This is a genomic window from Enterococcus sp. DIV1639a, from assembly GCF_050530445.1.
GTDB classification, from domain to species: domain Bacteria; phylum Bacillota; class Bacilli; order Lactobacillales; family Enterococcaceae; genus Enterococcus_B; species Enterococcus_B hirae.
Window position 1 is genome coordinate 2327843 of the sequence record NZ_CP172886.1, and the last position, 57671, is coordinate 2385513.

Sequence of the window (57671 nt, forward strand, 5' to 3'; positions counted from 1 at the left end):
CAAAATGAAGATAGAGCAGAAAATATCACATCTTCTCAAGCAACACTTAATTGGTCTGGCCTTTTCGGCGGACTCAACGTATCAGGTTTTAATATCTTTGGTTGGTTTTCTGGTGGCGGAGGTTGGCTATTCGGTGGCATGACATCTGTCGCTGGGTCAGTAACGTCTTCTCTAGTCAATTTAACTTTAGGCATGTCGCATCACTTTGTTATCGTTCCTATAGATAGTCAAGGTAATCCGATCCATGCGGGAATACAGATCAGTGTAGACTCAGTTGATCGTTCCTCTATCCAAACCAAAAACAGTATCTTATATCAGGGGCAAGAATGGCGTAAAGAAGATAATTTCGTTCACGCAACAGATGAAGATGGTAAAGATATCCCATTCAAAGATGGGCGTATCACAACAAATGGAGCTCGTATTGATACCAGCAAGCCTGGAGTTTATGAGTTAACTTATACGTTTAAAGGAATTGCCAAAAGAACGGATTCCACTTTTACAGTTACGGTCAAAGAAGACAACTCCTCTATCCAAACTAAAAATAGTATCTTATATCAGGGACAAAAATGGCACCAAGAAGATAATTTCGTTCACGCAACGGATGAAGATGGAAATGAGATTTCCTTTGAAGACGAGCGGATTGTAACGAACAATGCTAGTGTTGATACAAATAAGCCAGGTATTTATGACTTAACCTACACATTTAAAGGAATTGCCAAAAATACGGATTCTCCTTTTTCAGTTACGGTCAAAGAAAATAAAACTTCCATCCATACGAAAGATACTGTCTTATATGTTGGGGAAGCTTGGACTAAAAAAGTCAATTTCCTTTCTGCTACTAATGCGGATGGAAAAACTGTTTCTTTCGATGACCCTAGGATTTCAGTAAACGGCACAGTCGATACTCACAAACCGGGTGACTACACCATTGTCTATCAATTTACTGATAAAGGTAAAACTGTAACTTCTACCACAAATGTTACAGTCAAGGAAGACTTGACTTCGATTAAAACAAAAGACAGTCGTATCTACACTTTACAACAATGGACTAAAGCAGATAATCTTCTATACGCTACCGATGCTGACGGAAATGAAATTCCTGCAGATGATGAAAGAATTTTCATAAGCAGAGCCGCTAACACTGCTAAACCAGGCGTTTATGAAGTCATCTATTCGTTGCAAGGAAAATCAAAAACGTTCAAAGATACAGCGATAATCACAGTAGTAGAAGACCAAACGACCTTGGACTTAAAAGATGTGACACTATACACAGGTCAAACATTCGATCCAAATTCTCCATTTAAAAACGTGACAGATAAAGATGGACAAAAGCTTGAAGCAAAAGATGTGGAAGAATACTATATTGATGAAATCAAAACAAAGGAGCTTGATACGTCTAAACCTGGGACACACACGATTAGAATCGCTTATTATGATGCAACAAATAATTGGAAATACAGTACCCGACAGCAAATCACGATTAAAGAAGACTTGTCTTCTATCGTTACAAAAGATAATGTCGTATTTGTAGGCGAAAAATGGAATAAACAAGATGCTTTTGTGAGTGCGACAGATGAAGACGGGAAATCAGTTCCTTACTCAAATGGACGCATCACAACGAATGGTGCTAAAATCGATACAAGCAAACCAGGTGTCTATCAATTGACTTACACCTTTAAAGGGCTCGTCAAAAGAACGGATTCTACTTTTACAGTTACTGTGAAAGAAAAGTGAACAAGCAAAGGAATCCAAACTTCATTATTAGTTAGTCAAAACCGACAGCACGTGTGAATCATGGTAAACTTAAGGAAAAACAGGAGGTATTGATTATGCCTATCAGCTTTCATACTACTCTGACTCCTTCAGCAATCGAGATTACGTTACCAAATGAACATGGGAAGATGACTATCACAAAAGAAAAACCAGCTCTACCTGATCATTCACTTTATCTATTTTTCAAAAACAAACAATGTATCGCAATCGGTCAAACCGTGGTACCTAAAAGTTGGGATCACATCGTATTGGTTCAACTTCCTTGGGATCTTGAAGCCAGTCATCTAAGCTACCTACTTCAAGAACAGGCAGAATCAACGGGATTGACAGTAGAAATCGATGATTCCGCAAAAGAAACGATCCCTCAAGTACAAGTCAAAAAGTTAGCGGAACCAGTCGAAGAAATCACAAAAATCTTGGCAGTATTTGGTTACTCTTTAGAAAAAAGCAGTCCTCAAAAGAAAAAGCCGGCAAAAGCAAGACATCGTTGGACGAAAGAAGTTAGTGAGATCCCTTTTACCGTTAATTTTAGAAACAGTCAGGCAACACTTTATTGGATCAGTAGAAATGAACTGTTGATCAAAAAGGGGGCTATACTATTAGCGGAAGCCCCTTTAAATAAAGACGGTTCCGTCAGTTATGCGGCAAAATATGGGGATAAATTACGTGATGATTATAAAGATAGCATTGTAGGAAATAAAACGAGCAAAGATATTATCGTCAAAAGCGTCAATGAAGCAAGTCTGTTACTCTACTTCGGTGGAACAAACAGCTGGTTAGAAATCATTGATGAAAATGGTAAATCCTTAGATGAGTGGACAAAAGTAGAATAGAGGAATGGTTATTCTCTAGCGATTGTCCCGTTTCAATAGATAGTAAAAAAGCAAAGAAATCAGCTTTACTAGCTGTTCTCTTTGCTTTTTTTACTGGAAACAATGATAGCCACGTTTGACTTCCTTAGACTTTTTCAAATAATCCTCGACTGATCATACCATCCATCAAAAAATAAAATTTATCTTGACTCATTTTTTGTCGGTCGTCTTTAAAAATATTGACTGCTTTCAATCCGTTAGCTGTCGTAATAGACATTTTTAGTGTTTGGATATCCTTTGAAACAGTGATTTTTAGTTTAAACCCTTCTTTGCTTTGTGGGGTTGCATCTAGCGGACGGATCAACTGATAGTTGCCGCCATTTGTTTCGGTAAATCCATTGTCTCTCAAAGTGTAACGTTTTGCATCTGGATGTAAACGATAACTTGTTTTTGCTCCTAAAACTGTGGCTGTTTTTTCAAATGCCATGATTTTCACCTCGGTAAATTGATTTCTACTTTTATTATAAAAGTTTCTTGCATCATTTACTAGGTTTTTTCCAACTTAGATTGATTGGATCAATACATCAAGAAAACGTTGGACTTCTTCTTTGGTATTGCCGTAACCAAAACTGATTCGTATGGATTCTTTAAGGATTGGTGTATCTTTCCCATACATTGCCTCCAGCACATGCGAAGGTTCGATATTACCAGCTGTACATGCTGACCCAGTAGATATCGCAATCCCATTAAGATCCAACTTCATCAAAAGTAAGTCATTCGCAACACCAGGTAATCGAAGGTTTAACACATGTGGTAATTTGTTGTTTAAATCACCATTGACTTGATAAGAAATTCCTTCTTTTTTCAAGGTATTCAAAATCAATTCTTGGAATCCAGCATATTTTTCACTTCGAGCTTCACGTTCTTCAGCGGTTAGAAGCTTGACCGCTTGCGCCATTCCCCAGATACCTGCGAGATTTTCAGTACCTGCTCGCCGCTTCTCTTCCTGTTCTCCACCTAAAAGTAGTGAAGGAATATTTATGCCATCTTTTTTATATAAAAATCCTACGCCTTTTGGTCCATTGATTTTATGGGCAGAGATGCTAAGTAAATCCACACCTAACTCCCTTGGATGAATCGTCTGATTCCCATAAGCTTGAACTGCATCGGTATGAAAATAAGCAGGATGTTCCCGCAACCGTTCGCCGATTTCTTTGATTGGCATCAAATTCCCGATTTCATTATTCCCAAACATGATCGAGACTAAAATCGTTTCATCACTTAATGCTTCATCAAAGTCAGTTAGTGAAATATTGCCTTTTTCATCTACTGGTAAATACGTGACTTCAAAGCCTTGTGTTTCCAGATATTTCATTGTATTCAAGACAGCAGGATGTTCGATAGCGGTAGTGATCAAATGATTCCCGTCTTTTTTTCGTGAAAAAGCCGTTTCAAGGATCGCTGTATTATCGCCTTCTGTCCCTCCACTATTAAAAATAATTTCATGATCATTGACTTTTAAACTATCAGCAATAAGTTGTCTTGCTGTTTCTAACTTTTCATGGGCAATTCGGCCGAAGCCATGGATACTCGAAGGATTCCCAAAGGTTTCTTGCATCATTGTGGTCATTTCTTGAATGACGTAGGGATGCATGGGCGTCGTCGCTGCATGATCCAAATAGATTTTTTCCAACTTCTTTCATCCCTTCCAAATAGAACTAGGCACATTCTAGCATAAAATAAGCAAGTTACCAAAGAAACAATCGCTAAACCAGGATAGTTTCCCAACTTTTAGAAAAAAATTCGTTCCACAATTCGTGCTACCACGATTGTCGAACGAATTTTATTTCATCACTTAACAAAAAATGATTAATCAAATACTTTTTCTTCTAGACGGAACAATGGACTCATTGGTGTATTTTCATGAATTCGTTTAACCGCTTCTCCCATCAGCTCTGAACAAGTAACAATCGTTAAATTGTTAGGATGACGTTCTTCTTGAGTAAATACAGAATCAGTGATGCAGATATCTTTAATCGGTGCATCATCTAAAATTTGTTTTGCAGGAACAGACAACAAGCCGTGTGAAGCACAAGCATAAACCTCTTTTGCTCCGTTTTCTTTCAAAACATTAGCAGCTCGAGCAAGCGTTGCACCAGTATTCAAGATGTCATCGACCATGATACATGTTTTTCCTTGGACATCACCAATCACATATCCACTATTTTCATCTGCATCATCGGCGTGATCCACGATCGCCAATGTACTATTCAAATATTCAGAAAGACTTCTTGCACGTTGGACACCACTATTTTTTGGTGAAACGACAACAATATCGTCACCTGTTAAACCAAGTTCTCGGTAATAGTGAGCAAACAATGGCATTGTGAATAAGTTATCTACAGGGATATCAAAGAATCCTTGGACTTGAACTGTATGCAAATCCAATGTCAGCACACGAGTTGCGCCAGCTTCTTGGATCAAATTAGCAATCAATTTAGCTGTGATCGGTTCATGTGGTTTTGCTGTACGGTCTTGTCTGGCATAACCGTAATAAGGTAACACAACATTGATTGTTTTTGCACTGGCACGTTTCATCGCATCGATCATGATCAATAATTCCATATAATAATCATTAACTGGCTGATTGGTTGATTGCACGATATAAACATGATCCCCACGAATACTTTCTTCGATATTGATCGAGATCTCTCCATCACTAAATTGTTTTACGACACTTTTTCCTAGCTCCGTTCCAAACACCTTGGCAATTTTTTCTGCCAGTGGTCGATTTCCATTCAAGCTAAAGATTTTCAATGTGTCATCCTGATACTTTTTACTCATGTTGTCCTCCCTATTGTTCTCTCTTCTTCGATAGTTTAACATATTTTTTCCAGTTTTTCTGGTAATTTCTGTAAATAATTTTTAAGGCAGCGAAACAGTTCCATTACACCAACTAGCAGGAATCAATTGATCCGTGTTGCCCCAGTTGTCATGAACTTTGTAAAAGCGTTCTCCAGAAGAGGATTGATAATATGCATATGCAGTGACCCAATGATTGCCATAGGTGCTCCCTAATACTTTCAACACCCCTAAGATCACAGGTTTTCCTTGGCGAATCCGTTTAGTCGCTCGCTGCCAAGAACCAAGCATCGTACTTCTAGCAGACACTCGATTTCCTGTATGTTTTAAAAACTTCGTGATACCATGACTGACTTGACCGGGAACCGTCGGAAGTCCTAGCGGCTGGATCGCTTGGCGTAATGCTTCACTTAGTTGCGCATGGTCTTTCGTTCCTTTTTCACGTAACGTTGGAGAGAAAAACAATTCGTTTTGAAAATCTTGGTAATAAGCAATAAGGACAGTTGCAGCATAGGTCCCACAAAGATAGCCAGACGGTGTCCGCCAATTTTTATAGTTTAAAAACCGTTGTTCAGGCAATCCCACCCAACAATCCAAAAGTTCTTGTCCGTTTTCCTTTGGCGCAATCAAAGCTTTTTCACGATTATCTGCAAGCCAACGAGAAATATTGGTGACTTCTGCTTCAGTCATCGGTACGAGTTGATAAGCTTTTCTTGCATCTGGGTAGGAGTGGCTCGCAGGACCGTATTCTATTGGTTGTTTGTTTTGATCTAGGATGACATAACTACCCTCTTCAAAAATTAAAGCGTAACCCTTTTCTTCATCCTTCATCGCCAACTGTTCCACAGCGCTTAACCGTTTCTTGATACCATCTAGATTCCATTCGATTGATTGTTCAAATACAGTTTTCAAGAACGAATCACCTCCGTCTTTTTTATTATAAGTGAAATAAGGAGAAAAACAAATCAGATAGACTAGTTCTGCTGTGCCTACGGCAAGACCCCAACAAGTGCTTCTTTCCTCTTTCTATTTGTTTATTCGCTGTTTTTATATGATAATAGGAACATTAGATAAAAAGGAGCGATAACCGAATGAACAAAGAACTTATAAAGCAAGACTTTTTTGAAGCTGTGAATGAAGAATGGCTAAAAACAGCCAAGATCCCCGCTGATAAACCAGCCACTGGCGGTTTCCAGGACTTAGTTGACGGTATCGATGATCTTTTGATGACAGATATTGATCATATGCTGGCTGAACCTGATAAAGTCCAATCAGATATGATGCGTCACTTTCTTCATTTTTATCAATTAGCTAATGATTATGATCGAAGAAACCAGTTAGCTGCTAAACCGTTGCTTCCTTTAATTGAACGAATTGAAAAAATCGAATCTTTTGAAGACTTGAACCAACAATTTCCTACTTGGACATTGGATAGTTTACCTTTACCGTTTAGCTTAGATGTCGATGCGGATATGAAAAATGCACAAACAAACGCATTATTTGCCTATCCCCCTTCATTATTTCTACCTGACAAAACTTACTATACTGCAGAACATCCAAATGGTGCGCAACTATTAGGCGTTTTCTTTGATATGATGGTCCAACTCGTTGAATTAACCGGAAAAGAAAAAAGCCAAGCAGAGGCAATCGTTGAACAAGCCATCCAATTTGATCGATTGGTTGCGCCTCATGTTAAAAGTGCGGAAGAAAAAGCGGATTACAGCAAAATGTACAATCCCCGGTCATTTGACACCTTCATCCACTATACCGATAAACTGGATCTGGAAAAGTTGACAGTGGGATTGATTGGTACCACACCGGATAAAGTAATCGTGACGGATCCTGTTTATTTTGAACAGTTAGGCGAACTACTAACCACAGAACATTTTCAATTGATCAAAAGCTGGATGATCGTCCGAACGATTCGTTCGTTGAGTAGCTATCTATCAGAAGACTTTAGACAAATCAGCGGAATCTTCTCACGGACACTCTCAGGCACAGATGAAGCCATGCCACAGAAAAAAGCTGCCTATTACTTAGCTTCAGGTCAATTTGACCAAGTCGTTGGCGATTATTATGGCAAAAAATACTTTGGTGAAGCGGCCAAAAAAGATGTTGAGCATATGATCGAAAAAATGATCTCTGTCTATAAAGATCGTTTAGAAAAAAACAACTGGTTAAGCGATACTACTCGAAAAAAAGCGATCATCAAATTAGATAAACTAGGAGTTCAGGTCGGCTATCCAGACCAAATCCCTGCGTTATATACGAAGTACCACACAGTGACACAAGAAGAAGGCGGAACCTTGCTTTCCAACGCTTTAGCCTTCAGCAAAATCGAATTGAAAGAACGTTTTGGTCGCTGGAATCAACCTGTTGATCGGACGGAATGGGAAATGAGTGCTGATACAGTCAACGCCTATTACCACCCTTTCAGAAATGTCATTGTTTTTCCAGCTGCTATTTTACAAGCACCATTTTATAGTTTAGAACAATCAAGTTCAGCAAACTACGGTGGGATCGGTGCCGTCATCGCCCATGAAATCTCTCATGCCTTCGATAATAATGGTGCCTTATTCGATGAATATGGTAATTTAAATAACTGGTGGACGGAAGAAGATCTAGCGCACTTCCAAGAAAAAGCCCAAGCAATGATCGAAGAATTTGATGGCTTATCATTTGCTGATGGTACTGTTAATGGTAAGCTTACTGTTTCAGAAAATATCGCAGATGCGGGCGGTCTAAGTTGTGCTTTAGAAGCAGCAAAAACCGAAGCAGATCACTCACTAGCAGACTTTTTCGTCAGCTGGGCGACGATTTGGCGGACAAAAGCAAAAAAAGAATACCAACAATTGTTGTTACAAATCGACGTTCATGCCCCTGCTAAATTACGTGCCAATATCCAACCCCAAAACTTGATGGAATTTTATGAAACATTTGCGATCACTGAAAAAGACGCGATGTATCTTCCACCTGAAAAACGAGTGCATATCTGGTAATACAGTTAAAAAACGCTCCAATGGCAATAAGAAAATTTTTTGAAACAACCTCTCATATAAAAAAATTGACTTATTTCAAGGAGCGGTTGTTTGAACACTATTTTTCTCTTTACGAGGGACTGAGACAAAAGTTGTCTCAGTCTTTTCTAGTATCTCTAAAAACGGATAAACGGTGTTCAAGAAGCAACTCCTCAACAATAAGCCTGAATTTTTCAAAACATGAGGAGCTGTTTCAAAAAATTCTTTCTTATTGTCATCAGAGCTACCCGATGTTTTCACGACCTCTGATTCACGGTGTTCAAAGAGCTGATCTTCGGCGATAAGTCAAAAAATCTCAAAACATGGGAAGCTGTTTCGAGATTTCCATCCTTAATGCTCCTGCGATTACTCGTCGCAGTTTTTACTTGGTGAGCGCTCAGGTCAAAACACTCTTTTCACGACCTCTTGTTCACGGTGAGACAAAAGTAGCATCTTCGGAAAATTTGCCGAAATTTACCAAAAATTTGAGAAGCACCAAGTAGGTAACAATCAACATCAAAAACTAGTTTTTGTGTTTCTTGTCAATTTTCGGAAATTCCTTCTTATTTCTTGATGCTGAACACTTTTGTCTCAACCTCTCTTAATATTATCATTTACTTTTCTACCAAGCTCATTTTGACTACCCACAAACCAACTCCACTTAATAAAGAAAAATAAATCCTTCCATCTTCCTTCACTGTTCTCTACTGTTATCTACCCTTTCCGACCATAAATAGTCATAAAACTGCATCATTTCATTTACCTCTTTATTTTCGTTAACCTTTGTAATAAAATTAGTTAACGAAAGTAAAGAGGTGTTTTTATGGAAAATCTATTCGAACCTTGTGTTCCGCTAACAAAAACAACATGTCTGGAGATACTAAAAGACAAAACTAATTTATGGGGGTATTATGCACAAGCCCTTCAGCTCAAAACAAACAAGTCACAAAATATCATCCGTCTGAATACATTGCTGAATGCTAAGAGCGGCTTGTGTAGAGAAGATTGTGGTTATTGTGCGCAATCAAAAAAAAGTTCTGCAACGATTGAAACATATGGATTATTACCCAAAAAAGAAATCATTCGTAAAGCGTTGATTGCTAAAAAGAATCATTCCAGTGTGTTTTGCATTGCGTTAAGCGGAACACGCCCATCAAAAAAAGAAATCCACCTTTTAGGTGAGGCAATTCAAACGATCAAAAGCATAATGTCGATTGAGATTTGTTTATCCATTGGCTTAGTTACTGAGGAACAAATTGATTATTTAAAATCGTGTGGAGTAGATCGGTTGAATCATAATCTTAATACTAGTCGAGATAATTACCCAAACATCACAACAACCCATTCCTATGATGATCGGTTAGAAACATTAAACAAACTTCGTCAGCACAAAATGAATATTTGCTCTGGTTTTATTTGTGGCATGGGAGAAACAGATGAACAATTAGTCGATCTGGCTTTTGACTTAAAAGATCAAGAGCCTTATTCCGTTCCAGTCAATTTTTTACTTCCAATTGCTGGAACAATGTTTGAGGAACACAATGAATTAACCCCTATGAAATGTTTAAAAATCTTAACCATGCTGAGGTTACTATTCCCTACTACAGAACTTAGGGTAAGTGCCGGAAGAGAGTTTCATTTAGGAGAACTCCAACCATTTGCTTTATTGATCGTGGATTCTATTTTTTTAGGCAACTATTTGACAGAGAAAGGAGCACCTATTTCTGAAGATCAAAAAATGCTTGATCGTTTAGGTTTAGTTGTGGCTGGTGTCTGTGATGAAGAATAATTATATTATTTGCGGGATTCATACCGATTGTGGAAAATCAGTGATCAGTGTCTTACTCTATGAATATTTACGTGATCTGACAAATCAGGAACCGTTACTCGTGAAACCGATCCAAACAGGACCGTTTCCTGATACAGATTTTTATCAAGCCTGCCATATTGAGAAACAAAATATTGTTCATTTCTATTCAATGTCATTAGAAGCTTCTCCACATATCGCTAGCAGAAAAGAACAACAATGGATCGATCTACTTGTCTTGAAGGAAAAAGCAAATGTTGTCTTGAAAAAAAATCGACCCACGATTTTTGAATTAGCAGGTGGTCTGCTTTCTCCCATTAATGACTCGCAAACCATGTTAGACATGATCAAACTTTTGCAATTACCGGTTATTCTCGTTTCGGATAATTATTTAGGTGCAATCAATCATACGTTGCTAACGACTAGTTTATTACAAAGCGAAAGCATTCCAATAGCAGGTCTGATTTTTAATTCAAGTAAAGCAAATAAAAAGAATGACCTAGAAGATTTAAGCCAATGGATCACAGATAAGACAGGAATCACACAAATTGGCAAATTACCCTATTTAGAGGATTTAACTCATTGGTTAAAATCGAGAACAAAAAAAAGAGAACTTAGTAAGGAGTGGCATTTAAATGTATACAAATAGGCGAGATATCACCATGATGGCGATGATGATGGCATTATTGATCATCACAGCAAAACTAGTGATTCCGTTACCACTATTCGATTATTTATCTTTACAAATTATAACGATTTATCTGATTTATCCTTTATTAGGAACAAAATACGGGCTCATTGTCACATTCAGTTATTTGATCCTAGGGCTCATTGGATTACCGATTTTCGCTAGTGGCGGAGGTATTTTTTATATTTTTAAACCTAGTTTTGGCTTTCTACTATCTTTTGCAACTTTCCCACTGATTCAAGCCGCCCTGTCAAAATTGTTCTGGCGTAAAAAATGGTTCCCATTAAAAAAAATCCTGATCATTAACTATTCAGGATTACTTTATCTCTATTTAATCGGTCTGTTGTATAAATGCTTGATTTTATTCTTTTACCTTAAAGAAACGAATGTTCTTTACAGTGTGCTAGCAGTTTCGACATTGATTGATTTAAGTTGCGATATCTTACTTGTGTTCGTAGCTAGTTTGCTTACCTATAAGTTATTGCCACTCATTCATAAGCACAAACTAGCAAACCAACTCTTTATCTCCTAATAAAAGCCGCTATTTCAGCGATTGGAAAAGAATCGAACCATCGACTTAAAATGGATACTGATTGATTGACTTAAAAAATCTTACAAAATTATGAAAGAAAATAAACCGAAGAAGAGGTTGAGACAACTTTGTCCCAGTCCCCCTTCGGTTTATTTTTCCGTATTGACTTACTCTATCGTACGACAGAATGTACAACAGAACGATCTGGTTACTTCATGAACCAGTGAGGCCCACAAATCATTAACAAGCTTATTATATATTTACTTGATCAACGTTGCCCCGAGGACTGTTTCAAAATGACGTAGTGCCCAGTCATGACCGACTGGATCAAAGCTAGCTACAGCATCTTCAAAAATAAACAGTTGATAGCCTAAATTATATGCATCAACAGCTGTGTGCAACACACAAATGTCCGTACATACGCCAGTCAAATAGAGTTCAGTGATCCCCCGCTCACGGAGCCGAATATCTAGATCTGTTCCACTAAAAGCAGAGTAATGCCGCTTATCAATCCAATAGACATTGGCTTGTTCTTGAGCTCTTTCGTAAACAGCTTGTAGCGAACCATAAAGGGCACGACCATTGGTGCCAATCACGTTATGCGGAGGAAATAGTTTATTTTCAGGATGGAAGTTATCCGATGGGTCATGCGCATCAATCGCAAACACCACAAAGTCTCCCTCTTCGATAAACTTTTTCGTGTGAGTCGTCACTGCTTGTTCAATCACTTGACCAGCTTTACCTGTCGTTAATTTCCCGTCATCTGCCACAAAATCATACGTGTAATCAATCGAGATCAATGCTTTCATTAATGGGCTCCTTATACAAGATGTTTGACAAATTCGATTACCATCTCAGCAGAACGTTTCCCTGCATCTTCAATAAACTCATCAAAGGTTTGTGTCGCTGCATGATCAGCAGTATCACTCATCGCACGAACGATCAAGAAAGGAATATTGAACTGACGAGCCGTTTGTCCAACAGCCGCTCCTTCCATTTCACAAGCCAACGCATCTGGAAAGTTTGTTAAAATCTCTTCTACTTTTTCGGAAGAATCAACAAACGTATCTCCAGTAACGATCAAGCCTTCTTTCACATTCAGATCTATCGCTTTGGCTGCTCTTGCCATCTCTGTGCGAAGATACGTACTTGCTTCATAATAAAGTGGCATCCCTGGTATTTGTCCTGGCTTATAGCCAAATCCGGTTGCATCTGCATCGAAATAAGCTACTTTATCTGAGATTACGATATCGCCTACTTGTAGCCCTTGTCCGATACCACCCGCTGAACCTGTATTGATGACCATATTTACACCATATTGTTGGATCAACAAACTAGTAGTGACTGATGCCAAAACTTTACCGATCCCTGAACGAACCACAATTACTTCATGTCTTCCTAAAGATCCTGAAATGAACAATGCTCCTGCTCGTTCCCATGACAAGGGTTCACTTAGCGTTTCTCTTAAAATTTTGATTTCTTCTTCCATTGCACCGATAATACCGATTTTCATAGCTTTTTCCTTCTTTCTAAATAAATGCGACCGCAAAAAATACGACACACAATAATAGAATAACAATAATCAAGGATTTCATCAAAAATGAATTCCACTTCGTCGTTTTTTCACGTTCACCGATTCTTGTTTTTGTGATAGGTTTGTTCCGTTTTTGTTCCTTTCGATAAAAACTAGCAATTTTCTTTTCTTCTTGCTGATAAGCAGCCTCTTCTTTTCTTTGCCGTTTTAATGACTCTTGGGCTTGCGCCTGCTGTCGTTTACGTAATTCACTTCTCGTAATCAGCGGTCCTTTGGCCATCAGCCGATCCCTCTACTTTCCTTTAATCAATAGCTCCCAATATTGGATCGCATACATGGTTTTCGCATCACAGATCAGTTGATCATCTATTGCTTGTTTAGCTTCTGCGAAAGTCAGTGCATATAATTCAAGCACCTCATCTTCATCTTGAGCCAACGGATTCTCTACTTTCTGTAAATCAATCGCATGATAAATATGCATGATCTCATTTGCAAATCCTGGTGAAAGATACATAGATGAAACATGTTTGAGCTTTCCTGCCCGATACCCAGTCTCTTCTTCCAGTTCTCTTGCAGCGGTACGTTCCGGTGTTTGGCTTTCTTCTGGATCGATTTTCCCAGCAGGGATCTCCAAAATCACTTTTTCTAATGGTTTCCGAAACTGTTTCACTAATAATAAACGATCCTGATCATCAAATGCGATAATCCCTACACCACCCGGATGAAACACTAATTCACGTTTGGCAAGTTTTCCATCTGGCAGGCGGACGTCATCTACTGCAACATCGATGATTGCTCCGTGATAGATTTCTTTTCGTTCGATCGTTTTTTCTTCAAATTGCTCATATTCAAGCATCTTTCTCCCACTTTCTTTGTAATAATACCCGCTTTTCGTTTACTTTTCAATTTTTCTAGAGTTTTCTTTTAGTTTACCATAACTAAACCTTAGAAATTCTCTAAATCTACAAAATCCTCCTTTAGTCCCATACTCTTTCTTAGGTTGAGTGTGCTAAAATAAGGGTGGAAATGAGAACAACGCTTCATTACTTAAAATGGATGGAATATATATGGAGGGCTTATTATGCGAAAATTAAATTGGCGATGGATCTTAGGTCTATTGTTGGTGTTTCTTTTGATTCGTCAAGGTCACTTTTCTTTAGTAACAGTCATTTTGATTATCGGCGCAGCTTTAGTGATTTGGGGAATCTTTGGCTCTGGCAAGAAAAAATCAGCAAAAAATGAAATGCCCGATTTATCTGATGAACTTGAATCACATTATACAAAAAGCGGGATGACACCTAGTGAGATTACTTTCTTTAGACAGACAATGAATCAAACGAAAGTCGAAATTGAACAATTGCAACAAAACATGCAACAAACAGCCAAACTAAAAGCTGTCGATCTTCGTCACGATACAGTGAAGGCGGCCAAAGCACTCTTCAAAGCATTGGTGAAAGAGCCCAACCGATTACACGAAGCAAGTCAATTTCTTTATACTCACTTACCAAACTTAGTCGATTTGACCAATAAATATATTGAGATCAATGACCATGAAATCAAAAACAAACAGACTTATGAAAAGCTCGAAGAAAGTTCACAAATCATTGATCAACTAGCACATCTGATTGCTCAAGACTATCAACAATTTGTCTCTGAAGATTTAGATGATCTAGATGTAGAAATATCAGTTGCGAAACAAAGCTTAAAACGAGAGAATCTATCTGATGATAACAATCAATCTCAATGATCGGTTAATAGAATCATAAAGGAGTGTTTTGTTTCTTAGACACTCCTTTTGCTTATCCTTTCTTTTGTTTATCCTTTATAATAGATGAATAAGATGAACAACTGTTTTTTTACAAAAATGATAACATTGAACCTATCGCATCACATTGAACCACGAGGAGGAGTTTTAAATGGATAATAAACCTAAAGAGGTAACACCTGTAAATGACACGTTAGATGATCTGTTAAATAATCCGTTCTCTACCCCAACAGATAAATTAACCCAAACACAACAGTCAGAAATCAATGCTTTGCAAGAACAACAAACCGCTGCACGCTTGATTGATAAACTACCTGCTGAACGACAAGAGCAAGCCAAAGAGCTAGCAGCTAAAATCGATGTTTCAGATGCACAGTCGGTGATCAGCTACGGTTCTGCTGCTCAAACGAAGTTAAGTGAATTTTCACAATCCATGTTAAATCATGTACAGGCACAAGATATTGGTCCTGTCGGAGATTCATTGACTGAATTGATGTATCGTCTGCAAGAAGCAAATCCTGATGAATTACGAGCTGGCGAAGGCAATATTTTTCAACGGATGTTTGGCAAAGTAAAACAATCGATCTATGAAGTGACTGCAAAATATCAAAAGATCGGTGCCCAAATCGATAAAATCTCTGTTAAGCTAGAAAAAGAAAAAGACGGGCTTTTAAAAGATAATTTGATGCTCGAACAACTCTATCAAAAAAACAAAGATTATTTTGATGCACTGAATATTTATATCGCAGCTGGCGAATTGAAGATGGAAGAACTTCAAACAACGATCATTCCTAAAGCAATGAAAAAAGCCGAAGAAACAGGCGATCAAATGGATGTTCAAATCGCAAATGATTATACTCAATTTCTAGATCGTTTAGACAAACGAACACATGATTTACGTTTGGCAAGACAGATCACTATCCAGCAAGCACCACAGATCCGTTTAATCCAAAATACTAACCAAGCGTTAGCAGAAAAAATCCAAGCATCAATCGCAACAGCGATCCCTCTATGGAAAAACCAAGTAGTGATCGCCTTGACGTTACTTCGCCAAAAAGATGCGGTAACCGCCCAACGTCAAGTTTCTGAAACAACCAATGACCTATTGAAGAAAAATTCAGAAATGTTGAAAATCTCTGCTATTGAAACAGCAAAAGAAAATGAACGTGGGATCGTTGATATTGAAACCTTACAAACAACTCAAAATGATTTGATCGAAACAATCCAAGAAACATTACGCATCCAAAAAGAAGGGAAAGAAAAACGTCGTCATGCAGAAGTCGAACTTGGTCATATGGAAGACGACTTGAAACAAAAATTACTCGATTTAACACAATAAGACTATTTTGCATGGATCATTCAAAAAAGGCTCTATACTTTTTGATGTTGGTGAAATTCGCCAACATCTTTTTTATGCTTTAAAAGGATAGAAAAGACACCCCGAAATCCTTCAAAATGAATTTGGCTAACCAATTCATCGAAGGACTCAAGATGTCTTACACTCGTCTTATCAAATTACGCTATAGGTTCTAAACCTAGGTCGTTTAGAAAGAACGAATCATCAATTTTGTTGATTCATTTTACTATGTTGGTACCCATAACCAAAGTAAATCACTAATCCAATCGCCATCACGATACCAAAGACGATCCATGTGACTGGTTGTAAACGAAGCATCAATACCAAGCATGTACCGATAGATATGATCGGTAATATCGGTACAAATGGCACTTTAAATTCACCGGCTTTTGGTTTACCAAACATTTTTCTTAGTTTAAGTAATCCTAAGCTGACTAACATCAAATAGGTCAACGCCATGATGTTTGTTAGTTCAGCGAGAATATTCAATGGGAAGAAACCAGCGAAAAATAAAGCCGCTACCCCAGCTACAAAAGTCGCCTTTCTAGGCGTCCGATGCTTTTCATCGATCTCTGTCATAAATTTAGGTAAAAGACCGTCTTTACTTACAGCAAACAATAACCGAGCTAGCGAATACATCATAGAAATCGTTACGGTCAAGAGCGTCAAAATGGCACCGACTGCAATCACAGCTCCGATTGTTCCATGACCAACGTAACGCATCGCAAAGGCAACTGGGTCACTGACCCCTAATTCAGTAAACGGAACAATCCCCGTTAAAATCAAGGTAACTACGATGTATAAAGCTGTGGCAATCAAGATCGAACCAATGATCCCTCGAGGAACGTCTTTTTGTGGCTCTTTCACTTCTTCGGCTGCCATTGCAACTGAATCAAATCCCAAGAAAGCGAAGAAGACTAGAGCTGCTCCATCTAAAACGCCTGAAAAACCAAATGGTGTAAATGGTTGCCAGTTTTCAGGTTTTACAAAGAAAATCCCTACAACGATAAATAATGCAATAATACCGAATTTCACAAAAACCATGATATTATTCAATCTTAATGCTTTTTTGGCTTCTAAAGAAACGATGTATGTCACAAATATGACAACGAACACTGCGATCAAATCGACATAGGTGCCATTGTCAGGATTATAACCACTGGTCAAGGCTTGTGGTAAATGGACTCCAAATCCTTCCAAGAACCCTTGAACATAACCAGACCAGCCGGAAGCAACCGACGAAACTGCTAATAGAAATTCGCCAATCAACAACCAACCTGTTAACCAGGCGGCAAATTCACCAAAAACAACATAAAGATACGCATACGGGCCACCAATGACTGGCACACGTGAGGCAAACTCAGCAAAGCTTAACCCCGATAAAATGACAACGATTGCAGCTAAAACGAATGAAAGTGACAGTGCTGGACCCGCATTTTGATTGGCCGCAACCCCTGTCACTACAAATATTCCTGTGCCGATAATTGCGCCAATTCCAAGCATAATTAAATCGGACGTTTTCAGATCTTTCTTCATCCCACTTGTGTGGTTGAGATTGATTTCTTTCTTACGAAACAAATCCATGGCAGTACCTCCCTATTTTAGGTTGGAAAACGGCCATTAAGCCGTTTTCATATACCCTAAAATGATACCACCTAAAATGACTAAAAGGCAACCGACAATAACGTAAACAAGTTCTTTTTTCGTTTTCTTTTCTCCCAAAATGAAAATACCACCTAAAGTTGAGATGATAATCCCCATCTGTGATAATGAAAATCCAACAGCTAAACCAAGTGATTTAACAGTTAAGAGCATGCACACGTTCCCAATTCCCCATAGCAAACCACAAATCATGTTCTTCCAAACAAATTGATCCACTTTAACTTTACGAAAGGCAAAGAAACTTGCACCTAAGATCATTCCGATACTTTGAGGTAAGATGATTGACATCGCATCCAAGTTAGCCCAGTTCACAATGATCGTATAAACACCATAACCAATCGTTGAATAGATCAATGCTCTAAACCCTTTACCAAAATCAAGCATTTTATTGTCAGTATCAACTTTTCCTTCATCATCTTGGCGAGCTGTTAAATAGGCACCGCTAACAAGAAGTGCTAAAGCTAGGATACCGTATACATAATCTTTCGTTTGTGTCCATTCATGAAAGAAAACGGCTCCCGCAATCGTATTCAAAATTAATTGAAAACCAGTCGATAAAGGCAAACCAACAGAAACGCCCATAAATTTCATTCCATGGAACTGTCCGTTTTGACCAACACTCCAAGCTAACCCAGAGAGGAATCCAATCAAGAAAATCCATGGTGTGATTGTTGGGCTAACGATGAAAAAGACAACTAATGAAAAGATAAATGCACCAATCGTCATCCCTAATGTCTGTTGATTGGCATCGCCACCAATTTTCCCGCTTACTAAACCAATACTTCCCCATGCTACCATAGGGATTAATGCTATTAAAATTTCCATAACTAATCTCCTTTTATTTCACATGATATGAAACTTATCAGCGAAAACGTTCACAACACAAGAAGTTTTTTTCGATTCTAACTATTTTCTAACGTTTCTCATTATAGAAATTTAAGATTGGGAAAAACAGGGTCATCGTTGTTCCCTCTCCTACAATTGATTCAGCAAGTAGTTGGATCCCAAGTTTTTCAGCTAAGGATTTAGCCAAATAAAGCCCTAAACCAGTAGAATGTGTTTTACTCAATCGTCCATTAGAACCTGTGAATCCTTTGTCAAAAATCCGCGACAAGTCTTCTTTAGGAATACCGATGCCCGAGTCTTTGATGGCTAAAGAGATCCCTTGTTGGTTCTTTTCGATCGAAATGATGATTTCTCGATGGTCAGGTGTATATTTAATCGCATTGCTCAAAATTTGTTTGAATATAAAAGCTACCCACTTGGCATCTGTTAAAACTCTTTGATCTTCTCCAATAATCTCATACCGAAGATTTTTTTGAATAAAGTAATTCGCCTGACTGCGGATCACTGGCTGAATGATGCTTTTTAATTCATACTCTTGGATTAAATAATCTCTCGAAAAACTATCCAACCGTGCATAATAAAGAACTTGTTCTACATATTCATCGATTTTGGCTAGTTCGTTTTCTAATAGGGTATATTTTTGATCATCAATATCAAATTCAATCGAACGCACCAAGAGTTCAGAGGCTGCTAAAGGCACCTTGATTTCATGGACCCACGAATCAATGTAATCTTTTTGATCCTGTTGGTTACTAATCGCCTCTTGCATGACTTCTTGGTGCTCACGGATCAATTGATTGATATAATCTTCGACTAATTTTTCTTCTTCTGTATGACCGCCACTCAAATAACTTTGTAGCGGAGATATTTGTTTGAGATCGGCAAGTTTTTCCCACCAATGACGTTTACTTAAATAACGGACAAGTAAATAAAAAAACAAAAATACGGCTTGAATAAGCGCCAGATAGCCAACCATCGTCCAGTCGACTAAAATATTAGGTGCTAACCACATGACAAAAATCGTTAGCAAGACAAAAAAGAGCCAGCCTAAGAGCAACGACCATTGATCCTTTAAGTATTTAAAGAAATTCATTATTTATTTTCATCCTTTCAGGGAACAATATAGCCCTGCCCGACTTTTGTTTCGATATATCCTTTGATCCCTGCTTGTTCGATTTTCCGACGTAAACGATTGATATTGACTGTCAATGTATTGTCATCAACAAACCGCTCATCATCCCATAATGCTCTCAATAACTTTTCTCTGCTAAGGATTTTCCCATGTTGCTTCATCAAGATAAATAATAATCGGTATTCGTTCTTACTTAAATCGATGATTTCACCGTTGATTTCCATACTCCCATTATCAACATTCAACGTGATCCCATTATGACTCATGACTTCACTCGACAGTTCCCCATAATTGTATGAACGTCGCAATAAAGCATTGATTTTGGCAATCAGCACATCAATTTGAAAAGGCTTGGTGACAAAATCATCTGCGCCCATATTCATCGCCATGATCATATCCATATTGGTATTTCGACTGGAGATGAAAATAATCGGCACTTTGGAGACTTCTCGAATTTTTTGACACCAGTAGTAGCCATCAAAGACCGGAAGATTGATATCTAATAAAACAAGTTGAGGTTCTTCTTTTTCAAAGTCTGCAAATACTTGATTAAAATCAGAGGTACCGAACGTTTCAAACTGCCACTTTTCCAGTTCTTCCATGATGAGTTGGCGGATGATTTCTTCATCTTCTACAACCATAATTTTTGCCATCTTGTTGTCCTCCTACTTCTTTCTTGCTATAACCATAACAAAGAAGGCCGAACGTGACAAGTAACCATATTTTCAACTATTTCTCTCTCCGTACGCCTTACATCTGAAACGATGGGTTTATTCCTCAATATTTAGTCAGGTAGTTGATTCTTTCATCGCAAATTTTTTGACTATTCTTAAACTTTTGAAGGGCTCTTTATTTCTTTCCGTCCAAAAAACAAAAAAGTTTGTAAATAAAGCAATGAACTTCCTCCGACTAAAACCACATAAATAGGTCCCAGGAAGAATAAAAAAAGCAGTAGTAGCAGGGTTCCCCCTAAATGTAAGAGAGCGTTTTTCCATTGATAAAAAAATAAAATAAAAGCAGTAAAAAGAGGGACTTCGTTTGCTCTCTCTAGTTGGAGCAACATACGGTAGCTAACCATCACGATACTTAAAAAAAGGACACTTAACGAAGCATACATCAATATCAATCCCCATGCTCCGCCCCAGTAAAGAAAAATACGACTATCAATTAGTAAAAGCAATAAATAGAAACTGACTATGAGGTCTTGCTTACGATAGGTCAAAAAATTATGACGAAGTTCTTGCCAAAACAACGTATGGATCTTTTTCTCTTCGTTTTTGTGGTAGTGATAAATGGTAGACATAACCGTACGACTAGCACTGCCAATTGTCAACAGCGGTAAGCTAGTTAATAGCCATAAGAATTGCAAAATAAGCAATGACGGAATCCATTCAATGACTGTCAAAAAATGCTGATTGATTTTTTCACTATGAATTTTATTCATTTAGCCTTTTGACCCTCCTGTCAAATCCATTCCTTCAATAAAGTAACGTTGCGCAAAGAAGAACATCAAAATCGTTGGGATCAAAACAAGTGTGGCTCCTGCCATCAAATAATTCCATTGAGTCGTCGCCTGATTTTGGAAAACTTGCAACCCAATCTGTAAAGTATACTTCTCTTGATCTTGGATGTATAATAACGGCCCTAAAAAATCGTTCCAAGCCGCATTGAATGAATTGATCGCAATCGTGATTAACGCTGGTTTAGTCAGCGGCAGCATCAGACGGCTCCAAATATAGAAATGATTTGCTCCATCGATTTCTGCCGCTTCAATTAATTCATCATTGATGGATAAATAAAATTGACGCATCAAAAATATATTAAATGCATTGCCGAAAAATGATGGAACGATCAATGGTAAATAAGTTCCTACCCAGCCTATTTTTGAGAATAGAACATATTGGGGGATCATGGTCACAAAACCTGGAATCATCATCGTAGAAAGGACTAAAGCAAACATTAGCTTTTTTCCTGGAAAATCTAATTTCGCAAACCCATAAGCAATGAAGGAATTCGAGAGAACATTGCCAAATACCACTAAGACTGTGATCAATAAAGTATTCCTTGCATAACGCCAGAAGGGGAAAGCAGTAATTGTATCCAGATAGTTTTGCCAAACAATTTTTTCTGGAAAAAAAGTTGGAGGATAACGTACGATCTCTTCCATTGGTTTTAAAGAAGTAAATACCATCCACAATAATGGTGTGATCAATACGATCCCGATAGCCATCATGAGGAGATAACTAACGATTTTTTTGGTTTGGCGGTTAACACTTGTTCTTTTGAAATATTCCATCATTTGCCATCACCTCCAGAGTAATAGACCCATCTAGGTGCCAGTTTCAAATTAATAAAAGTCAATACTAACACGATCAAAAATAGGATCATTGACATCGCCATTGCGTACCCCATGTCGAATGCGACAAAAGCTTTATTCCACATGTGAAGATTATAAAATAGTAAAGAGTTAGCTGGTCCACCTGTTCCATTTTTAGTCATCACATAAGCTTCTTGAAAAATTTGAAAAGAACCAATCGTTGAAGTAATCACATCGTAAAAGATAATCGGTGTGATCAATGGCAACGTGATATTTTTAAATTTCCCCCATACGCCAGCACCATCAATCGCTGCTGATTCGTATAAAGAGCGTGGAACGTTTTGCAAAGTCGCTAAATAAAGCAACATTGCTCCGCCAGAACTCCAGATTTTCATTAAAATCAAAGCTGGCTTTGTCCAGTTAGGATCAAACAACCAGGCTGGTCCAGAAATATTGAACCAACCTAGAAACGTATTGATCAACCCGGCAGAAGGTGAAAGCAGTTGCATCCATAAAATATAAACAGCAACACCAGATAGGACTGCAGGTAAATAAAACATCGTTCGGAAAATACTGATACCTCTGATCTTTTGATTTAAAATCGTTGCTAGAAATACGCTAAATATTGTGGTTAAAGGAACATTGAATAGGACGAAATACACTGTATTGTATAATGATTTCCAAAAAAGATCATCGTGTAGAAACATCCGTCTAAAATTAGCTAATCCAATGAAATTCATTTTAGAAGTCAAATTATAATCAGTGAAACTTCCGATAACAGAAAAAAGCATGGGCCCTAACATAAAGACGACAAAGCCAATAATAAAAGGCGAGATAAATAAATAGGCCCATCTTGCCTCTTTTTTCTTTCGGATTGATAAACGCTTCATTTTCTTGCCTCCTTTTTTCTTTCAATTAGTCAACAGTTGATTAGTTATTTTGTTTTACTAGATTCTCCACCGCTTTTTGAGCATCAGCTAAACCTTCTTTTGGTGTTTTTGTTCCTAAGAGAATTTGATCGATTTGTTCGTTCACTAGTGTCGTATAATCTGGTGCTGCTAATGGGACAGGTGTAATGACCGTATTTTTGAAATTCTCATCAGCCATTTGATAGATCATTCGTCCCTTGTCACTTAGCTGTTCATTCTTCACTAAGTTCTCATTGGCTGTTTTACTTGCCATGATATCAAAACTCTTTTCGCCAAATTTTTCTTGAACTTCTGGTGAAGAAAGATACTTGATAAAGTCATAAGAAGCTTCTGGATCTTTTGCCCCATAAGGTACTTCGAGTACAAAGCCGCCGCCCCATGACCAATGACCAGAACCTTTTTCTTTTTCTGGAAGCGGAATGACACCAAAATCAAAATCTTCTGGAGCATTTTCCATCAAGCTCGAATAATAATTGATATTTTGGGCACGCATTGCGACTAAACCTGAGATGAATGGATCAGAAACACCTGAGCCAAATTCTGCCTCTAATTTATTGATCGTATCTTTCCCATAATAGTCTTGCCAATCTTGGATCCACTCTAATGCTTCAACTTTATTCTTCGTATCGATTTTGATTTTGCCGTCTTGATCAAACCAGCTTGTCCCATTATCTGCATTTAATGCCCAGACATCTGCCCCTAAATTCCATAAAGGATAAAATCCAATTCGTGTGAATTCTTTTTTATCTTTTTTATCCAATTGATGGGCGGTTTTTTCTAATTCATCCCATGTAGTTGGTAAATCTTTTTCAGCGATTCCTGCTTCTTTAAATAATTTTTTATTATAAAAAATAACTTGAGTATCTGTGTTGAACGGAATCGCATATGGATCACCTTTGTACTCCACTGTATCCCACAATTGTGGATAAAAATCTTTTGAGGTCTCTTCATCTACATATTTAGATAAGTTTGTGGCCTGTTGCGCTTCAGCTCTTTGAGCAACTGAATTGATATCTTGAACAATCACGTCTGGTGCATTCCCCGCTGTAATCGCTGACAATGATTTGGTCCAAATATCCCCCCACGGTTGGTATTTATAATTTACTTGGATCTTATCTTGTGATTGATTGTAATCGTCAATGATCTCTTCGATCACTTCTTTACGTGCTCCTGATCCCCAAAATGACCAGAAATCAATAGTTTTCTTCCCGTCACTTGTTTTTTCAGATGAACTAGCTGCGTTTGACTTTGCACTACTTGAACCACAACCTCCCAACAAAAATAATGCTGTACTTGCCAGCACCCCAGTAACTAACAACTTTTTCATTTTATCCCTCCATTTTTTAATAAAAAGGTTATCTTTCGCCATTTGCAACCGATAACATTTTAATATAACGATATCATTTTAATCAGAAAATAACAATTTATTAGGCGTGTCTACTCATATATCAGATTAAATCTGTCACCGTACTTTTTCTAAGCATTTCCTTTGTGTTTTCTCATTTTAAAGCGCAGAATGTAAATGTATTAATAAAAGATTAGGAGGAATTTTTGATGTTCAGACACCAAAAGGAACTACAGTTTGAAGCAAAACCAGATCGTCCGAATCCGTTAATCGCAAAATATTTACAAGAGCTTATCGGTGGACAATACGGAGAAATGAGTGTGGCAATGCAATACTTGTTTCAAGGTTGGAGCTGTCGAGGAGAAGAAAAATATAAAGACATGTTAATGGATATCGCAACAGAAGAACTTGGACATGTCGAAATGTTAGCAACGATGGTCGCACGATTATTAGAAGATGCGCCAGTTGAAGACCAAGAAGAAGCAATGAAAAAAGATCCTACGATCGGCGCAATCATCTCTGGTATGAATCCTCAGCATGCAATTGTCGCTGGCTTAGGACCACGCCCTGCTGATAGTGTTGGCAACCCTTGGAGTGGCGGTTATATCGTTGCAAGTGGAAACTTGTTAGCTGATTTCCGTGCCAATCTAAATGCTGAATCTCAGGGACGGTTACAAGTCGCTCGTATCTATGAAATGATCGATGACCGTGGCGTCAAAGACTTATTAGCAGTCTTGCTTGCAAGAGATAGTTATCATCAAAACTTATGGGCAAGTGCCGTGAAAGAATTAGAAGAAAATGAAGGCTCCATTCTTGTACCAAGTACGTTCAATCGTGAAAACGAACGAAAAGATATCGCCTATGACTTTTATAATTTCTCAGAAGGTGATGAAAGCAGCAAAGGTTCTTGGGCAAGTGGCGAAGCCTTAGATGGTGAAGGCGAATACCAATGGTTAGCAGAGCCAAAAGTTGAAGGTGATAAGCCAAAATTACAACGGGTTACACCAAAAATGTATGGGACACCGCCAAGTAAAAAATAAAACATGCAAAAGTGGTTATGTCCAACATCCTTTGGGTCCTTACCACTCAACAGAATAAAAATAAGAATGATCGACCAGCAAGCCATTGCTGTCCTACTAAAGACAGTAGAAATGCTTGCTGGTCGATCATTTTTAGCTTCTATTGGCATTTATAAGCCAAGAATAGTTTGAGACTCGTCACCATCACTTTTAGGACCGATAGAAAATTCTACCGGTCCTGTTTTTTATAAAAAAGTACTTATCTAAAGGTACTTACTTCTTCCTCAGATAGAAAAATCGTTTAAACTGTCACTACCTCAACATCAATATTTCCTCTTGTCGCTTTTGAATAAGGGCAGTAATCATGGGCATCTTCCGCTAATTGCTTGGCTTGTTCCTCGCTCACATCGTCAACATGTACTTCTAAGACCACACCGATTTTATAACCACCTTCATCAAGTGTATAAAGGGAAACTCGTGCTTTAACTGTGGAGTCTACGGTCAAATTTGCTTCTTTGATCATATGTTGCAGCGCACCATTGAAACATGAGGCATAGCCCGCAGCAAATAGTTGTTCCGGATTTGTTCCTTCAGCATGGATGCCTGGAGGAGTGATCTTCATTTGCATTGAACCATTTGGTGCTGCTACTTCGCCTTCTCGTCCGCCATGATTGATCATCGCTGTTTCGTATAATTTTTTCATTGTATTGCTCCTTTCGATATGACACTTCGTCTATTACCAGTGTAAGCATATCCAGCGATTTGTTCAAAAATTCTGCTCCTAGATTCATACTGCAACGATTGATGACTTCTTGATTAACATGAGCATTTTAGTTTATTTTCTCATGAAAGTTACTTATTCAAAAACAAGGATGCCATCTTCAATGATTTTTCCAAAAAAGAGAAAAATACCACTCGTAAATAATAAAGTCATGTTTGTTCCCAAATAAATAGCTAATTTCTCTACACAATTTTTGATATGATTGATTCTAAGATAAAGAAAAACTAAAAAATTAACACCATAAACTAATACAGTCAAAAAAATTACTATGTTCGCAACCATTTTTACTTTTCATTTCCCTTCGCTTCCTTAGTATCCACTATCAGTGGTTCAACATTTGAGTATTTCTTTAAATGTTCCGCAAGTAGCTGTAAAACGTGTTGATTTTTTCCAACTTCATCATTTTCGATCTGGAGCACCAGTAATGGTTCATGCAAACTTGCTCGTAATAAAAACCAGCCATTCCCATATGGTTCTTTTAGATCGTAACGAATTCCTTCTTCATTTTCCGGATGAAATACCAGTCCCTCTTCGTTCAATTCGTTTGCTAGCCCTTGAATAATTGTTGCCCCTTGTTTTTTCGGATCCTCTCCACTAAGCCTTAACCTAATTTCTTGTACTTCTTGTGGCTGTTTTAAGTCGTGGATAATCTCTTCCAACGTTTGTTCTGTTTGTTTCAGTTCTGGCAAAAGCATCAAAATTTTTGCAATGACATAGGCACCATCATCTAAAAAATAATTTTCCTTGAATGCTGCATGCCCACTTGTTTCAATCGCTAATGGAACATCGATTCCTTCTTTATTGCATGCAATTGCACGATTGATGACATTACGATAACCTGAAATGTAACGATCTTGTCTGCCACCTTTTTCTTCAATAAACGTTTCTAGGTGATTAGACGTTGGTGAATTAGTTACGATCGTCGCTCCAGGGTATTCTTTTAACACGATCGTACTTAATAAGGCGATCAAATTGTTACGATTGATCACTTGACCACTTGCACTGACTACTGCCGAACGGTCAACATCCGTATCAAAGATCACTCCTAAATCGGCTTGACTTTCTAAAACAGCTTGCTTGATACTTGCCATGGCTTCAGCATTATCTGGATTCGGGATATGGTTCGGAAAATGACCATCGGGCTCTAAAAATTGCGAACCTGTCGTATCTGCCCCTAATCGTTGTAGTACTTTTTCAGCAAAAAAACCACCGGAGCCATTTCCTGCATCGACGATGATCCGCCAGCCAGCTAACGGTTTTGTGTCAGACATTCCTTTCTTTCTAATACCACTTTTGATTTTTTGAACTAAGTCTTCTGCATAAGGTGTTAACAGATCAGCTTTTTGGACTGTCCCCTTATGATTGGTTTTATTTGGTGTTGTTTCTGATAAAATAAATGCGATATCTTCTTTTTCTGCGCCGCCATTAGCTGTAAAAAACTTCATGCCGTTAAAGTAAAACGGCAAATGACTAGCTGTTAGCATCACACTTGCATCACAATGGAATTGAGAAAACTGAGTAGCCATAAACATCGCCGGTGTCGTAGCTAACTCAAAATCAAGAACATTTATGCCTTGTTCGATTAATCCGTCAATCAGCGCTTTTTCTAACGTTGGACCACTGATTCGACTATCCCGCCCCACTCCTACCGTTAATTTACCTTCTTGATATTTGCGTGGATGATCCCTTTTTAACCAATTAACCAAGCCACAACTTATTTTTTGGATTTCAGCTGGTGTCAAATTAGCTGAATGTGTTTCCGTCGTCATGGCAATCCCTCGAATATCAGATCCGTTTTGTAGCGCTTTCAACAAAGACATAAATCATTCTCCCTTCTTTTATTCCCTCATTCTTTCTAATTTTTCTGCAAAATCTTGTGCTTCTTCTTCCGAACGGCAAATCACAATGAATGTATCCACTCCAGCAATCGTTGCAACAACTTCTGGATAAGCGACTTCATCTAACCAATTGGTTACGACATCCGCCCCATCTTTTTCTGTTAGCACCACGATCATAAATTGAACAACTTGTATTTTCAAGACTTCTCTTTTAACAGCTGCTTGTAGTCGTTCTTCATGTAACGTTTCAGCAGGCTGACTGAATAGATTGTAACGAACTTGCTTATTTTCATCCGTAGACTTCACTAACTTCAGCTCACGGATATCACGCGAAATAGTTGCTTGAGTGGCTGTCACCCCTGCGTCTTGAAGACAAAGCAATAGTTCTTCTTGTGTGCTGATTGGTTTTTCTGTGATGATCTGACGAATCAATGCTTGTCGTTGGATTTTTTTCATAGCGGACACCTCTTGTCTTTGATTATAGCAAAAAAATAATCGTTTTTCTGCTTTTTTTGGTATTTTTTACTTTTATTTTTTTAGTTGATTTTTTGGCGCAATCTTGACACGCAAAATCGTTCTCAGTTTTTCTGGGTTGGCTCTGCGCGGATCCCCTAAATAAATTTCTTTATGTTCTTTAGCTATCCGTTGATACCCCTGCTCTTCGATAAACGTTGTTAATTTTTCAAAGGTTTGTGGCTCATCCTCATATGGTCCCACATGAAGCATCTGAGCGACTAATCCTTCATCCATGCTACTAAATACTACTTGGTCGAACAAATCATTGGGAATTTTGTCCGCTACACGTAGTAGAGCCTCATGTGCAACTTCTTTCGTCACAAATTCAGGTTGTTTGATCATGATCTGATAAGCAAAATGACTCTTCTTCATTACTTTTTCTTGCAAATAAGCTTCTTGTAATCCCCAATGTCCTTCTAATGGATAAACAGTGTAGGGAAGATAGTTAGGAATCTGCCAATTTTTCTTTGGGGCCATTCGGATCACATAACTAACAGCATATAAAGCTGCCACTCGTCGCTGAAAATCGTCTTCATTTGGATCCCCTACTCCTTTTATGCTAAAAAAATTCTGTGGGGATAACGTTAAGATCTGTGGCTTTTTTTTACTACTATAACCTGGTTCCGTTTTTTTCCAATCAATCGTAGCCATTTTTTCCTCCTGCGATGATTTATTCTCTACTATCATAACTCTTTTCAAAAGACTTGGCTAACCTGGTTGACACTTTTTTTACCTCTATGCTAGAATAAGCGATGGAAATAAATCGTACAGATAACACGTATATTACGTGTCGAGAGAGAGGCGGTTTCTATTTTTATAATAGAAATCACTCTCTTTTTTTACGAAATTTTTTGAGGTGAGGATATGACAAAACAAAAACAATTACTCTTAGTACCTGCAGTCATCGCAACCGGCATGATGTCTTTTGCGGGAGTGTTGATCGAAACAGCAATGAACGTCACATTTCCAACGTTGATCAACCAGTTTCAATTAACGACTGCACAAGTTCAATGGGTGACAACGATTTACCTGCTGATGATCTCGATCATCGTGCCATTATCAACTTATTTAACACGAAATTTCAGCCTTAGAAGTCTCTTTTTACTTTCAAACCTGCTTTTTTTAGCAGGAATCATTGTTGACTTCTTTTCTCCGACTTTCTTCATTTTATTACTTGGTCGGCTTTTACAAGGGGCAGCTACCGGGATTGCTTTACCACTAATGTTCCATATTATTTTGACCTTTGCGCCTATGAACCGCCGCGGAGCGATGATGGGGGTGGGAACACTGACCACAGCAATTGCTCCGGCTATCGGGCCAACATATGGGGGAATCTTAACTTCAAATTTCACTTGGAATCATATCTTTCTTTTCTTGATTCCTATTTTGATTCTTTCTCTTGGCATCGGCTTAGTTGCTATTCCTTCAATGCCCGTTCAAAAAAGTGGGCGTTTGGATGTGTTGAGTGTATTTAGTTTGTGTTTATTATTTAGCGGCAGCTTAACGTTTTTGAGTATGCTCGGACAACCACTTAGTTGGTTTGCATTACTTATAGCAATTATTGGTGGAATTCTGTTTTATCAACGAACAAAAAAAGCCGATTATCCATTGATCCAACTAACCATTTTTTCCAATAAAACATTTCGCTTGTTCTTATTTAGCTTTTTAATCTACCAGTTCTTATTGCTAGGCGTTTCTTTTGTCTTACCAAATTTTGTTCAGATTGTTCAAGGAAACAGTCCTTTCATCGCTGGAATCGCCATGCTGCCAGGAGCTACGATTGGCGCTGTATTATCGCCGTTTTCTGGAAAACTGCTTGATCAACACGGTCCCAAAAAACCGATTTTTGCCGGATTACTCCTTGCTCTTGTTGGTTGGTCCGCACTAGTCTTTCTTCTAGGACATGTTTCATTGCTATTGTTGATTACTTGCCACGTGATCTATATGATAGGGATTGGTTTGTCTTATAGCAATATGATGACCACTGGGATGAATGCTTTAACGGATGACTATCAAAGTGATGGCAATGCTGTTTTTAATACCTTACAACAATTTTCTGGTGCCGTTGCTACTTCATTAGTGGCAATCATTATCAACCTTATTCAAGCGCATGCTGATTTGAGCTATAAAGTCGCCACGACATTCGGTTCACAAGTTGCTTTAGGTGTATTACTTCTTCTATTAGTTATCAGCTTTATCTTATTTATTCGTTATAGTTTAACTACAAAACATTCATGATTGATTGAAACGGCAGTCGTTTGCAACTGCCGTTTTTTTGTGCAAAAATACAATTTGTAAGTAAAGGAGGAATCAAACATGGAAAAAATCGCCATTATCGGTGGTGGAATCATCGGTATGACATTAGCCAATTATGTAGATACCACAAAATACAGCATCACCTTATTTGACCATGGAATCGGTCAGGCAACCAAAGCAAGTGCGGGAATCATTTCTCCATGGTTATCCAAAAGAAGAAATAAAACATGGTATCGTTTAGCCAAAGACGGTGCGGCATTTTTCCCAAAATTAGTGCAAGATTTCGCACTTGATCCGACCATTTATGCTCGTTCCGGTACACTCTTGCTTCGACAAAAAGAACAATTAGCAGAATTACTTGATCTTGCAGAAGAACGAAAAAAAGAGGCACCTGAGATCGGAGAAATCCATTTATTAAAAGCGGATCAAACAGCTGATTTACTTCCTTTATTAAAACCGACCCCCTCTTTATTCATCACTGGTGGTGGCCGTTTAGACGGAAAAGCTTACCTTCATTATTTAACTGCACGCTTGAAAAGGGCTGGTGTAACAGTAATAAACGATAAGATTCGCCTACAAAAAAGGAGTGATGGTTGGCTGATCCTCGGAGAATTTGGTGAAGAACCGTTTGACCGGGTCATTTTGACTCCTGGTCCTTCCTTGAAGCCTTTATTGGAGCCATTAGGCTATCAGGTCGATCTTCGTCCTCAAAAAGGGCAGTTGATCGCTTTTACTACTCATCAGCTACAAAGCCAAAAATGGCCTGTTGCCATGCTAGATGGAGAAGCAGACCTCATTCCCTTCAATGACGGAAAAATCTTATTGGGCGCTACACATGAAAATGAGAAAGGATGGGATCTGACTCCTACTAATGAAGCATTTTTACAGTTGACTGAACAGACAAAAGCTTTTTTTGTACAACCAGAAAAATTACTTTCACAGCCTTATCAGTTACAAGTAGGAACGAGGGCATATACGTCTGATTTTGCTCCGTTTTTTGGTCCTTTATTCGATGAACCAAATCTGATCGTCGCAAGTGGACTCGGTTCTTCTGGTTTGACGACTGGTCCTTATATCGGTTATCTCTTAGCTGAATTTATAAACACTGGTACGTGGCATGGAACGGACTATCAAAAAGATCTCCATAACTACATCAAGAAAACCTAAGATGAACAAAGAGATAACTATTTCATTCATCTTTATTTTTCGTCATTACTGTCTCATCCCTAAACAGCAAAAAAACCAAGAAATCGAATGACACGATTTCTTGGTTTTGTCTTTTTATTAGTATTCAATAATCGACTTAGTACCAGCCGTTTGCTAACCAGAATGCTTGAGCAGCATCCCATGAGCCATAACGTGATGATACATATTGATCAGCTACGCGTTCTTGGTTTGCAGCAGAATAGTCACCATTTAAGTATGATGCATCTAATTGGTAACGTCCGATGTAACGGCCGTTAGTTGCTGTGTAAGAACCGCCTGATTCTTTATTCGCAATCCATTCTTTTGCAGAACTTGAATTGCTTGGAGCTGTTGCTGTTTGAGCAGCTGGAGCAGCAGGTGTTACTTCAACTGTTTTAACTGGAGCAACATATGTATGTTCTTCCGTTACTGTTTCAGTTGTTTTTGGTGCTTCGACTGTTTTTGCTGAAGCATCACTTGAAGTCGGGATCGTTAATTCTTCGCCAACGTAGATGCGGTTGATGTCTTTGATACCATTTTTTTCAGCGATTGCATCGATCAATGAGTTATCTCCAACAAATTTTTGTGAGATTTTTGATAGTGAATCACCTGATTTAATTGTATAGACTTCGTCAGCATGAGCAGTTGTTCCTACAAACATTGCAGTTGCACCAGCAGCAAAAGTTGTTCCTAAAACGATCTTCTTAATTGAATTCATGTTTATCTCCTTTTTTTTCCATGTATTTATCAACGTCATTAACTTTATCATCTAGAAATATTTCATAGGTAAAAGAAATATGACATTTAATGACAAAATATCCTAATTTTTAACATTTGTAACATAACTCTGGACAAAAAAGTACGACTAAAGTCCTAGAACCCTTATCTCATAAGAAAGAAACCGTTTTTAACATTTTCTTATAAAGTTTAGAAAATCTTATATTTTGTAATATTTCTAGTATTTTTTTTTAACTTTTTTGATTTTTTTATTTAATTTATCCTTTTTTTTAGTAATTATGTGTCAAAACGACAAAAAATTGAGTAATTATTACAACCTTTACTAAAAAATTTTAGGATAAGTTTTTTAATATTTTTGAAATTTCTGGTATTTCTAGATTTTTTGCTAAAAAAACCGATAGTATTCTATTTTTTGAACTGCTTCAATTACAAACGAGTCGAACATTCAGTGGATTATACTACTCTAAGTATTGAAATTTTCTAATACAGATTCTTTTTATTATTTAGTTATGATCCATTATTTTACTTCAATCAATAAAAAGACTAGAACAAACTAACTGTCCTAGTCTCTTTGTCGTACTACGCTTGTTTTAGCATAATACTCTATTTTTTTCTTATTAATAGAAGTGAAAGGAATCTTGTACATAAAATTTTCTCTTATTCGCTCGGAGCTGACCGCTTCTTTCATGTCCTCTTTTTTCGCTTCGTTTTCTTGGCTAACATTTCTTGCGCTTCTATAATTTCTGTGATCACTTCTTGGTCTTCTTCGCGTTGTTTCATTTGCTCTAAAGTTTCCAACCATTTTTCTGGTTCTTTTCTACCTAAACGCCCAATCGACCAAGCAGCGGTTGCTCGAATAACCGGTCGAACATCACTTAAACAGCTTTCGATCTCAGGTAAAGCCGAAGTATCCCCAAGGTTTGCTAAAGCAATCAAAGCATTTCTTTGCAATGGTTTTTTCCCTCGCCATGAACCAGCTAAATGCCCAAACTGTTGTTTAAACTCTTTATTTGATAAAGAAAGCATTGGTTTTAATTTCGGATAGACTTCATCTACTTTTGGTTCCATTTCTTCATGGAAATGGAAATCTTTCCCTTGATTATAAGGACAGACTAACTGACAGATATCGCACCCGTAAATGACATTTCGCATTTTTTTCCGATACTCATTTGGCATTAGCCCTTTGGTTTGGGTCTGATAAGATAAACATCTTTGTGCATTCATCCTGCCATCGCCTAACAAAGCTTTTGTCGGACAAGCTGTTACACAACGAGTACAATCACCACAGCCAAAAACACCTGGTTCATCAGGTTCAAATACGATATTGGTGACAATTTCTCCAAGATACACGAATGAACCGTATTCTTCTGTGATCAGCAACCCATTTCGACCAATAAATCCTAGTCCTGCTCTTTGTGCAACAGCCACATCTACTAATTCTCCAGTATCCACTTGTGGGGCAAACCGCCAAGCTTCTTCTTGTTGCCAGACACTTGCTCTGCTTTGGATAAAAGTGATCAATTGATTGAGACGGTCACGTAAAATATCATGGTAATCGATTCCCCAAGATGCCCGCGCAAATTGTCCTCTTTTTTCATCTTTTGGGACCTCTTCATGGATCTTGGTTGGATAAGCTAAAGCAATAGCGATAATCGATTGTGGGCGATCAAAAGTTTTTTCTAAATATAAACGTTCTTCAATCACTGGATGTTCAAATCCCGAAGTATGTCCAGCGGCTTTTTGTTCTTCTAAAGACTCTTTTAAATAATCAAAGGGTTCTGCCGTCGTAAATCCGATTTTATCAATACCTAAACGTTTGCTTTCTTCAATGATTTCTTCTTTTAAGGTTTTTGTCATCTTTTCCACCTATTCAAATAATTGCTAGCGACTATAAATTCCGTAATAAAGCCGATCTCTTTTTAGTTGGACAAATTGGATCTGTTGATCTGCGATCTTTCGTTCTTCCATCCATCTTTTTCTAGTAGCAAAGATTTCCCAATAGTTGAGAGACAACCATTTTCTTTGGTTATCTAGCGCTTGAAAAAAGTTGAGCGATACTGGCTTAGTATGCAACAATTCATGCAATCGAACCTGTTCTACTGCGGAAAAAGTGGATAAATCTCTGGAATATAATGTTTCTTCGTAGAGATTCTTTTGCTGCGAGTAGGTAAATGTTTGTGGAATATCTCCTGGGCGGGCAATCAAAACCAAACGATTATAGAATGTATTCATTAGTTTACTATTTGCAATAAACGAACTTTTATAATAAGCCGATTGAATTTTTTCAATGACCCCTTCTGTCCCCATTGTGGAAAATAATGCTGGCCATGCCTTGATATTGATTTCATTATTTTGTTTCACTAATACTCCTGGAATAAATCCAACAGAAGAAATCGAGACAAAATAACCAATTCCAGTCTGTTCATCTAATGGCTGAAATTCATCAAAAAGCCATTTCCCCGGATAACGTTCTTCTACATCCGCTTCACTTGGACTTGCTATGAATAATTTAGCCATTTCTGTTTCAAGAAATTGAAGGTCTTGATCTTTATCAGAGCTATCCTGTTGTTCGATCACTTTAAGGATTTCTTCTTTGATTAGTTGTTTATCTTTACGCGTAAAATTCATAGCTTTACCTTCCTTTCTTATCTTTAACTATAACGGAAAACAACAAAAAAAGGTATCCGAAACTAACAAAAAGCAGACGTTTTTTTTATTTTTTTACTTGCAAAATAAGTGAGCCTTCGCTTGATTTCCTTTCCACATAAATCAGGGTAAATGAATCCTCCTGCTTCTTGTTTTTTTAATCTTGATTTTTAGCATAAATAAGCCGAAGAAATCAAAATCTAACGAACTGATTTTGATCTCTTCGGCTGGCTATTAGCACGCATTCTTTTCTAGTTTTTTTGAATGAAAGTTATTTTGTACCATTTATTTTTCTTGAGTCAACCCATCATGGATCGTTCGGATATTCCAGTCCATCATCTTATAATAAGAATCTCCTGGTTTGCCTTCCTTATCGATAGAGTCTGTATATAATCGATCATAGATAGCTACTCCTGTTTCTTTCGCTACACGTTCCATGCTTCTAGGATCAACACTTGTTTCGACAAACAAAGCGGGTACTGCAGAGTCTCTTACTTGATTGATGATTCGTTTCATTTGTTCAGGAGTTCCCTGACTTTCTGTATTGATTTCCCAAATATAACTTGCTGGGATTCCATAAGCTTTGGAAAAATATTTGAACGCTCCTTCACTCGTTACTAATAATCTTTTATCTTCAGGAATTGTTTGAAAGTTTGTTTTAGCTTTTTCATCCAATTCGCTCAACTTTTCAATATATTTTTTTGCGTTTTCTTCATAGACTGCTTTATTTTCAGCATCTTTTTCTGAAAAGATACGGGTAATTTCTTCTACATACTTCATCCCATTCGATAAATCTAACCAGGCATGAGGGTCAGCTTTACTCTTGGAAGTCCCACCTGATAAATAAATGGGTGTTACTTTTTTACTCACTGCAAAATAATCTTTCTCTTCTTTTTTATGTGTGGTTTCCATTAAATTTGTAAACCAGCCATTACCAGTTTCTAGATTTAGCCCATTATATAAAATCACATCGGCATCACTCGCTTTTTTGATGTCTTCTGGTAACACTTCATATTCATGAGGATCTGTTCCTACAGGCACGATACTATGAACAGCTACATGTTCCTTTCCTACTTCTTTTGCCATATCCGCTAAGATAGAGTTGGTTGCTACAACATTCAATGTTTCTTTAGTCGTTTCTTTATTAGCTTCCTGCTTTTCTTGACTGCCACAGCCCACTAACAAAAAGAAACTTGCGAACATTACCCAAAAAATCCGATAGTTATTGGTTTTCATCTCATTACTCCTTTTTTCAAATGATTTGTTTTACATGATCATTCTTTTTACTCGCTTTTTATGACCCGTTTATGAGCAAAAAAGATTCCCTTAGAAGGTGAAAAGCAAAATGCCAACAGAAAGAATAGCGCGCAAGCTAAAACGATGGTTGCACCGGAAGGCCAGTTATAGCTATAACTAAAAAATACCCCTAAGATTGCACTTAATACACCAACTGTTGATGAGATAGCAATCATTTTCACTAAACTATTCGTTAATAGATAAGCTGTAGCAGCTGGTGTGATCAACATCGCAATCACTAAGATCGTCCCTACTGTCTGTAAACTAACCACTGCGACTAACGTCAGGAAAAACATGAGCAAATAGTGGATCAAGGTAATATTTAGCCCATAAGCTTTAGCCATCATCGGATCAAAAGAAGTAATTTTGAGTTCTTTATAGAAAATGAACACAAACAATAACACAATACCGCTAACGATCGCCGTCATCTGCAGGTCGCTTTCTCTCACCGCTAACACATTTCCAAATAATATATGGTACAGATCCGTAGCACTTTGGGCAAAAGAAATCAAAATGACTCCTAATGCAAAGAATGAACTAAAGACGATACCGATTGCTGTATCATTTTTTAATCGACTTCGTTGGGTGACAAAACCAATGAGTCCTGCCGTCAACATGCCGAAGACCGTTGCACCTAAAATATAACTAAAGCCAAACATGTAGGAAATTGCTACTCCTGGTAAGACCGCATGTGAAATAGCATCTCCCATCAACGACATCCCTCGTAAGATGATAAAAGATCCGATCACCCCGGAAGCCAAACCAACGAGCATTGATGTGAACAATGCATATTGTAAAAACTGGTAGTTCATCATTCCTTCAATAAACGATTGGATCATTTTTCTTTTGCTCCTTTCACTAATTGCCCGATCACTTCACCATAAGCAATCTTCAGATTTTCTGAAGTAAATGTAGTTGCAACAGGTCCGGCAGCGATCAATTGCTGATTCAATAAAATCACTTCATCAAAATATTCTGTTACTTTGTGCAAGTCGTGATGAACAATGATGATCGTTTTACCTGCTGCTTTTAATTCTTTCAATATTGAAAAAATTTTTTTCTCACTTACGGCATCAATCCCTACAAATGGCTCATCAAGAAAAATCCATTCTGCTTGTTGCGCCAATGCGCGGGCAATAAAAACACGTTGTAACTGTCCACCCGACAATTCGCTTATTTGTCGCTTCCCATACGAAGCCATACCGACTTTTTCTAATGCTTGCTGTGCTCGTTCTTTTTCTTTTTTTCCCGGACGTTGTCCCAACCTTAATGATGGATAAGTCCCCAATAAGACCATACCTAACACATCAATTGGAAAAGATAGATCCAATTCATTTCGTTGTTCAACATAAGCGATTTTTTTACGTGCTTCTTTTAGCAATGAACCGCCAAAAGAAATTTCTCCAGATACTTTGGGAATCAAAGCCAGTATAGCTTTCATAAAAGTTGATTTTCCCGCACCATTTGGACCGATGATCCCAGTGATTTTTTTGGGTTGGATCATTACATCAACTTCGTTTAACGCTAACTTTCCTTGATAAGCAACGGTTAATTGCTGGATATTAATGATCGCTTCTGACACATTCTCCACTCCTTTTAGGTTTACCTAACTTTTTATTTAACTATAGTTTAACTAAAGACGAAAGCATTTTCAAGTATCCCGCATGATTTTTTTTACAAGAAAGGCTCGCAATTTGTGAGAACTTTCTGTAAAATCACATCAAGAGTTTTAAAAGCAAATTGTTTTTATTGATCGTTTATTCGTTATTAATGTCTATCATTTATTCGTATTTGCTTGTTTTACTCAAAAATGAAAGGAGTTTTAGTATGGAAGAAGAAAAATTAACTCGAAGCCTTAGTGCCCGTCACATTCAGATGATTGCACTAGGAGGAACGATCGGCGTAGGATTGTTTATGGGTGCTTCCTCAACCATTCGTTGGACAGGTCCCTCAGTAATGGTTGCCTATGCTGTCGCAGGTCTCTTTCTTTATTTGATCATGCGAGCACTTGGCGAAATGCTTTATGTCGATCCTTCAACGGGTTCTTTTGCGAATTATGCTAGTAATTATCTTCATCCTGTCGCTGGTTATTTAACTGCTTGGAGTAACATCTTTCAGTTTATTGTTGTCGGGATCAGTGAAGTCATTGCAGTCGGTGAATATATGAATTATTGGTGGCCTCATCTGCCAACAATCATTCCTGGGATTGTTGTCATCCTCTTTTTGATGCTTGCCAACTTAGCTTCTGTTAAAGCTTTTGGTGAACTAGAATTTTGGTTTTCAATGATTAAAGTCGGCACGATCGTTTTGATGATTCTGGTAGGGCTAGGTGTCATCTTATTTGGCTTAGGAAATCAAGGCCAAGCAGTCGGGATCTCTAATCTTTGGAAAAACGGCGGTTTCTTTACCGGCGGAGTAAAAGGTTTCTTTTTTGCGCTATCCATTGTTGTTGCATCTTATCAAGGAATCGAGCTGATCGGAATGGCCGCTGGAGAAGCTGCAAATCCGAAAAAAACGATCGTTGAAGCTGTTCAATCAACTATTGGACGAATCTTGATTTTTTACATTGGTGCTATTTTTATTATCGTAAGTATCTATCCATGGAATCAATTAGGCACAATAGGTTCCCCATTTGTTCAAACATTTTCTAAAATCGGGATCACATTTGCTGCCGGATTGATCAATTTCGTCGTCTTGACGGCTGCCTTATCTGGGTGTAATTCGGGTATTTTCAGTGCCAGTCGAATGATCTACACCTTAGCAATCAATGGAAAAATGTCGAGGAAATTTTTAAAACTAACCCGTCATGGCGTACCTTTTTATCCAGTCGTAGCGATTTCTAGCGGGATATTGATTGGCCTAGTTTTAAATTACCTGTTACCTTTGTTTGTGAATCATGCAGAAAATATTTTCGTTTTTGTCTATAGTTCCAGTATTTTACCGGGGATGGTTCCTTGGGTAGTTATCTTACTTAGTGAGATCCAATTTAAAAAACAACACCCAGAAGAAATGAGAGATCATCCATTTAAAATGCCATTATCACCTTATACCAATTATCTTACTTTATTATTTTTAGCCATTGTCTTGATTTTTATGTTTATCAATCAAGAAACAAGAATTCCATTGATTATTGGTCTCGTGTTTTTGTGCTACATGACGATTCATTATTTTCTACGTGAACGAAGACTGAAAAGTCGCTAATCTTCATCAAAAAAGCAGGGCTTCCCATCAAATGGGTTCCTGCTTTTTTATGGTCTAAAATAAACAAAATTCCTACTATTTATTTATGTATCACTATCTTACTATTATCTATATCTTTTATTCAGTTCACGATGAACTTAAACAAACCATTTCAATTCAAAAAAATAAGCTAGTGTCCAATCAATTAATTGGTCGCTAGCTTATTTTTGCTGATCAAGGCATCTTGTCAGTGGCTTAATTCAATTTCAATACTTCTCCAGGACTGAAGAAATAGCTGTCCATCGTCATCCCATTCAATGATAAAAGCTTATCAACTGGTATCCCTGTACGTTCTGCAATCTGGTTTGGACCTTCTCCTTGTTGAACGACAGTAGTAGCAGCTTGTTCATTTGAAGTAGCACTTGCTGTCTGTTCTTCGGTTCCTTGGGTAGCTTGACTGGAAGATTGTGTCGTTGAGTCAGTCGTCTGAGAAACACTAGTTTCCGTTTCACTAGTTGTTTGACTGCTTGACGTTTCTGCTTGTACCGAAGCACTTGTTCGGAGATAGATATCAGAAATTTTAGCTACTTGTTCCGTATAATCTGCTGAAAGTTGGTTGATCCAATTTGCAAGATCTACACCTTCTTTGGTTGGTGCTGCTTGATACGTTGCTTGTAATTTGCTGATCCCTTCATCAGAAATAGCTTGTAGCGCTCGAGCCTTTTGATTAGCAATCGCAGACAACCCCATCACACCGTTTTGATTGTTCTGAATCTCAGCTTGGTATTCTTCGATCAAACGAGGTGTTTGTTCTTCCAATTTCTTTGTATAATCTGTCATAATCGTTTGTAACTGATCTGTCAGTGTGCCTGTTTTCGATTCTTGAGTCGAACTTGCAGTTTCTTTATTTTTTGGTTTCGTTGTGGAAGAGGCTTTTTTTGTGGTAGTTTCGCTTGTTTTTGCGACCGAACTTTCTGCACTCGAACTATTCTTCCCATGGAAATAAAGAGCTGTAACAGCACCTATAAGGACCAAGCAAACGGCAACAGCCGAACCAATTTTGATCAATCGGCGTTGCGTTTCTTTTTTCTGTTGTTGTCTACGAGCCATTCGGACATTGACTCTTTGCTCGTTTTCTTCGTTCATTTCTTTCACCACCCATTAGTATATAAAATAGCGTTCTCAATCCTACTTTAATCCCATTGTAGCAAATAATCATCATTCTGAACATTTTAAACTGTGTTATTTATAAACAAAACTCACCATTTTTGATGATTCCAGGATTCTCCATCGATTTCTCCTTGTAATTGGACTTTTCGTTCTGAAATTTCCAGTAAAAGTTTTTTTGTTTCATGCAACACAGCTTTTGTTTCATAATCTACCGATGTACTTAATTCTTCCAATTGTCGTACAAACCATTCTTCCGCCATTTTATTGCTCCTTTAATTCTTGTAAGATAAATGTGAGGTCTTCAATCTCTTCTTTTTCATTCTCTAAATAGTCGATTAAGAATGCTTGCTTAGTCTGATCTAGTTGTTGTAAAGAATGATTGCTGCTTAGTCGCTCAATAAACCAGTTTATTCGCTGGATCAAGGTCGGTTTGCCTACTAATGTCAGGTATTGTTGATACGCCACTAAACGCTCCCAACGCATTTCTTCTGTTTGATACATGAATTGCGCCATCACAAATGGAGGTAAAAAAGTCATTTCAAACTTGTGGGCAATCCGCTGATACGGTCTTAAAAATTCAGAAATGGTATATTCTTCTTTCCCGCCTGCTTGATATTCTTTTTCAGAAACGCCAGTTGTTACGACAATCCCTAATTCTTTGCCTTTAAGAAATTCGTCAGCATGTTCCAATACAGTGTCCTCCCATAGTTTTAAATGAGCTGGCGCACTATACCAATACAAAGGGAATTGGAAGATGATCCGGTCATGTGTTTTTAATAATTCAAGTTCTGTATCACGATCAATCGTCCAATCTGGGTAATGTTTTTCCAAATGATGCCAAGTAACCGTTAAATTTTCAGTTGCTTCTTTGAAAAACTGTTGGTTCAATGATGTCTCAATCGTAGGATGACTAACGATAATCAAAGTTCTCATTTCTTGACTCCTCTTCATTCTTGCTATTTCCTAGTTTAGCACAGAACACAAAATGTCATTAGTCTCCTGCCTTATGGTTAGGTAGACCAGGAAACAATCTCTTGTTCTTCTAATTCTTTCTTCAAAGCACCTAATGAAAGGTTTTTGGACGCTTCATTTTTCATCCGTTTCCGATAATTTGTTGCTGTTTCTCCAGTTGTCTTTTTGAACATTCGGCTAAATACAACTAAACTATTAAAACCAACTTGATAAGCGATACTCTCTACTGAATCATCAGTCAACGATAATAAAAATGCTGCTCGGTTGATTCGCACGCCAATCAAATATTCTTTGATACTCGTTCCTAATTGATTTTTAAAGACTCTTGATAGATGACTCCGGTTGACTGACAGTTGTCGAGCAATTTCCTCTACTGTTAAATTTTCTGGATAGTGTTCTTCAATATACTTCACTGTCTCGATTGCTAGTGGCGAAGAAACCTTTTGATTTCCCAAACCGATTTTCCCACCATCTTTTAGTAATACAGATAAAAAGCGATAAGTCAAAGCCGTCAATTCTAATTCATCTGCTAAACCGTCTTGTGAATAATGAAGACAGTCCAAAATAATATCTATATATGCCGAAATACCTGCAGAAACCATTGTATACTGATCTTCTTTGAATAAGGAACGTTCAATGATCTCTTTCGCTAATGGCCCACCAAAAGACAACCAACAGTAGACCCAAGGCTCTTCACCATCTGCTAAATAAAAAGTAGAATCCCCTGGCCGGATCAAAAACAGATCCCCTTTTTGCAATTGATATTGCTGTTCTTTCACATGGTAAGTCCCTTTACCTTCCATCACGACATGTAACACATAATCTTGTCTGATTGCTGGACCGAAAGAATGATATGGCAAAGTTTTTGAAAATCCACAAAAGTCAAAATAACACCCTTTAGCTAATTCTTGACGTTCTTTTTTTAAAAATATTGCTTGCTCCATCGCTCTCACTCCTTTGTTTTTACTTTACTCTTCTTGTTCTACAACGTGCAACAAAAAGTTAAATATTAGTCACAAAAATATATTCATCAGGAAGCGTTTTCTTGATAAAGTCAATAGTAGAAAAAGAACTTTATTTATTTATTGTAACCTGTTAACTTTTTATTGTATATTTAACAAAGAAGGGATTAGATACTATGAAGAACAAAATGATACAACGGGTTTCTTATGCTTTAGGCGCATTCGGTCATGATACTTTTTATGTTACTCTCAGCACTTATTTTATGGTTTTTGTAACAAGCGAGATGTTTGCAGGTACAGATAAAGCAACTACTGCTCGAATGATCGCTACGGTGACCAGTTTAGTCGTTGGTATTCGTTTAATTGAAATCGTTTTCGATCCATTGATTGGCGGGATTATTGATAATACTCGAACAAAATATGGAAAATTTAAACCATGGCTGGTCATTGGTGGTTTAGTTAGTTCATTCCTTTTGATTTTTCTTTTTACTAATTTCTTTGGCCTTGCTACTCACAATACAACTTTGTTTATCATCCTTTTTACCATTGTTTTTGTATTATTAGATAGTTTTTATTCATTTAAAGATATTGCTTTTTGGTCAATGATTCCAGCTTTAAGTACTGAAACCAAAGAAAGAGAAAAATTCGCGACTTTTGCTCGATTCGGTTCTTCCTTAGGAGCCAACGGGACTACTTTAGTCGTCGTACCAATCGTCACATTTTTCACTTATTTAGTTACTGCTCATCATGTTGAAGGCGCTTCAGGTTGGTTCTGGTTCGGTGTGATTACCGCTGTGATCTCTGGAGGAACTGCAATTATTACAGCTTTAGGAACAAAAGAAGTCGACACGGCGATTCGTCAACAAAATGAAAAAGCAAGTATCAAAGATGTCTTTAAAGCAATTGCCCAAAATGACCAATTAATGTGGTTAGCACTTTCTTACATTGCTTATGCTATTGCCAATGTAGCAACAACTGCCGTTTTATTCTACTTTTTCAAATATGTCTTAGGTCAACCAACTCAATTCTGGATTGTCGGTTTAGTAGCAGCTTTACTTGGACTAGTCGCTGTGCCTTTATTCCCTGCTTTGACACGATTGATTTCTAGACGCTATGTCTATATCGGCGGTATTGCGATGATGATCAGTTCTTACTTCTTCTTCTCTATCGCAGGCACCAGCTTACCGATCGTGATCGTTGGACTTGTTTTATTTTACTTCCCACAACAGTTGATCTTTTTATCTGCCTTGATGACGATCACTGATTCTGTAGAATATGGACAATGGAAAAATGGGATTCGTAACGAAGCTGTGACTTTATCGATTCGCCCACTGCTCGATAAAATTGCAGGTGCTTTATCTAATGGAATCGTTGGGTTTGTCGCAATCGCAGCTGGTATGACTGGAAATGCTTCTGCTGCTGATATTACCAATCATGGAATCATGACTTTTAAAGCGTATGCATTTTATGTTCCTGCAGCATTGATGTTCTTTTCTGCCATCATTTTTGCTTGGAAGATCACTTTGACAGAGAAAAAACATGCGCAAATCGTCAAAGAACTAGAAAATAAATTAGCTTCACATGAAGAACTCGCATCTGAATTAGAAGATGACTTTATCATTCCACAACATTAAGAAAGGAATTATATTATGACGATTACAGAAAAAGACTTTGGTCAGGGGTACCATTTGATCACATTATCCAATACTCACGGACTTAAATTAGCCGTCACTGACTTAGGTGCACGGATCGTTCAGCTAACTGCTAATGATCGGGAATTAATTTTAGGGTTTGACTCCGCACAAGAATATTTGACAAAAGATGCTTATATCGGAGCAACGATCGGACGAACAGCAGGTAGGATTGAAAAAGGCCAATTTTCTTTGAATGATCAAACCTATCAATTGAGTGTCGATCCTCAGACAGGGCATTCACTTCATGGAGGTACACCAGGATTTGAACAGAAAAAATGGACGTATCAACTAAGTGAAACAGACAAAGAAAGCTCAGTCACATTTACTACTACCAGTCCCGACGGAGAACATGGTTTTCCTGGAAATCTATCCGTAGAAGTTTGTTATACTTTGACAGAAGACAACATTTGGCGTGTTAGAACGCAAGCAATCAGTGATCAGGATACGCTTTTCAATCCGACCAACCACGTGTATTTCAATTTAAGTGGCGATGTAGAGGAATCAATTGATCAACATACACTTTGGCTAGACAGTGAGTCTTTCGCTCCATTACGACCTGATAGTATACCAACTGGCGAAAAAGCGAGTGTTGCTCAAACACCTTTTGATTTTCAAACACCTCAAAAATTAGCCACCGTCTTTACTAGTCAATTTGAACAAAAACAACTTGTTGATGGGATCGATCATCCTTTCTTTTTAAATAACCCAGGTATGAATCATGTATCGGCTTATTTATTAAGTCCCGATGAACAAATCAAAGTAAGCATCATGACCGATTCACCTAGTGTTGTGATCTTCACTGCTAACTTTGGGCAAGATACCCCAGAAATGCATGGAAAGAAACTAGCCAACCACGGTGGTATCACGTTTGAGACTCAAATCGCTCCCGGAGCAGAACAGTATCCAGCTTTTGGAAATATTCATTTAGCAGCACACACACCATTTGAAACAACTACAGAATTTAAAATCGACACAAGAGAGGATATCTAACTATGGAAATCAAACGCAGTTTAAATACAAAATTCGCAGAAATCTTTGGACCTAAAAAAACCACACAATATTTTTCTCCAGGCAGAATCAACTTGATTGGTGAACATACAGATTATAATGGTGGTCATGTTTTCCCTGCCTCCATCACTTATGGCACACAAGGAGTTGCCGCACCTCGTGAGGATAATAAAGTATTGGTCTACTCAACAAACTTTGAAGACGACGGTGTCATCAGCTTTACTTTAGACCAACTTGATTACGACAAACAAGCAGGATGGGCAAACTATGTCAAAGGTATGATCGTTAAACTAAACGAAGCAGGCTACCCAATTGGACATGGTTTTGAACTCTTAGTTGAAGGGACGATCCCGAACGGTGCAGGACTTTCAAGTAGCGCTTCCTTAGAATTGTTAGTCGGTGTTGCCTTAGAAGACTTATTCCATTTATCCATTGATCGACTTGAATTAGTTCAAATTGGTAAAAAAGTAGAAAATGAATTTATCGGTGTCAACTCGGGGATCATGGACCAATTTGCGATTGGCTTTGGCGAATTAGACAAAGCTATTCTACTTGATACAAATACGTTAAAATATGAAATGGTTCCAGTAAAATTAGATGGCTATGCAGTAGTAATCATGAATACAAATAAACGTCGTGAATTAGCTGATTCTAAATATAATGAACGACGTAGTGAATGTGAAGAAGCACTAAAACGTCTCCAACAAAAATTAGCTATTCAAGCATTAGGTGATTTAGACGAAGAAACATTTGAAGCAAACATTGATTTGATTGGTGATGACACATTGATTCGTCGTGCTCGTCATGCAGTTACTGAAAACCAACGAACATTAGAAGCTAAAGCTGAACTGGTACAAGGAAACTTGGCTGCTTTTGGTCAATTATTAAATGCTTCACACGATTCGTTGAGACATGATTATGAAGTAACTGGTATCGAGCTTGATACATTAGTCGATGCAGCTCAAAAACAAGAAGGTGTCCTAGGCGCCCGTATGACAGGAGCTGGCTTCGGTGGCTGTGCGATCGCATTAGTCAAAGAAGAAAATATCCCTAACTTTAAAAACAAGGTCTATGATGAATACTTAGACGTCGTTGGCTACGCCCCAGAATTTTATGTGGCACACATCGGCAATGGTACTACAAAGATTATGGAAGAAAGTGTTTCAGCTTAATCCAATGAAAGAAATGTAAGGTAGTTCAACGTTACGTTTCAAAAGAATAAAGCAAAATTATGATCGTCACTTTTCAAAAAAAACAAATAATCATGAAATGCTACCTGAAAATAAGTGTCAAAATAAAGACTGACCGCCAAAAGTTCATTTAAACAACTTTTGGCGGTCGGTCTTTTTGCAGCTAATTTTCTCACCATATCCATTTCAATAAAACATCTACTATTATTGAAATAAATACGCATGATCCGTTTGATCTTCGATTCGTTTTTGCCATTCAGGATCATGTTTTGGTACAGTGGCTATTTCTTTAAATTTGTATGGTCCTAATTCAAAAAACTGTTGAAGGATCTGACTCACTTGCTCAAATAAAGCTGGACGCTCCATCCTATTTTTGACGGTCAGTTGCTGATCAGCTGTACAAAAAGTCACATTTCCTAATTCTTCAGAAACATTGATCGTCTTGCCCGCTCTACTCAACTGGCGAACTTCTCCTAACATTTCATAGATGTCCTCACCTTCATATCCTTCTAGTAGTGCTAGACTGTCAACTAACGAACTCACAGTCAAATCAGCAATGATTGCTGTTTTCGTTCCTAATTGCAACGAATAGATCGCAGCATCTACGATACCACAGGCATTACAACCACCTTCTGTTAACTCACTTTTTCTAGTGATTTGTACTTCCATCATTTCTGGCTCACCTTCTTCCTATTATAGCTCTGTTTTTTATTCTTCGCGTTCTTTGCTCTTCTTTTCTTCATTTCCAAGCGAGCAGCTTCTCGCAGACAACGTACATGACAATTGACATAAGTTAACACTACTTCATCTGACTCTTGTTCAAATCCCCAAAAAGACATATTCATCCTTCCATTTCTTTTTTGAATGTGTATGGTACAAAAATATTGTGCAACTTCTCTGACAATAAGAAAAATTTTGGCTTATTTCATAGAGTTGACACTTGAATACCATCTATGTATTTTTAGAAGTATTGATAGGCATCTCCAACATCTATCAGACAAATTATTTTCTATAGCATAAGAAAAAATAAAATTTACGTCAATATGAACAAGCAACTATAAAAAAATAAAATGCTCTTATTTATTTTAATTATGAGGTAAATAACTAAAACCCACAGAAATCCACATAGGACTTTTGTGGGTTTCAGCTATTTAGATCAGATAAAAGAAACAGAAGCTATCTGTTGATAATCAACGCATTCTTGTCTCGAACACTTATGACAATTTTTCAACTAGTTCCTCTAATTCATTTAATCGTTGTTCAAACTTAGTCATAGCTGATTCGATATAATCAGCTTTTGTCATGTCGACGCCTGCTTTTTTCATGACTTCAACTGGGTAATCACTATTTCCTGATTTCAAATAAGTAAGGTATTTTTCTAGAGCATCTGGCTCTTGACCCCAAATTTTCTGCGCCAAAGCAGAGGCAGCTGAAAAGCCTGTTGCATATTGATAAACATAATAATTATAGTAGAAATGTGGGATACGAGACCATTCATATTTGATTTCCGGATCTTTTTCTACCGCTGATCCATAATATTTGGCATTCAATTCCCCATAACTGTCGCTTAGATATTCACTAGTCAAAGGTACACCTTTGGCATCTTCTTCATGCATGAAATGCTCAAATTCTGCAAATTGTGTTTGTCTGAAAATCGTTCCTTTGAATCCATCAAGATAATGATTCAAGACATATGCACGAACACGTGGATCTTGTTCAGTTTCAAGCAAGTATTCTGTCAAAATATTTTCATTAGTTGTTGAAGCAATCTCTGCTAAGAAAATAGAATAATCACCGTAAACAAACGGTTGATTTGAACGAGTAAAGTAACTATGCACACTATGTCCCATTTCATGTACGAGCGTAAATAATTGATCCAACGTATCATGCCAGTTCATTAAAATATAAGGATTGGTATCATAGCTTCCTGAAGAATAAGCACCACTTCGTTTCCCTTTATTTTCGACCACATCGATCCAACGGTCAGCAAAAGCTTTTTCTACCACTGACAGATATTCTTCCCCCATTGGTGCCAAAGCTTCCAAAGCTTTCTGTTTCGCTTCTTCGTAAGTGAACTTGATAGGAGCTTCTCCTAATACTGGTGTATATAGATCATACATATGCAGTTTTTCTACATTTAAAAGACGTTTGCGTAATTCCATATAGCGATGCAATAGCGGAAGATTTTTATTGACTACTTCAATCAATGTATCATAAACACTTTCTGGGATATGATTATTGCTCAAAGAAGCTTCTCTAGCAGAATGATAATGGCGAATTTTTGCTTTGTAATTGTGCCCTTTGATATGGGTACTCAATGTTGAAGCAAACGTATTTTTAAATTGATCATAGACACGATAAAGCCCTTTGAATGCAGCTTCTCTAACTGTACGATCTGTGCTTTCCATCAATTGACCATAGACACCATGAGAAAGCTGGATTTTTTTCCCATCTTCTCCCACGATCGTAGGAAACTCTAGATCGGCATTGTTTAAAACAGCAAAAGTATCACTGGAAGCGCCAAAAATTTCTCCTGCTCCAGCTAGTAATGATTCTTGTTCTGCAGATAATATATGCGCACGATTATCCACCATTTGTTTTACGTAATGACGATACAGTTCTAACTTCGGCTCTTGCTCAAAATACTGCCAAATCTGCTCATCCGAAAGTTGAAGGACTTCTGGTTCATACCAAGAGACTGCTTCACTTACTTTAGAAAATAAACTTCCTGCTCTCGCATATAACGCTTGATAAGTCGTATTTGCTGTATCTTGGTCATTTTTTAAATGAGCATAGACATAAATGAGTTCCACTTTTCGGTAAACATCTAAAACAAATTCAAGCGCATTCAGAAATTCTGTCGCACCCTTTGCTAATGTTCCTTTATATTGATCGGAATTTTTTAATTCTTCTGTTAATTCTTGGTATTTTTCATCAAATTCTTGATCGCTAGAAAAGATTTTGGTGAGATCCCAAGTTAGTTCTTCAGGCAATTCTTCTCGTTTTGGTAATTGGGTCGTTTCACTCATTTAATACACTCCTTTATTGTTTTCACTCTTTTTTTCTAATTCATATTGAAAATAGAAAAATGAATAAGCCTACTAAAATCAGCTACTCTTAATTAGTGTATCATAATTTATTTCTGTTTGACATCAAGAATATCTCCTCACACTCCTGGTAAAGTAATCGGAAAATCTTTTTCTTATCAACCATTGGATAAAGCCAAGTTGTTTTATTTGGTTCAATTTTTTGGAGCCAATTGAGATACTTCCATTGTTTGTTTCTGCCTGCTTGTTCACTGATGATTTCTTCAAATAAAAGACGATAAAAGAAGACTTTTTCTTGAAAATAAAAAAAAATCGACTTTCTGCGTACATCCATGGAGATAAATAAAGTAAATGTTTTTTTCTAAGATAGAATTGTTTTTGTAAATGAACGTATTTAGACTGACGATAGTATAATTTTTTTTGTAACCATTTTTGACAGCCAACATTAGTAAGAACTTTTTGCCGATTTTGATTCTCCATCTGTTTTTCTAATAGACTTACAGGAGATTCACTAAAGAAAGGCCAGCTGATTGTTTCATAGGTTACTATTCCAGAAAATAATTCTGCCAAATGATAAAACAAATATAATCTTTTTTCCAGCCAATCGATTTTCCATAAATGAGTACCCATGGTGTCATTGTACATACAAAAGTACTTTTCTCTCGTTTTTAAACGATCATTTTTGAAAAAAGCAGAGCCTAAGATCCACCAAACACGATAGTTTTTGCTTAGATATCCTTTTGTTCGTTCTTTCATCCGTTCATAAGCGAGAACTGAACACTGAATTTCTATGGCTAGATCCCCGCAAAGGATATCTGGTCTTTGTCGAAGGGCTGGTAAATAGGCTTCTAAGACAGGCGGATGAGTAACAAATTGTCTACACCACTCAAAAAAATATTTTTTGAGTTGGAGATGCTCTGTTGTTTCTTTCTCACTAAAACCAAAACAATCCTGTAAATTTTTGTGAGCAAAATGTGCTGTTTTTTGCTGCCCAGTTTTTAATATCACTGGTTCCTTACAAGCTGGGCAGAAAAGACTTTGCCGTTTCGTACATGTTGTAGCCAGAAATCTTTTTCCATGTTTATCGATTGCAACCATCATAAATTAGCTGCCCCCCTTCTAAAAGAAAATACGTCAAAAAAAGAACCTGATCATTTTCATTGATCAGATTCTTCAAATTGTTTCTTTGCTTATTTGCTGCTTAAGCAAAATAAAATTTTGTACGTTCCAAAGCATTTCGTTCCATAAGTAATTGCGCATATTCGTTCAATGTTTCAATGGTCCGATCGCTTCTTTCTGCAAACTCTAAAATTCGAGCTACTTCATTAGCGACATCTGTTTGGTTTAAATCTTCCATCCAAAAATGTACGGCTAAATAGTAGATACCATCTAGTAAATACAAATCTGTCCAGGCTGATTCCAACTCGACATCATTGGCTAGTTGAATCATTTGTTCAAAGTCTTCAAAAGCAAAAATCGCTTGGTGTTCTGTTTCATCGGAAATGCGTTCAGTCGTTTCTTCTTCATTATTTAAGATTTGTTGCTGGATAAATTCAGTTACATCATCAGAATCTAAAGAGTCTTCGTCTTCTTGGAGCATTTCTTCATTCGGTAAGTTTTTACTAATAAAAAGTTCTAAACCGTCTCCTTTAGGAAGCACTTGAAATGTAACAGCTTCGCTACTGCGGAACTCATCTTCAATATCAACTTCTTCTAAAATACTGTAGAAAAAATTTTCGATCTCTCTATGGTTACCAAGCAAGTCTAAAAATGAGACGCCTCGCTCTTCTAAATCTTCATGACCGATCATTACTCGGATCGTATTTTCATTAATATGTTCCATTTCCATCTGGCTACACCTCACTTTGCCACAACTATCAATATAACTTCATTGTAGCGAAATAAGCTTAAATGTAAAGAAAAAAAATTACCATTTAAAATCAAAATAAGTTTTTAATTTAACCTTGACATCATTTTTTTCACTTAGCTAAACGTAAAAAAGAGCTTAGGACAAAAAGCCACTCCTAATGCGAGAACAAATAAACGGCATTCAAAAAGTAATCCTTAACAATAAATCGAATTTTTGATACCAAGTATTTTGGTCTTCTCAAATCTCGCTATCACCCAAAGAGTAAAATTCCTTTGCATGTTACATCTAGTTATATGTACTTTCTATTCTGGTAAAAAAAAACTTAGAAAAACTACAAAATAGTTTTTCTAAGTTAACGTTTATTTTCTATAATCCAGCCATTAATTGTGCTTGACGCAATTCCAATTGACGTACATCACGTGGTAAGAAACGACGGATTTCATCTTCATTGAAACCAACTTGTAGGCGTTTGTCATCGATCATAATCGGACGACGCAACAATCCAGGGTTATTTTGAACGAGTTCTAACAGTTCTTGCAATGGTAAATCATCAAGATCCATGTTTAGTTTTTGGAAAACTTTTGAACGTGTTGAAATAATTTCTTCTGTGCCATCTTCAGTCATTTGTAAGATTGCCTTTAATTCTGAACTATTTAATGGTTCAGAAAAGATATTTCGTTCAACAAATGGAATTTGATGTTCTTGTAACCACGCACGGGCCTTTCTACAGGAAGTACAACTTGGGGAAGTATATAGTGTTAACAACGTGCACCACTCCTTTTCATGACTAATGTCACTTTTTTGTAACAGAAGATCATTATAATCTTCCATCTGTTTCTATTATACATAATCAACTTTTAAATAGCTAGCTTTTTTCATAATATTTTATCAAAAAAATGAAAGTTATCTAAGATTTATATTCCGTAAAACCAACGCTTTACGTTTAGTTAGCAATTAAAAAATGAGAGTTTTCAAATTTAATTCAAATATAACCTGCCATTGAAACAGGCTTTAAAGTTGTACTATTATTTTATTGCTCATCCTACAAAAAAACGGTTTCTTTGAAAAAATTATGTTTTTTATTTCTGTCTGCTTTATTTTGTTTGCTATTACAACAGTCCTTTTAATTGAACCTAACCCTTATTTTGTCCGCTAATTAAGCACCCTTTTATATTACAATGGTTATAAAATGAAAATCACTACAAAACGCCTTATCGTCATCATTAAGTGTTATTTTATATTTTAATCATTTTCGTTTTTCTGTATTAAAAAAAACATTCTTTATCAAGTAAAATAGGATTATTCTATTAAAATTAGTCAGAATTTCGTTTCATTGAGGATTAATTTATTCATCAGATAATCAAATGATATTCAATTTTACTATTTTAGTGAAAAAAACTGAAACTTAAAAAGCTTATTCTGTCAAGAAAAGCGAAATATAGTAATAAAAACCTTTATTTAACAACGTTTTAACCGGTATTTTTCTGATACAATAGTCGAGGATTTATGAAAAAAATGATGAAAACCGAAAGGCGTGTAGAATTTGATTAAGTCAGTTGTTTTTGACGTTGATGATACGATGTACGATCAACAACAGCCATTTAGAAATGCGGTAAAAAAAGTAGTGCCGCTTGTTTCAGATATAGATATGGGACCATTATATCTCCGGTTCCGTCATCACAGTGATGAAAATTTCCCTAAAGTGATGGCAGGAAAATGGACCTTGGAGTATATGCGTGCACATCGAATCAGCCAATCACTAAAAGACTTAGATTATCCACATATTACTGAAGAAGAAGGTCTTTATTTCCAACAAGTTTATGAAGAAGAATTAGATAATATCTGTCTTCATGAGGAAGTAAAGAAAACATTGGACTTCTTGACTGAAATGAATATCCCTCTCGGAATCATTACCAATGGTCCCACCGATCATCAAACCAAAAAATTGAATCAACTTCAATTAGCAAACTGGATTCCTTCACAGCATATGATCGTTTCGCAAGCAACAGGATTTCAGAAACCAGAAAAAGAGATTTTTCAACTTGCTGAAGAACGTTTCAATCTAACTGCAGAAGAAACTCTATATGTAGGCGATAACTACGACAATGACGTATTAGGTGCTAAAAGAGCTGGTTGGCAAGCGCTTTGGTTTAACCATCGTGAACGAAAAGTTGATGGTCCATTGAACTGTGATATCGAAATCACCTCATTTGATCAATTATTAGAAACGATGAAAGTAATTTTCAGCTAAAGCATCCATGCACAGCTCCTAGCAAAACAAATAACTAAAAAACTCTCGAAACATAATCTTGTTTCGAGAGTTTTTTATTATTGAGTCTTAAGATTTAATTATTTTTTGTTTCAAAATTTTTAATCTTCCAGGTCTCCGACACTCAGAATCATCCGGATATCATCTTCCGTTAATTTGGTTAATTGGTCTTCATTTCCTTGGATGACTTTTTGGAATAACTCTCTTTTTTCTTGTTGTAACGAATCCATCCGCTCTTCAATCGTTCCTTCTGCAATCATGCGCCAAACTTCGACCACATTTTTTTGTCCGATACGGTGCGCACGTCCTGCCGCTTGTTCTTCAATGGCTGGATTCCACCATAAATCATACAGAATTACCGTGTCTGCTCCCGTTAAGTTGAGTCCGGTTCCGCCAGCTTTCAATGAAATCAAAAAGACATCTCGTTCTCCTTCATTGAATGCATCTACCATCGTTAAACGATCTTGCGGTTTGGTGCTTCCTCTTAAGTAAAAAGTAGAAATTCCTAATTCTGCTAGTTCTTCTTGTAAGATGGTCAACATACCTGTAAATTGAGAAAACAACAGAACCCGCCGATTGTTTTCTTTGGCTGCGACCAGTAGATCTTTGACTTGTTCTAGCTTTCCTGAGCCACCTTCATAATCCTCCAAGAATAATCTTGGATCACAGCAAATTTGGCGTAATCGTGTCAAACCAGCTAGAATACCGATGCGATTCTTTTTAAAAGCTTCTGAGTCCATAGTAGAAATCTCTTCTCGCATCTGACGTAAGTAAGCCAAGTACACGGTTTTTTGCTCTTCTGTCAATGCAGAATAAAGATTCATCTCGGTTTTTTCTGGCAGATCGCTTAACACGGTTTGCTTATCCCTTCGTAACACAAACGGACGAATCATTCGGGCAATTTCTTCAGGTGCCAGCTCTCTAAAGCGGGTCTTATTCGGGAAAAATCCCGGCATAATCGTCGCAAAGAGCGACCATAGTTCTTCCAGATTATTCTCAATTGGCGTCCCGCTTAAGGCAAAACGTTGCGGTACGCTTAATTCTCGTAGCGCTTGAGCTGTTTTGGTACTACTATTTTTAACCATCTGAGCCTCATCAAGGATCAAATAATTAATCGCATGTTTTTGATAATCTGCTAAATCTTGTCTTAAACTAGCATAAGAAGTGACTCTGATATCTGCCTTACGAGCTAATAGTTCTTCTCGTTCCTTTTTATTCCCGTTGATTACTTGGATGCTCAAAGAAGGAGCAAATTTTTTCACTTCTGCTTGCCAGTTATAGATCAAACTAGCAGGAGCGACGATCAAAGCAGAGAGTTCGCCTTTTTCTTCTTTTTCTGAAAGCAAATAGGCAATTGTCTGAAGGGTTTTTCCTAGACCCATTTCATCTGCTAAAATTCCGCCAAACTGGTAATTTCCCAGCATTTTCAACCATCGAAATCCTTGTTTTTGGTAATCACGCAATTCAGCTTGTAGACCTGCTGGCAAGGATACTTGATATTGTTCAGGTTGTATTAGATCTTGGATCATTTTTTGATAGGAGTCACCAAAAGTTGCTGAACTTCCTGCTAACTTATCTTGAATGATCAATCCTTGGTTTTTAGGCACATGGATCGTTCCAGATTCTGAACGGATCGATTCACGGAATTGTTGCAAGATTTGACTTGTTTGCTGAAACTCTTCGGAATCAAAGGACAATACTTGCCCATTTTCTAACGTATAGAAAGCATCATTTCGCAACAAACTTTGTAAGACCTGATTGATTTCTTGTTCCTCAATCCCAGTCACATCAAAACGAATATCTAACCATGAACTGGTTTCTTCCACTTCGATCTTCGGTTGATGTCGATGTGCATCTAAATACAATTCCCGAAGTTTTTTCCCAAGGCGGACCTCACCAAACTGACGAAAAACGGCTAACTCCGTACGGAAAAAAGTATACAACTCTTCTCCTGTCGGTAATAAACGTTCATAGCCTGTATCATTTCGTTGGTAGCGATACATTTTGAACAAGTCTAATACGCGTTGTTCTTGGGCTTTGTCTCTTAATACTTCAGAAGCATTTTCAGCAATAACTTCATGTTTTTTATCTGTTGAAAAAACGACTTCATCATAGACAAAATCAACACGAGCCTGGATCTTGCCTTTCGATTTTCTAAAGAAGAAAATAAATTCTACTGGCACGTCAGCAACTTCTGCTTTCACTTCATCCGCTATGCTCACTTGACCAATTTCAGATAGCAATGGAATGATTTCTTTGAATAATGAGGATAGTTCTTGCTTAAGAAACAATACTTCTGGTTTCTCAAATCTTCTCATAAGCTGTTTCCAAGTTAAATAGACTGCTTGTTGACGTTTTGTTAATGAATAAAAAGTTCCTTGGATCATTCCCCATTGATAATGAGTAAAGAACAACTCAAAGTCATTCAGTGCGCTTAATTGATAGGCCTCTTCTTTTTTTGTTACTTCAAATTCTAAAGAAGGATCATTATTAGAAAATCGAACCCCTTGATAATTCACTTCTCCGATCTTCATTTGGAGTTTTGTCGTTTGGTTCATCTGTTCTAACAATGTTTTTGCTTGTTCGATCGGTAATAACAAATAACGTTTATCTAATTTCCCTTTCACTTGTAGGCCGTTTGCACCTAAAAGAAGTTGCGTTTGGGCACACTCAGCTAACGTTTTTAAGATTACTTGATCTTCTCCTTGAAAAGCTCGTTGATCTAGATGGAACTGGTATTGTTTATTCACAGTGTAGCGTTCATTTTCCATATAGGAATGTAAAAAATCAAAAATGTTTTTAACGATATACGTTTTCTTTGGCTGATCTAAATAGCCAATCCGCAAATAAACGGCTAAAATAGCTAATTCCGGATGATAATGATTGGTCTCAATCGTTTCTACTTGATATTCCACAATCAATGGTTGCGTCCGTGGTGAATTTTTTTTGACAGTTAGTCTTGAAAAACCTTTCGTTAAAATTTCACCTTCGCTACTTTTTTTGACTGGTTCTAACGCAGGTTGATCTGCCTTGATTATTCGTGAAAGATTCTTAGAGCGCAAGTACAGTTCGACTGCCACTGTATGCTTACAATAATGATGTTCTTCCCAATAAGGGCATTGGCAGAAATCGACTTCTTTGGCTGTCCCATCTAAATCGACCATATACAATTCACTGCCTAAGACTTCCGCATGCCAAACTTTTTCTTCTTGGTCAGGGACAACCGATAATACCCGTCCTTCTTGCAGATATTGACGTCCTCTTGCAATGACTTTTTCTGGAATGCTCCATTTCATCAGTTAATCCCCCTCTTATCCAAGATGATAGCGTACTTTACTTTGTCCGCTACCTTCTGTTTCGATTCTGATTTGTTGTACTACTCGTTCTTTTAATTCTCTCACATGGCTGATGATCCCGATCATACGACCTTCACTTTCAATTGTTTCTAATGCTTCAATCGCCATTTCAAGTGCTTCTTCATCTAACGATCCAAATCCTTCATCAATGAATAACGCTTCGATCAACACACCACCGGCTTGTGTCTGGATCACTTCAGCTAAAGCCAACGCTAAGGATAAAGCTGCAATAAAACTTTCGCCACCAGATAGCGTATGAGCCCCACGTGTCAGACCTGCTTCATCATCATAGATATTGAT

54 protein-coding genes (2 of these 54 running past the window's edge) are annotated in these 57671 nt (G+C 37.4%); 16 read left to right on the plus strand and 38 right to left on the minus strand.

Going from position 1 to position 57671, the window contains the following annotated elements; translation table 11 throughout:
* Positions 1–1734 carry the final stretch of a bacterial Ig-like domain-containing protein gene (locus tag IGJ32_RS10660; protein ID WP_342082047.1) on the plus strand. Its footprint begins 2127 nt before the window's first position, so only the last 1734 of its 3861 coding nucleotides appear in the window; its start codon lies beyond the left edge, outside the window; the stop codon is at positions 1732–1734.
* Positions 1735–1829: 95 nt separating this feature from the next.
* Positions 1830–2606 (plus strand): hypothetical protein, encoded by a 777-nt coding sequence (locus tag IGJ32_RS10665; protein ID WP_010720815.1) that lies wholly within the window; start codon positions 1830–1832, stop codon positions 2604–2606.
* Positions 2607–2730: 124 nt separating this feature from the next.
* Here IGJ32_RS10665 and IGJ32_RS10670 read toward each other — a convergent pair whose 3' ends face one another.
* The 4 genes from IGJ32_RS10670 to IGJ32_RS10685 all read right to left on the minus strand — a co-directional run bounded on the left by IGJ32_RS10670 (position 2731) and on the right by IGJ32_RS10685 (position 6359).
* Positions 2731–3072, minus strand: coding sequence for a DUF1831 domain-containing protein (locus IGJ32_RS10670; RefSeq protein WP_010720816.1), 342 nt, complete (start codon positions 3070–3072; stop codon positions 2731–2733).
* A gap of 75 nt (positions 3073–3147) precedes the next feature.
* Positions 3148–4278, minus strand: a complete 1131-nt coding sequence (locus IGJ32_RS10675) for a cysteine desulfurase family protein (RefSeq protein WP_096708753.1) — start codon at positions 4276–4278, stop codon at positions 3148–3150.
* Between the two features lie 176 nt (positions 4279–4454).
* Positions 4455–5429 carry a ribose-phosphate diphosphokinase gene (locus IGJ32_RS10680; protein WP_010720818.1) on the minus strand — a complete coding sequence of 325 codons (975 nt, stop codon included), beginning with the start codon at positions 5427–5429 and terminating at the stop codon, positions 4455–4457.
* A gap of 81 nt (positions 5430–5510) precedes the next feature.
* Entirely contained in the window at positions 5511–6359 is an 849-nt protein-coding gene (locus IGJ32_RS10685) for a dihydrolipoamide dehydrogenase (RefSeq protein ID WP_342082049.1), read from the minus strand.
* A gap of 179 nt (positions 6360–6538) precedes the next feature.
* On the opposite strand from IGJ32_RS10685, the gene IGJ32_RS10690 reads away from it, so the two are divergent.
* The 4 genes from IGJ32_RS10690 (at position 6539) to IGJ32_RS10705 (ending at position 11491) form a co-directional block, all read left to right on the plus strand.
* The gene (locus IGJ32_RS10690; RefSeq protein ID WP_053766300.1) at positions 6539–8446 is read left to right on the plus strand and encodes a M13 family metallopeptidase; all 1908 of its coding nucleotides are present in this window, start codon (positions 6539–6541) and stop codon (positions 8444–8446) included.
* 841 nt (positions 8447–9287) lie between these two features.
* A complete protein-coding gene (gene bioB, locus IGJ32_RS10695; protein WP_034699881.1) occupies positions 9288–10253 on the plus strand; it encodes a biotin synthase BioB in 966 nt (321 codons plus the stop codon).
* A complete protein-coding gene (gene bioD, locus IGJ32_RS10700) occupies positions 10243–10920 on the plus strand; it encodes a dethiobiotin synthase (RefSeq protein ID WP_088775355.1) in 678 nt (225 codons plus the stop codon). Before bioB ends, bioD begins: the two co-directional genes overlap by 11 nt.
* Positions 10907–11491, plus strand: a complete 585-nt coding sequence (locus IGJ32_RS10705) for a biotin transporter BioY (RefSeq protein ID WP_088775356.1) — start codon at positions 10907–10909, stop codon at positions 11489–11491. Before bioD ends, IGJ32_RS10705 begins: the two co-directional genes overlap by 14 nt.
* 260 nt (positions 11492–11751) lie before the next feature.
* Here the strand turns inward: IGJ32_RS10705 and IGJ32_RS10710 are convergent, their stop codons facing one another.
* The 4 genes from IGJ32_RS10710 to IGJ32_RS10725 are packed head-to-tail and all read right to left on the minus strand — an operon-like array spanning position 11752 to position 13881.
* Positions 11752–12300 (minus strand): cysteine hydrolase family protein, encoded by a 549-nt coding sequence (locus IGJ32_RS10710; RefSeq protein WP_081128460.1) that lies wholly within the window; start codon positions 12298–12300, stop codon positions 11752–11754.
* Between the two features lie 11 nt (positions 12301–12311).
* Positions 12312–13004, minus strand: a complete 693-nt coding sequence (locus IGJ32_RS10715) for a 5'-methylthioadenosine/adenosylhomocysteine nucleosidase (protein ID WP_053766296.1) — start codon at positions 13002–13004, stop codon at positions 12312–12314.
* 16 nt (positions 13005–13020) lie between these two features.
* Positions 13021–13305, minus strand: coding sequence for a cell wall synthase accessory phosphoprotein MacP (gene macP, locus IGJ32_RS10720; RefSeq protein WP_010720826.1), 285 nt, complete (start codon positions 13303–13305; stop codon positions 13021–13023).
* A 12-nt stretch (positions 13306–13317) separates the two neighbouring features.
* Complete coding sequence (locus IGJ32_RS10725; RefSeq protein WP_010720827.1) at positions 13318–13881, minus strand: NUDIX hydrolase; 564 nt, start codon at positions 13879–13881, stop codon at positions 13318–13320.
* 225 nt (positions 13882–14106) lie between these two features.
* Between IGJ32_RS10725 and IGJ32_RS10730 the strand changes: the two genes are divergently transcribed.
* Both IGJ32_RS10730 and IGJ32_RS10735 read left to right on the plus strand, forming a co-directional pair.
* Positions 14107–14772 carry a 5-bromo-4-chloroindolyl phosphate hydrolysis family protein gene (locus IGJ32_RS10730; RefSeq protein WP_010737126.1) on the plus strand — a complete coding sequence of 222 codons (666 nt, stop codon included), beginning with the start codon at positions 14107–14109 and terminating at the stop codon, positions 14770–14772.
* Positions 14773–14941: 169 nt separating this feature from the next.
* Positions 14942–16129, plus strand: coding sequence for a toxic anion resistance protein (locus IGJ32_RS10735; RefSeq protein WP_010720829.1), 1188 nt, complete (start codon positions 14942–14944; stop codon positions 16127–16129).
* Between the two features lie 222 nt (positions 16130–16351).
* Here IGJ32_RS10735 and IGJ32_RS10740 read toward each other — a convergent pair whose 3' ends face one another.
* From IGJ32_RS10740 to IGJ32_RS10775, 8 genes are all read right to left on the minus strand, one after another.
* The gene (locus tag IGJ32_RS10740) at positions 16352–17731 is read right to left on the minus strand and encodes an APC family permease (RefSeq protein WP_010720830.1); all 1380 of its coding nucleotides are present in this window, start codon (positions 17729–17731) and stop codon (positions 16352–16354) included.
* 36 nt (positions 17732–17767) lie between these two features.
* Positions 17768–18634 carry a GRP family sugar transporter gene (locus IGJ32_RS10745; protein WP_010720831.1) on the minus strand — a complete coding sequence of 289 codons (867 nt, stop codon included), beginning with the start codon at positions 18632–18634 and terminating at the stop codon, positions 17768–17770.
* An 88-nt stretch (positions 18635–18722) separates the two neighbouring features.
* The gene (gene sapS / locus IGJ32_RS10750; protein WP_010720832.1) at positions 18723–19748 is read right to left on the minus strand and encodes a two-component system sensor histidine kinase SapS; all 1026 of its coding nucleotides are present in this window, start codon (positions 19746–19748) and stop codon (positions 18723–18725) included.
* Positions 19749–19765: 17 nt separating this feature from the next.
* The gene (gene sapR / locus IGJ32_RS10755) at positions 19766–20440 is read right to left on the minus strand and encodes a two-component system response regulator SapR (protein ID WP_010720833.1); all 675 of its coding nucleotides are present in this window, start codon (positions 20438–20440) and stop codon (positions 19766–19768) included.
* A 176-nt stretch (positions 20441–20616) separates the two neighbouring features.
* Positions 20617–21231 (minus strand): DUF624 domain-containing protein, encoded by a 615-nt coding sequence (locus tag IGJ32_RS10760; protein WP_010737124.1) that lies wholly within the window; start codon positions 21229–21231, stop codon positions 20617–20619.
* Complete coding sequence (locus tag IGJ32_RS10765; RefSeq protein WP_081128456.1) at positions 21232–22086, minus strand: carbohydrate ABC transporter permease; 855 nt, start codon at positions 22084–22086, stop codon at positions 21232–21234.
* Positions 22083–22994, minus strand: a complete 912-nt coding sequence (locus IGJ32_RS10770; protein ID WP_063627525.1) for a carbohydrate ABC transporter permease — start codon at positions 22992–22994, stop codon at positions 22083–22085. Before IGJ32_RS10770 ends, IGJ32_RS10765 begins: the two co-directional genes overlap by 4 nt.
* Before the next feature lie 40 nt (positions 22995–23034).
* Positions 23035–24360, minus strand: coding sequence for an ABC transporter substrate-binding protein (locus tag IGJ32_RS10775; protein WP_063627526.1), 1326 nt, complete (start codon positions 24358–24360; stop codon positions 23035–23037).
* Between the two features lie 227 nt (positions 24361–24587).
* Here IGJ32_RS10775 and IGJ32_RS10780 point away from each other — a divergent pair, with 227 nt between their 5' ends.
* Entirely contained in the window at positions 24588–25418 is an 831-nt protein-coding gene (locus tag IGJ32_RS10780) for a manganese catalase family protein (protein ID WP_081128452.1), read from the plus strand.
* A 280-nt stretch (positions 25419–25698) separates the two neighbouring features.
* On the opposite strand, the gene IGJ32_RS10785 is transcribed toward IGJ32_RS10780, so the two are convergent.
* The 5 genes from IGJ32_RS10785 to IGJ32_RS10805 all read right to left on the minus strand — a co-directional run bounded on the left by IGJ32_RS10785 (position 25699) and on the right by IGJ32_RS10805 (position 29183).
* On the minus strand, positions 25699–26100 hold the full coding sequence (locus IGJ32_RS10785) for an organic hydroperoxide resistance protein (protein WP_053766289.1): 402 nt from the start codon (positions 26098–26100) through the stop codon (positions 25699–25701).
* 153 nt (positions 26101–26253) lie between these two features.
* Positions 26254–26460: a hypothetical protein gene (locus tag IGJ32_RS10790; RefSeq protein WP_010720841.1), complete on the minus strand. Its 207-nt coding sequence runs from the start codon at positions 26458–26460 to the stop codon at positions 26254–26256.
* Between the two features lie 2 nt (positions 26461–26462).
* Positions 26463–27998: a phosphomannomutase/phosphoglucomutase gene (locus IGJ32_RS10795; RefSeq protein WP_342082050.1), complete on the minus strand. Its 1536-nt coding sequence runs from the start codon at positions 27996–27998 to the stop codon at positions 26463–26465.
* An 18-nt stretch (positions 27999–28016) separates the two neighbouring features.
* Positions 28017–28472: an arginine repressor gene (locus IGJ32_RS10800; RefSeq protein WP_010737119.1), complete on the minus strand. Its 456-nt coding sequence runs from the start codon at positions 28470–28472 to the stop codon at positions 28017–28019.
* A gap of 72 nt (positions 28473–28544) precedes the next feature.
* Positions 28545–29183, minus strand: a complete 639-nt coding sequence (locus IGJ32_RS10805; RefSeq protein WP_081128448.1) for a GyrI-like domain-containing protein — start codon at positions 29181–29183, stop codon at positions 28545–28547.
* A gap of 213 nt (positions 29184–29396) precedes the next feature.
* On the opposite strand from IGJ32_RS10805, the gene IGJ32_RS10810 reads away from it, so the two are divergent.
* Entirely contained in the window at positions 29397–30770 is a 1374-nt protein-coding gene (locus IGJ32_RS10810; RefSeq protein WP_010737117.1) for an MFS transporter, read from the plus strand.
* 78 nt (positions 30771–30848) lie between these two features.
* Positions 30849–31955 (plus strand): NAD(P)/FAD-dependent oxidoreductase, encoded by a 1107-nt coding sequence (locus tag IGJ32_RS10815; RefSeq protein WP_342082051.1) that lies wholly within the window; start codon positions 30849–30851, stop codon positions 31953–31955.
* Positions 31956–32091: 136 nt separating this feature from the next.
* Here the strand turns inward: IGJ32_RS10815 and IGJ32_RS10820 are convergent, their stop codons facing one another.
* From IGJ32_RS10820 to IGJ32_RS10845, 6 genes are all read right to left on the minus strand, one after another.
* Positions 32092–32691 (minus strand): LysM peptidoglycan-binding domain-containing protein, encoded by a 600-nt coding sequence (locus IGJ32_RS10820; protein ID WP_010737115.1) that lies wholly within the window; start codon positions 32689–32691, stop codon positions 32092–32094.
* A gap of 704 nt (positions 32692–33395) precedes the next feature.
* Positions 33396–34568, minus strand: coding sequence for a tRNA epoxyqueuosine(34) reductase QueG (gene queG, locus IGJ32_RS10825; protein ID WP_181915106.1), 1173 nt, complete (start codon positions 34566–34568; stop codon positions 33396–33398).
* Positions 34569–34592: 24 nt separating this feature from the next.
* The gene (locus IGJ32_RS10830; protein ID WP_034699908.1) at positions 34593–35339 is read right to left on the minus strand and encodes a hypothetical protein; all 747 of its coding nucleotides are present in this window, start codon (positions 35337–35339) and stop codon (positions 34593–34595) included.
* 303 nt (positions 35340–35642) lie between these two features.
* Positions 35643–36593, minus strand: coding sequence for a metal ABC transporter substrate-binding protein (locus tag IGJ32_RS10835; protein WP_063627531.1), 951 nt, complete (start codon positions 36591–36593; stop codon positions 35643–35645).
* A 47-nt stretch (positions 36594–36640) separates the two neighbouring features.
* A complete protein-coding gene (locus tag IGJ32_RS10840) occupies positions 36641–37492 on the minus strand; it encodes a metal ABC transporter permease (RefSeq protein WP_010720851.1) in 852 nt (283 codons plus the stop codon).
* Entirely contained in the window at positions 37489–38235 is a 747-nt protein-coding gene (locus IGJ32_RS10845) for a metal ABC transporter ATP-binding protein (RefSeq protein ID WP_096708742.1), read from the minus strand. Before IGJ32_RS10845 ends, IGJ32_RS10840 begins: the two co-directional genes overlap by 4 nt.
* 245 nt (positions 38236–38480) lie before the next feature.
* Between IGJ32_RS10845 and IGJ32_RS10850 the strand changes: the two genes are divergently transcribed.
* Positions 38481–39854, plus strand: coding sequence for an amino acid permease (locus IGJ32_RS10850; protein ID WP_010737111.1), 1374 nt, complete (start codon positions 38481–38483; stop codon positions 39852–39854).
* Between the two features lie 234 nt (positions 39855–40088).
* Here the strand turns inward: IGJ32_RS10850 and IGJ32_RS10855 are convergent, their stop codons facing one another.
* From IGJ32_RS10855 to IGJ32_RS10870, 4 genes are all read right to left on the minus strand, one after another.
* Positions 40089–40979 (minus strand): LysM peptidoglycan-binding domain-containing protein, encoded by an 891-nt coding sequence (locus tag IGJ32_RS10855; protein WP_342082052.1) that lies wholly within the window; start codon positions 40977–40979, stop codon positions 40089–40091.
* Between the two features lie 113 nt (positions 40980–41092).
* Positions 41093–41263 carry a hypothetical protein gene (locus tag IGJ32_RS10860; protein WP_010720855.1) on the minus strand — a complete coding sequence of 57 codons (171 nt, stop codon included), beginning with the start codon at positions 41261–41263 and terminating at the stop codon, positions 41093–41095.
* Between the two features lies 1 nt (position 41264).
* Positions 41265–41936 carry an NAD(P)H-dependent oxidoreductase gene (locus IGJ32_RS10865; protein ID WP_096708739.1) on the minus strand — a complete coding sequence of 224 codons (672 nt, stop codon included), beginning with the start codon at positions 41934–41936 and terminating at the stop codon, positions 41265–41267.
* A gap of 77 nt (positions 41937–42013) precedes the next feature.
* Positions 42014–42919, minus strand: a complete 906-nt coding sequence (locus IGJ32_RS10870; protein WP_034699918.1) for an AraC family transcriptional regulator — start codon at positions 42917–42919, stop codon at positions 42014–42016.
* A 194-nt stretch (positions 42920–43113) separates the two neighbouring features.
* Between IGJ32_RS10870 and IGJ32_RS10875 the strand changes: the two genes are divergently transcribed.
* The 3 genes from IGJ32_RS10875 to IGJ32_RS10885 are packed head-to-tail and all read left to right on the plus strand — an operon-like array spanning position 43114 to position 46811.
* Positions 43114–44571, plus strand: coding sequence for a glycoside-pentoside-hexuronide (GPH):cation symporter (locus tag IGJ32_RS10875; protein ID WP_034699920.1), 1458 nt, complete (start codon positions 43114–43116; stop codon positions 44569–44571).
* A 15-nt stretch (positions 44572–44586) separates the two neighbouring features.
* Positions 44587–45621 carry an aldose epimerase family protein gene (locus tag IGJ32_RS10880; RefSeq protein WP_096708738.1) on the plus strand — a complete coding sequence of 345 codons (1035 nt, stop codon included), beginning with the start codon at positions 44587–44589 and terminating at the stop codon, positions 45619–45621.
* 2 nt (positions 45622–45623) lie between these two features.
* On the plus strand, positions 45624–46811 hold the full coding sequence (locus IGJ32_RS10885; RefSeq protein WP_096708737.1) for a galactokinase: 1188 nt from the start codon (positions 45624–45626) through the stop codon (positions 46809–46811).
* Between the two features lie 222 nt (positions 46812–47033).
* Here the strand turns inward: IGJ32_RS10885 and IGJ32_RS10890 are convergent, their stop codons facing one another.
* From IGJ32_RS10890 to spxA, 5 genes are all read right to left on the minus strand, one after another.
* Positions 47034–47501, minus strand: a complete 468-nt coding sequence (locus IGJ32_RS10890) for a DUF4809 family protein (RefSeq protein WP_034867740.1) — start codon at positions 47499–47501, stop codon at positions 47034–47036.
* Between the two features lie 542 nt (positions 47502–48043).
* Entirely contained in the window at positions 48044–49858 is a 1815-nt protein-coding gene (gene pepF / locus IGJ32_RS10895) for an oligoendopeptidase F (RefSeq protein ID WP_034699929.1), read from the minus strand.
* A gap of 123 nt (positions 49859–49981) precedes the next feature.
* A complete protein-coding gene (locus IGJ32_RS10900) occupies positions 49982–50977 on the minus strand; it encodes a competence protein CoiA (RefSeq protein WP_373169202.1) in 996 nt (331 codons plus the stop codon).
* A gap of 100 nt (positions 50978–51077) precedes the next feature.
* Positions 51078–51725 carry an adaptor protein MecA gene (locus IGJ32_RS10905; RefSeq protein WP_010720865.1) on the minus strand — a complete coding sequence of 216 codons (648 nt, stop codon included), beginning with the start codon at positions 51723–51725 and terminating at the stop codon, positions 51078–51080.
* 387 nt (positions 51726–52112) lie between these two features.
* Entirely contained in the window at positions 52113–52511 is a 399-nt protein-coding gene (gene spxA / locus IGJ32_RS10910; RefSeq protein WP_002296384.1) for a transcriptional regulator SpxA, read from the minus strand.
* Between the two features lie 778 nt (positions 52512–53289).
* Here spxA and IGJ32_RS10915 point away from each other — a divergent pair.
* Positions 53290–53997, plus strand: coding sequence for an HAD family hydrolase (locus IGJ32_RS10915; RefSeq protein WP_010720866.1), 708 nt, complete (start codon positions 53290–53292; stop codon positions 53995–53997).
* 119 nt (positions 53998–54116) lie between these two features.
* Here IGJ32_RS10915 and IGJ32_RS10920 read toward each other — a convergent pair whose 3' ends face one another.
* Complete coding sequence (locus tag IGJ32_RS10920) at positions 54117–57311, minus strand: DEAD/DEAH box helicase (protein WP_342082054.1); 3195 nt, start codon at positions 57309–57311, stop codon at positions 54117–54119.
* Positions 57312–57326: 15 nt separating this feature from the next.
* Positions 57327–57671 carry the 3' end of an SMC family ATPase gene (locus IGJ32_RS10925; RefSeq protein WP_342082055.1) on the minus strand. The gene runs 2790 nt beyond the window's last position, so the window shows 345 of its 3135 coding nt (coding positions 2791–3135); its start codon lies off the right edge, out of view; it ends in the stop codon at positions 57327–57329.

Coding starts and splice junctions, on each gene's coding strand:
- IGJ32_RS10865 (WP_096708739.1), bottom strand. CDS start 41,936: ATGAGAACTTTGATTATCGTTAGTCATCCTACGATTGAGACATCATTG.
- macP (WP_010720826.1), bottom strand. CDS start 13,305: ATGGCCAAAGGACCGCTGATTACGAGAAGTGAATTACGTAAACGACAG.
- IGJ32_RS10690 (WP_053766300.1), top strand. CDS start 6,539: ATGAACAAAGAACTTATAAAGCAAGACTTTTTTGAAGCTGTGAATGAA.
- IGJ32_RS10800 (WP_010737119.1), bottom strand. CDS start 28,472: ATGAAAAAAATCCAACGACAAGCATTGATTCGTCAGATCATCACAGAA.
- IGJ32_RS10830 (WP_034699908.1), bottom strand. CDS start 35,339: ATGAATTTTACGCGTAAAGATAAACAACTAATCAAAGAAGAAATCCTT.
- IGJ32_RS10770 (WP_063627525.1), bottom strand. CDS start 22,994: ATGAAGCGTTTATCAATCCGAAAGAAAAAAGAGGCAAGATGGGCCTAT.
- IGJ32_RS10745 (WP_010720831.1), bottom strand. CDS start 18,634: ATGGAAATTTTAATAGCATTAATCCCTATGGTAGCATGGGGAAGTATT.
- IGJ32_RS10850 (WP_010737111.1), top strand. CDS start 38,481: ATGGAAGAAGAAAAATTAACTCGAAGCCTTAGTGCCCGTCACATTCAG.
- IGJ32_RS10670 (WP_010720816.1), bottom strand. CDS start 3,072: ATGGCATTTGAAAAAACAGCCACAGTTTTAGGAGCAAAAACAAGTTAT.
- sapR (WP_010720833.1), bottom strand. CDS start 20,440: ATGGCAAAAATTATGGTTGTAGAAGATGAAGAAATCATCCGCCAACTC.
- IGJ32_RS10775 (WP_063627526.1), bottom strand. CDS start 24,360: ATGAAAAAGTTGTTAGTTACTGGGGTGCTGGCAAGTACAGCATTATTT.
- IGJ32_RS10835 (WP_063627531.1), bottom strand. CDS start 36,593: ATGAAAACCAATAACTATCGGATTTTTTGGGTAATGTTCGCAAGTTTC.
- IGJ32_RS10815 (WP_342082051.1), top strand. CDS start 30,849: ATGGAAAAAATCGCCATTATCGGTGGTGGAATCATCGGTATGACATTA.
- IGJ32_RS10880 (WP_096708738.1), top strand. CDS start 44,587: ATGACGATTACAGAAAAAGACTTTGGTCAGGGGTACCATTTGATCACA.
- IGJ32_RS10875 (WP_034699920.1), top strand. CDS start 43,114: ATGAAGAACAAAATGATACAACGGGTTTCTTATGCTTTAGGCGCATTC.
- IGJ32_RS10760 (WP_010737124.1), bottom strand. CDS start 21,231: ATGAATAAAATTCATAGTGAAAAAATCAATCAGCATTTTTTGACAGTC.
- IGJ32_RS10855 (WP_342082052.1), bottom strand. CDS start 40,979: ATGAACGAAGAAAACGAGCAAAGAGTCAATGTCCGAATGGCTCGTAGA.
- IGJ32_RS10920 (WP_342082054.1), bottom strand. CDS start 57,311: ATGAAATGGAGCATTCCAGAAAAAGTCATTGCAAGAGGACGTCAATAT.
- IGJ32_RS10715 (WP_053766296.1), bottom strand. CDS start 13,004: ATGAAAATCGGTATTATCGGTGCAATGGAAGAAGAAATCAAAATTTTA.
- IGJ32_RS10665 (WP_010720815.1), top strand. CDS start 1,830: ATGCCTATCAGCTTTCATACTACTCTGACTCCTTCAGCAATCGAGATT.
- IGJ32_RS10805 (WP_081128448.1), bottom strand. CDS start 29,183: ATGGCTACGATTGATTGGAAAAAAACGGAACCAGGTTATAGTAGTAAA.
- IGJ32_RS10780 (WP_081128452.1), top strand. CDS start 24,588: ATGTTCAGACACCAAAAGGAACTACAGTTTGAAGCAAAACCAGATCGT.
- IGJ32_RS10840 (WP_010720851.1), bottom strand. CDS start 37,492: ATGATCCAATCGTTTATTGAAGGAATGATGAACTACCAGTTTTTACAA.
- IGJ32_RS10790 (WP_010720841.1), bottom strand. CDS start 26,460: ATGGTTGCGAACATAGTAATTTTTTTGACTGTATTAGTTTATGGTGTT.
- IGJ32_RS10810 (WP_010737117.1), top strand. CDS start 29,397: ATGACAAAACAAAAACAATTACTCTTAGTACCTGCAGTCATCGCAACC.
- IGJ32_RS10885 (WP_096708737.1), top strand. CDS start 45,624: ATGGAAATCAAACGCAGTTTAAATACAAAATTCGCAGAAATCTTTGGA.
- IGJ32_RS10765 (WP_081128456.1), bottom strand. CDS start 22,086: ATGATGGAATATTTCAAAAGAACAAGTGTTAACCGCCAAACCAAAAAA.
- pepF (WP_034699929.1), bottom strand. CDS start 49,858: ATGAGTGAAACGACCCAATTACCAAAACGAGAAGAATTGCCTGAAGAA.
- IGJ32_RS10860 (WP_010720855.1), bottom strand. CDS start 41,263: ATGGCGGAAGAATGGTTTGTACGACAATTGGAAGAATTAAGTACATCG.
- IGJ32_RS10870 (WP_034699918.1), bottom strand. CDS start 42,919: ATGGAGCAAGCAATATTTTTAAAAAAAGAACGTCAAGAATTAGCTAAA.
- IGJ32_RS10730 (WP_010737126.1), top strand. CDS start 14,107: ATGCGAAAATTAAATTGGCGATGGATCTTAGGTCTATTGTTGGTGTTT.
- IGJ32_RS10890 (WP_034867740.1), bottom strand. CDS start 47,501: ATGATGGAAGTACAAATCACTAGAAAAAGTGAGTTAACAGAAGGTGGT.
- IGJ32_RS10900 (WP_373169202.1), bottom strand. CDS start 50,977: ATGATGGTTGCAATCGATAAACATGGAAAAAGATTTCTGGCTACAACA.
- IGJ32_RS10680 (WP_010720818.1), bottom strand. CDS start 5,429: ATGAGTAAAAAGTATCAGGATGACACATTGAAAATCTTTAGCTTGAAT.
- bioB (WP_034699881.1), top strand. CDS start 9,288: ATGGAAAATCTATTCGAACCTTGTGTTCCGCTAACAAAAACAACATGT.
- IGJ32_RS10725 (WP_010720827.1), bottom strand. CDS start 13,881: ATGCTTGAATATGAGCAATTTGAAGAAAAAACGATCGAACGAAAAGAA.
- IGJ32_RS10905 (WP_010720865.1), bottom strand. CDS start 51,725: ATGGAAATGGAACATATTAATGAAAATACGATCCGAGTAATGATCGGT.
- IGJ32_RS10785 (WP_053766289.1), bottom strand. CDS start 26,100: ATGAAAAAATTATACGAAACAGCGATGATCAATCATGGCGGACGAGAA.
- sapS (WP_010720832.1), bottom strand. CDS start 19,748: ATGAATTTCTTTAAATACTTAAAGGATCAATGGTCGTTGCTCTTAGGC.
- queG (WP_181915106.1), bottom strand. CDS start 34,568: ATGACAAAAACCTTAAAAGAAGAAATCATTGAAGAAAGCAAACGTTTA.
- bioD (WP_088775355.1), top strand. CDS start 10,243: ATGAAGAATAATTATATTATTTGCGGGATTCATACCGATTGTGGAAAA.
- IGJ32_RS10735 (WP_010720829.1), top strand. CDS start 14,942: ATGGATAATAAACCTAAAGAGGTAACACCTGTAAATGACACGTTAGAT.
- IGJ32_RS10740 (WP_010720830.1), bottom strand. CDS start 17,731: ATGGATTTGTTTCGTAAGAAAGAAATCAATCTCAACCACACAAGTGGG.
- IGJ32_RS10705 (WP_088775356.1), top strand. CDS start 10,907: ATGTATACAAATAGGCGAGATATCACCATGATGGCGATGATGATGGCA.
- IGJ32_RS10795 (WP_342082050.1), bottom strand. CDS start 27,998: ATGTCTTTGTTGAAAGCGCTACAAAACGGATCTGATATTCGAGGGATT.
- IGJ32_RS10820 (WP_010737115.1), bottom strand. CDS start 32,691: ATGAATTCAATTAAGAAGATCGTTTTAGGAACAACTTTTGCTGCTGGT.
- IGJ32_RS10710 (WP_081128460.1), bottom strand. CDS start 12,300: ATGAAAGCATTGATCTCGATTGATTACACGTATGATTTTGTGGCAGAT.